Here is a 57,671-nt window from a genome sequence, read left to right as displayed (position 1 = left end):
GAGTCGCAGGGCGCTGCATGATCTGAGGAGATGACGCTGTATATGGCGGAAGTGCTGGAGGCGACGATGCTCGTCTGCTTCGGGCTCTCGTGGCCCATCAACGCGTACAAGAATTATAGGGCGGGTACGGCCGCAGGATCCAGCTGGCAGTTCATCGCGCTTATCACGGCGGGATACCTGGCCGGCATTGCCGCGAAATTCGTGGCGGGATCGGTGAACTGGGTGCTCGCGGTCTACGTGATCAATCTTGCGTGCTTGGGCGTGAACTGGGGCGTGTACGCGCGCAATCGCCGGCTCGATGCCGCACGTGAAGACCGCGCCGTTGCGGCTTGAGCGGCCGGCGTCGACCGAGCCGCAACGGCGCAGGACGGCGCTTTTTACAGCAGCACGTCGGCAAGTGTCCGCTTCGGCACGTGATGGACTCCGGCCTCATCGCGCCAATACTCGGTCGATCCGCCTTTCGGCACGTCGACGATGCGCACGACCTCGACGGGCTTGCCGAGTGCGAGCACGAGATCGGGCTGGAAGGTGTCCGTGTCGATTTCGACGGCTTCGCAGAGGCTGCGACGCTTGAACGAGCCGACGATGCAGCCGCCGAAACCCGCTTCCGCGGCTTGCAGCATGATCGTCTGCGCGGCGATGCCCTCGTCCCATGCGGTGAACGTGTCCGTGAGCGCGCGATCCAAATCGCGGCATACCACGATGTAAGCGCTCGGATGCTCGCCCGGTTCGGGCCCGTCCCAGTCGGCGAGGGCCTTCGCCCAGGTACAGCAGGCGAATACGCGCTCGCAGCCTGCCTCGTCGTCGATGATGGCATAGCGCAGAGGCTGTGCGTTGCCGCTCGATGCCACGAGGCGCGCGGCGTCTACCCATGAGACGAGCAACGCGTGGTCTATGCGCTCGCGTTCGTCGAACCGACGATAGCTCCGGCAGGCCTTAACGATGTCGTGCAGCATAGATCCTCCTTTGATCGTTCGAACTCGGCGGCTCGTCTTGTCCGTCGGATCGATTGCGCCGCCGCTCTCCATCGCGCGCGGCGTGTGAGCCGAGACTGCCGTTCGCGATCCTGTTCGTGCGCAAGCCGGGATCCCGCATCGGTTCGTGCTCCCGCATGTTCGCTCGGTCGTGCGCACAGGGTGGCGCGGCCGGGCAATCGGATTATACTGTATGAGCTAAGGCGGCGGCTCCGCATCGGCTCGGTTTCGTGCAGGAGAGCGCCGTTCCGCGTCGATCGGAAGGAAAGCCGTATGAACCCGAACCGGCTGCTCGGTCTGTTCCTTGAACTCGTGCGTATCGAAAGTCCTTCGCGCCGCGAAGCGGCGATGGCTGCACGCTGCAAGCGTGAACTCGCCGATCTCGGATTCGAGGTGCGCTTCGACGATTCGGGCACGCGAACGGGTTCGGATTCGGGCAACCTGATCGCGCGCCTGCCAGGAACCGTTGCGGGGAGCATCGTGCTTTCGGCTCATATGGATACGGTCGAGCCGTGCGAGGGCATCGTCCCCGTTGTAAAGGGCGACGTTGTCCGCTCCGCCGGCGCCACCGTCCTGTCTGCCGACGACAAGGCGGGCGTCGCAGCCATCTTCGAAGCGGTGCGTTCGATCGTCGAGGACGGTTCGCCCCGTCCCGACATCGTTGTGCTGCTCACCACCTGCGAGGAACTGAGCTTGCTCGGCGCGAGCGCGTTCGACGCCGGCGAATTGCCCGCGGGAGCGCCATGCTACGTGTTCGATGCTGACGGCGCGCCCGGTACCATTATCCTCGGGGCACCCTGTCACTACACGCTGCGGGCCGAATATATAGGCCGTGCCGCGCATGCCGGCGTCGAGCCCGAAGCGGGTGTGTCCGCCATTCGTATGGCTGCCGCGGCTATCGATCGCATGGAGATCGGGCGGCTCGACGAGGCCACCACGGCGAACATCGGACTCATCGAAGGCGGTCGCGAGGTAAACGTCGTTGCCGACCGCTGTGTTTTGGCGGGGGAGTGTCGCTCGTTGCGCACAGAGCGCGCCGACGAGGTGCGCGATGCGATGACGGCTGCTCTCGAACAGGCGGCGGAACGCTTCGGAGGAGCCGTTCATGTCGAATGGTGCGTCGATTACGGCGCCGTGCTCTACGACGAGGACGATCCGCTCGTGCAAGATGTCGTGCGAGCTGCGCACGCGGCCGGTTTGGAGCCGCGTGTCGGGTACTCGGGAGGCGGCGCCGATGCGAATGCGCTCGCCTCGCGCGGAGTGCGCGCGGTCACGCTGGGGATCGGCATGGCAAGCTTCCATTCGATCGACGAGCATATTGCCATTGCCGATCTCGAGGGCACGGCGCGTCTGGCCGAGGAGCTTGTCCGGCAGGCGACTGGCAGATAAGCTCGATCGACGGCAGAGCGCGCCGAAAAAATAGCGGTTACACCCTCGTCAGTCTTCGTGCGACTCGTTTCCGGCTCCTCATCTGCGGATATGTGGATGCACAAGTATAGATACTCCCGGATGCGTGGCGTTTGACAAGCTGCGGAGGCGATGATAAAGTTCTCGGTCGCGTCCCGTATGGGGCGTATGTTTTCCTGTGCGTACCAGCTGAACGCACAAGGAAGCGGCGTCGCTCGTAGGATTGAGTCGACGATGGTAGCAACAGGGTTTCTCCGGCGAGCCGGGTCGGCGTGAAAGGACGGTTCTTTCGAGCGGGCGGCCTGTGCCGCAAGCGCGGAAAGGCTCGTCTTTGAACGCCACGTTGGCTGCCGGGGAAAGCCGTCAGGAAGAAAAAGGAGTAAGAGACTTGCCTACTATCAATCAGTTGGTCCGCAAGGGCCGCAAGAAGTCGGTCGAGAAGAAGAAGACGCCGGCCCTCAAAGGCAACCCGCAGAAGCGCGGCGTGTGCACACGCGTGTTCACGACTACGCCCAAGAAGCCGAACTCGGCTCTGCGCAAGGTGTGCCGCGTGCGCCTCGTCAATGGCATGGAGGTTACGGCCTACATCCCGGGTATCGGCCACAACCTCCAGGAGCACTCCATGGTGCTCTTGCGCGGCGGCCGCGTGAGGGACCTCCCGGGTGTGCGCTACAAGGTTATCCGCGCCGCGCTCGACTGCGCCGCCGTCGACAACCGCAAGCAGGCCCGCAGCCGTTACGGCGCCAAGCGCCCCAAGTAAGCAACCGATAAGACGCGCGGGCCGCGAAACCGCTTTCGCCCAAGAGGGGCGCGTGCGGGGCCTAATGGACGGAACGAAAGCCGTCTCGAAGCGCGCAGGAATAAGAAGGAGAACACATGCCGCGTCGTGCAGCAGCCATCCGCCGCGAAGTGCAGCCGGATGCAAAGTACAACAACCGTCTTGTCACGCAGCTGATCAACAAGATCCTGCTTGACGGCAAGAAGTCCCTTGCCGAGGGCATCGTCTACGGTGCATTCGACATCATCGAGGCGAAGACGACTCAGGATCCCCTGTCCGTCTTCAAGAAGGCCATGGACAACGTTCGCCCCACGCTCGAGGTCAAGCCCAAGCGCGTCGGTGGCGCCACCTACCAGGTGCCGATGGAGGTCAACTCCCGCCGCGCCACCACGCTCGCCATCCGCTGGATCGTCGACTTCTCGCGCAAGCGCAAGGAGCACACGATGAAGGAGCGCCTCGCCGCCGAGATCATGGATGCTGCCGAGAACACGGGCGCATCGGTGAAGAAGCGCGAGGATCTGTACAAGATGGCCGAGTCGAACCGTGCGTTCTCGCACTACCGCTTCTAAGGAGGATTCGACTCATGGCAAAACTGGAACTGAAGGATACGCGCAACATCGGCATCATGGCCCACATCGACGCGGGCAAGACGACGACGACCGAGCGCATCCTGTATTACACCGGCAAGACGCACAAGATTGGCGAGGTGCACGACGGTGCCGCGACGATGGACTGGATGGTGCAGGAGCAGGAGCGCGGCGTGACCATCACCGCTGCCGCCACCACATGCTTCTGGAAGTACCCCGGCGGAGCCGAGGACGGCAAGGAGTACCGTTTTCAGATCATCGACACCCCGGGCCACGTGGACTTCACGGCCGAGGTGGAGCGCTCTCTGCGCGTGCTCGACGGTGCTGTCGCCGTATTCGACGCCGTGGCCGGCGTGCAGCCGCAGTCCGAGACCGTGTGGCGCCAGGCGAGCAAGTACGGTGTCCCCCGCATCGCCTATATCAACAAGTACGACCGCGTGGGCGCTGACTTCTTCCACGCCATCGATACCATGAAGGAGCGCCTGGGCGCGCCGGCTGTCGCCGCGCAGATGCCCATGGGGGCCGAGGACAACTTCTGGGGCGTCATCGATCTCGTCACCATGACCGCGTGGGACTTCAAGGCCGACGACAAGGGCATGACCTACCCCGAGCCCATGGACGCCATCCCCGCCGAGTTCGCCGAGGAGGCCGAGCTGCGCCATCAGGAGCTGCTCGAGGCTGCCGCCGACTGCGACGACGCCCTCATGGAGAAAGTGCTCATGGAGGAAGAGGTGACGGTCGACGAGCTGAAGGCCGCCATCCGCAAAGGCACCATCGCCTGCCAGATCCATCCCGTATTCGTGGGCTCGTCCTACAAGAATAAGGGCGTGCAGGAACTGCTCGACGCCGTGGTCGACTACATGCCGTCGCCGATCGACATCCCCGCCATCAAGGGCTCGAATCCCGACACGGGAGAGGACGACGAGCGCCGCGCCGACTTCAAGGAGCCGTTCAGCGCGCTGGCCTTCAAGATCATGACCGACCCGTTCGTGGGTAAGCTCACCTATCTGCGCGTGTACTCGGGCCAGCTCGACTCCGGCTCGTACGTCATGAACGCGTCAAAGGACAAGAAGGAGCGCATCGGCCGCCTGTTGCAGATGCACTCGAACCAGCGCGTCGACATCGACGGCTGCGCGGCCGGCGATATCGTTGCCGTCGTGGGCTTGAAGGATACGTCCACGGGCGACACGCTGTGCGACGCCGACAAGCCGATCATCCTCGAGTCCATGGAATTCGCCGAGCCGGTCATCGACATCGCCGTCGAGCCCAAGACGAAGGCCGAGCAGGACAAGATGGGCGTTGCGCTGCAGAAGCTGGCCGAGGAGGATCCGACGTTCCGCGTGTCCACCAACCAGGAGACCGGCCAGACCATCATCGCCGGCATGGGCGAGCTGCACCTCGAGATCATCGTCGACCGTCTGCTGCGCGAGTTCAAAGTCGAGGCGAACGTCGGCAAGCCGCAGGTTGCCTACCGTGAGACGGCGACGAAGGAAGTTGACAACGTCGAAGGTAAGTTCGTGCGCCAGTCTGGCGGTCGTGGTCAGTACGGCCATGCGGTCATCAACCTCGTTCCGCAGGAGCCGGGCAAGGGCTACGAGTTCGAGAACAAGATCGTCGGCGGCGTTGTGCCCAAGGAGTACATCACACCCATCGACAAGGGCATCCAGGAGGCGTTGAACTCCGGTGTGCTCGCCGGCTATCCGGTCGTCGACATCAAGGTCGAGCTCGTCGATGGCTCCTATCATGAGGTCGACTCGTCAGAGGCTGCGTTCAAGGTGGCCGGTTCTATGGCTGTCAAGAACGCGCTCAAGAAGGCGACGCCGGTCATTCTCGAGCCGATGATGGCCGTTGAGGTTGAGACGCCCGAGGAATACATGGGCGACGTCATGGGCAACCTCTCAAGCCGTCGCGGCCAGATCCAGGGCATGGGCGATCGCGGCAACGCCAAGACCATCAAGGCGAAGGTTCCGCTGTCCGAGATGTTCGGCTACGCCACCGACCTGCGTTCGACAACGCAGGGCCGCGCTTCGTACACGATGCAGTTCGACTCGTACGAGGCTGTGCCGAAGAACGTGGCAGAGGAAATTATCAGCAAGGCCGGCGGCAACGCCTAGGCGTGCGCGCGAGATATTCGGAGGAAACGAAAGTGGCTAATCAAAAGATTCGCATCCGCTTGAAGGGGTACGATCATGAGATCGTGGACCAGTCCACGAAACTCATCGTCGATACCGCGCAGAAGACGGGTGCCAAAGTGTCCGGTCCCATTCCGCTGCCGACGGAGCGCAACCTGTACTGCGTCGTCAAGGGGCCGCACGTCGACAAGGATTCGCGCGAGCAGTTCGAGATGCGCACACACAAGCGCCTCATCGACATTCTCGAGCCCACCCCGAACACGGTGGACTCTCTGATGCGCCTCGATCTCCCTGCCGGCGTCGACATCGAGATCAAGCTGTAAAGGGGGATGTGCGACATGATCAACGCCATCTATGGTAAAAAAATCGGTATGACCCAGATCTTCAGCGAGGACGATCGCGCCATTCCCGTGACGGTGATCCAGGCCGAGCCGAACAAGGTCTGCCAGGTCAAGACGAAGGATAGCGACGGTTACGAGGCTGTGCAGCTGGGCTTCGGCACTATCAAAGAGAAGAAGGTCAATAAGCCCATGAAGGGCCACTTCGAGAAGCAGGGCACGTCTCCCACGCGCTATCTGCGCGAGGTGCGCGTCGAGAACGCCGGCGAGTACCACGTGGGCGATGAGCAGACGGTGGCCGCCTTCGCCGAGACGAAGAAAGTCGATGTCACGGGTACGTCGAAGGGCAAGGGTTTTGCCGGCGTCATGAAGCGCTACGGCTTCCGCGGCGGCCCGGGCGGCCATGGCTCTCATTTCCATCGCGCGCCGGGTTCGGTCGGCCAGTGCGCCACGCCTTCCCGCGTGTTCAAGGGGCTCAAGCTCCCGGGTCATATGGGATGCGACACCGTGACCGTGAAGAACCTCGAGGTCGTGCGCATCGACGAGGATCAGAACCTCATTCTCGTCAAGGGCGCCGTCCCTGGTGCTAAGAACGGCGTCGTCCGCGTCCGCATGGCGTAACACCTGAACCGTAAAAGGAGCTTTTTCATCATGACGACTATCGATATCAAAAACGCGAGCGGGAAGAAGGCCGGCACGGCCGAGCTTGCCCCCTCCGTGTTCGGCATCGAACCGAACATGCACGTCATGCACCAGGTGGTGCGCTCGCAGCGCGCCGCGTGGCGGCAGGGCACGAGCAACACGCTCACGCGCGGCCAGGTGAGGGGCGGCGGCAAGAAGCCGTGGCGCCAGAAGGGCACCGGTCGCGCCCGTCAGGGCACTATTCGCGCGCCCCAGTGGGCCGGCGGCGGCACCGTGTTCGGCCCGCATCCGCGTTCCTACGCGTTCCATGTGAACAAGAAAGAGGTCAAGCTGGCCATGCGCTCCGCGCTGTCCGCCAAGCTGGCCGACGGCGAGCTCTACGTAGTGGAGAACTTCAGCTTCGAGAAGCCGCGCACGAAAGATGCCGTCGCCGTGCTGAAGGCGCTCGAGCTGGAGGGCCGCACGACCATCGTCATACCTGACGACGATGTGAACGCTTACCTGTCGTTCCGCAACATCCCGAAGGTGAATGTCATTCCCGTGTCGGAGTCGAACACCTACGAATTCATCGATAACAAGGCGCTCGTCTTCACCGCCGACGCCCTCAAGCGCATCGAGGAGGTGCTCGCATAATGAAGGATCCCCGCGAGGTCATCATCCGTCCCATCATCACGGAGCATAGCTACGACATGATGGAGGACAACACCTACACCTTCGAGGTTGCCAAGGACTCCAACAAGGTTGAGATTCGCCAGGCCGTCGAAGCCATCTTCGATGTAACCGTGGTGAAGGTGAACACGCTCAACGTGAAGCCGAAGCCCAAGCGCGTTCGCTACAATCTGGGTAAGACCCGCACTTGGAAGAAGGCCATGGTCACGCTGAAAGAAGGCGATACGATCGAGCTCTTCGCTTCGTAGAGCAGGCTACATCAACGAAAGTGCTTCAAGGCCCTCGCCATGCGCGAGGGCCTTTTTCGTATGCTCCTTTTTCATACCACCCAAAGGGGTGATATTCGATTTGACCCGTTTGGGGAATGGTGTTCGCTTGCGCTTCGCATATATCGTGAGCAAAGGCCGGAAGAGGCTGGAACGAACGAAGAAGAGGGGAGCGGAAACCATGTACGTTGATCCAAGTAAAGGAATTCGATCCGCATCAGTCGGCGGAGTGACGCGGCGGAGCTTCTTGACAGGGGCGGCGCTGGCGGGTGCAGGGCTGGCAGCCGGTTTGACCGGATGCGCACCAGCGCAATCTGCGACCGGTGCAGACGGAACAGATGCGAGTGCATCGACCGACGCGATGAATGCCGATGCGTACTTCGGAAAATGGGGCTTTGAAATTCCTGACGAGCCCATTGCCGAGGCGGACATCGCCGAGACCATCGAGGCGGAGATCGTCGTGGTGGGCGCAGGCACCGGCGGACTTGCTGCGGCCAACGCCGCCGTCGAGGAGGGTGCGAACGTCGTGCTTCTCAGCGCCAGCAGCAAGCCTATCAGCCGTGGCGGCTCAAACCATGCCGCATACTCGAAGGCGATGGAGGCTGCGGGCATTCCGCGCAATGACCCTGCGTTTTATGAAAAAGAGCTTCAGGCCAACGGTGCGCGTGTCGATGCCCGCAAGTGGTACAAGTTCTTCAATCATTCCGAAGAGGTGATGAACTGGCTCATCGACATTATGGAGGGGCGCGGCTACACCACGGGCATCGAAAGCTCTATCCCAACACTCGATAACGAGAGCGGCTCGATATTCTATCTGCCCGGCGCGCACGGTTGGTACGACGATGAGCACCCCGGCATGGGCATGAACCAAACGCTCGTTGTGAACGAACTTGCCCGTCGCTTCGAAGAGCTGTCCGGCTCCTCCATCTACTACAAAAACATCGCGCGCCAGCTTGTGCGCGGCGGGGAGCCCAATGGTGCCGAAGGCCGTGTAAATGCCGTCATCGCCGAGCGTGAAGACGGCACCTTCGCTCGGTTTACAGCAAGCAAAGCAGTGGTTCTGGCAACGGGCGACTTCTCCACCAACCGCGATATGATGGCCAAGTACGCACCGCAGGCTTTGCGGTATATCACGCCCGAGGAGTTCGAGAGCGTCGATTACGATAAGGAGCTATTCTATGGTGGGCTGTATCCCGGCGACGGCCAGAAAATGGGGTTGTGGGTAGGCGCGGCGTGGCAGAAGGCTTGGCCGTGCTGCCCGAATGGCGGCGGCGTGAAGGCTGGGCCGATGGATGGCGTTCTGCCCTTCACCGGGCTTACCGTCAACCGCGACGGTAAACGCTACTGCAACGAGTACGGCATGCTCGGCACGCTCCCCTTCACCACCGAAATGGGATGTCCGGGTGGTGTATCCTACGCCATTTGGGACATGAATTACGCTGAACAGTATCCGCTGCCTTGGATCAACGGAAGTCTTCCCTATGGGACGCCGAACGAACTGAGCATCGAGGAGACGGTCGCCTCGTGGGAGGCGATGGTCGAGAGCAAGGCTTTTGTGAAGGCCGATACGCTCGAGGAACTGATCGAGCTCATGGAATTGCCCGCCTCGACGCTCGACACCGTCAAGGCGTACAACGCCGACTGCAAAGCAGGTACAGATCTCGCATTCCATAAGGATCCTTCGCTCATGATTCCCGTCGAGAAGGGTCCGTTTTACGGCTCGGTCAGCGACACAAGCTTCTTCCTCACGGTGCTCGGCGGTCTGCGCACCGACGATGAGATGCGCGTGTGCGACGAGGACGACAACCCGATCGAAGGCCTCTACAACGTGGGCAGCATGGCGGGCGACATGTTCTATGCGCAGTACACTTACATGATCCCCGGTTTCACCTACGGCAGCAACCTTACGTTAAGCTATCTGGCAGGCAAGTTCATCGTGGAGAACGAATAGCCTGTACTCGCCCGGGTGCAGTCGCTCCTCCCTCCGGCGACCGCACCCGCGGCGGCAAATGTCCGATCGGGTATACTGGGCGGTACGGAGGAGGGATGATGCAGAACAGCGAAGGGCCGCTCGCGGCTCCGTTTAAACTGAGCTCGTTCGAACAATTTCGCGCGATGCTGTCAAGCCATCGCAGCCTTGCCGCCTCGCTCTCTTTGTTCAACGCATGGATTTTCGCGATGAGCTGGAGCGGGGTACTTGACGCGCCTTTTGGCCCCCTTGCGAACGGCCTGGCGGTGAACGGCTTTTGGCTTATATCGCTTATCGTATGCACGCTTGTGCTCGCGGCGTTCTTCCTCGTTTCGCGCCTTCGACGCGGGCCGGGCCGCGGTGGGCTGATTGCAAGTGCTTGCTGCATGACAGCGAGCGTCGTGCTCATCGGCGTCGCAGGGCTCTCCCCGGAGGCTGCGCCGGTCTTGCCGCTTGTCGGCGCGATTTCCTCGGGGGTCGGCACAGGGATGATGACCGCGTTCTGGGGGTCGCTCATCACTCGCTACGATTCCGGCGTCGTTCTGCACTTTGTTGCGTTCTCGCTGCTCGCGAGCGCTCTGACGACTGCGCTCATAGCACTCGCACCGCCGCCTGCGGCGCTTGCGTGCATGATGGCCATTCCGTTCGCGGCGGCGTTCTCGTTTTATCGGGCGCTGTACCAGGATGGCGAAGGGTTGCAGGGCGCTTCCGAAGAGACGCCTTACGCGCCGTCGGACGATCCGGCTTCGGTGGGCGCGTCCAGCAGTGAGCGCGAGCGGCGCGTCTCGCCGCTCGCCGTATTCATGGGACTCGTCGTGGTGCTCGGAGCCTCGGCGGGGTTGCTCCGCAGCCTCATGGGCGCAGATGCGTTGGCGGCGCAGAGCGCGGGGGTGTTCGGCATCGCCACCGCCTGCGCCGCGGCCATGCTGCTTCTATCCAAAGTGCCGGGCGACGGAGAGTCGTTCGCGCTGTTCTATCGTGCGATTGGGTTCATCGCTGCGGCTTTTGTCGTGATGGCGCTCGCCGTCCAGCAGACACCGTGGCGAGCGACGTTCGCGCTCGCCATCCATACTATGGGGTTCATGTACTTCTTCGGTCTGCTGTGGGTGTTCTGCGTCATCTACACGCGACGCTGTAACGACGTTGCCCGCGTGTTCATCGGCGGTTTTCTGGCCAGCCAGGCAGGCCAGATCTTCGGAGCTGCAGCGGGCAACTGGTTCCATGCGGCTCTTGATCCGCAGTCTATTGTGGCATCGGCGTCGAATGCGATGATCTACCTGCTGCTGTTCGCCAGTATCGTGCTCATGGCGCGCTTGAGCACGGAATCGAGGCCCCGTCAAACCATGACGAACGACGGCTCCATGGCGAGAGCCTGCACGCTGGCTTCGGCACGCTTTGCCCTCACGCCGCGCGAGTCCGAGATCCTCGTCTACCTCGTCAAAGGATACGATCGCGGCTTCATTGCCCAGAGCCTTTCGGTATCCACCGAAACGGTAAAGTCACACACACGCCACATCTATGAAAAGCTGGACGCGCATACCCGCTTGGAGCTGTTCAACACTGTTGCACGCTGTCTTGAGGAATAGCCGCCGCTTTTGCAGACCGCGAACAGGTATGATTCCGTTACTGGTGCTTGCGGGATTGTTCGTGTATCGTAAGGTCATCGGGATTGTCGTCTGAAAGGAAGGAGGCGGCTCGTGGCGTTCGTGGAGTTTCGCGACGTGCGCAAGGTGTACCGCATGGGCGAGGTCGAGGTGGCCGCCGTCGACGGCATGACGTTTGACATCGAGCGCGGCGAGCTCGTCGTGGTCGTCGGGCCGTCGGGCGCTGGCAAGACGACACTCTTGAACATGCTCGGCGGCATGGACTCCTGCTCGTCGGGCTCCATCGTGCTCGACGGCCGCAACGTCAGCGCGTTCGGCAGCAAAGAACTCACCTTCTATCGCCGCTACGACATCGGTTTTGTCTTCCAATTCTACAACCTCGTGCAGAACCTCACGGCGCTCGAGAACGTGGAGCTTGCCAGCCAGATCTGCAAGGACCCGCTCGATGCGGCATCCGTGCTGCGGCAGGTGGGCCTGGGGCATCGCCTCGGCAACTTCCCGGCGCAGCTCTCCGGCGGCGAGCAGCAGCGGGTGGCCATCGCGCGAGCGCTGGCGAAGAACCCGAAGCTCCTTTTGTGCGACGAGCCCACCGGCGCGCTCGACTACCAGACGGGCAAGGCCATACTCAAGCTTTTACAGGACACGTGCTACGACACCGGCAAGACGGTGGTGCTCATCACGCACAATGCCGCATTCACGGCCATTGCCGACCGCGTCATCCACATCCGTGAAGGGCGCGTGGCGAGCGTCGACGTGAACGACGCGCCTGCTTCCGCCGAAACGCTCGAGTGGTGACAGAGGGTCTGTGAGCGGCGCGTTCAACAAAGAGCTTCTCCGTTCGATCACCCATTCGCTCGGGCGCTTTTTAGCTATCGCGGCCATCGTCGCGCTCGGCACCGGGTTCTACGCCGGTCTGCGCATGACCGCTCCCGACATGAAAACCGCGGCCGACGAATTCTACGATGGCACCGCGCTCATGGACGTACGGGTGCTCTCGACGCTCGGTCTCACCGAGGACGACATCGCGGCGCTGCGCGATGTCGAGGGCGTTCAGGCCGTCATGCCCGCCTACGAGACCGATGTCATGGCCACCATTGGGGGCGAGCAGTACGCAACGCGCGTGCACTCGTTGCCCGACGCAGCGCGCTCGTCTGACGCTTCCGACGGTGTCCATGCGCGCTCGGATGATCCCGAGTACCTGAATCGCCCCATTCTCATGGAGGGGTCATGGCCCCGACGAACGGGGGAGTGCGTGCTCTCGGCCGACCTCGTGGCGGCGCAGAATGCACGCGTAGGCGACGTCGTGCGTATCTCTCAGGAAGCCGAGGGCATGGAGAACGCCCTGGTGGTGGACGAGTACACAGTCGTAGGCTTCGTGAGCGCGCCGTACTACGCCACGTCCTCGAGCCTGGGATCAACCTCGCTCGGCAGCGGATCAATCACGCAATACATGTATGTGCCTGAAAGCGACTTCTCATCGGATCTGCCGTTCACCGAGGCGTTTCTCACCGTAGTGGGCGCCGCGGACGAAAGTTCCGGCAGCGCAGCTTACGACGAGCGGGTGACGCAGGTGACCGATCGCATCGAGGCCATTGCGCCCGAGCGCGAAAAGGACCGCGCAGAAGGTCTGCGGGCCGACGCCCAAACCGAACTGGATGATGCGCGCGCCGACTACGAACGGCAGAGGGCCGACGCCGAAACGCAGTTGGCCGAGGCGAAACGGCAGCTTGACGACGCAAAGGCTCGGCTCGACGGTGCGGCAGGCGTCATAGCCGAGAACGAACGAACGCTCTCCGAAGCGCAGGCGCGCTATGACGACGGAAAAGCCGAGCTTGAGCGCCAGCGCGCGAGTGCCGACGAGCAGCTTGCAGACGCGGCAGCACGGCTGGCGGCCAGCCGGGCCGAACTCGACGCGAACCGTGCCACCATCGAGGCGCTCGAGCAGGCGCTTCCCGGCATGCAGTCCCAATGGCAGCAGGGAAGCGATGATCTGGCTCGAAAAACAGCCGCATGGCGGCAGGGCTCGGATGCGGTAGATGCGGGCATCGCGCAGGCGCGTCAGGGAATTGAGCAGATCGACGCGGGCATCGCCGAAGCGCAGGCCAATCTCGATGCGCTGCCAGCGCAGATAGACGCCGTGCAAGAGCAGATTGCGACCATGGAGGCGCTGCCGCCCGATCAGCAGGATCCGGATGCTCTCGAGAAGCTCCGCCAACAGCTCGTTGCGCTTCAAACCGCTCAAGGGCAGTTGCCTGCGACCATCGCCGACCTCGAGCAGCAGCGCTCCGAGGCCCAGGCGACGCTCAAGGATTTGAACGCCCAGCGCGAGCAGCTCGATCGGACGTACCGGGAGCAGATCGTCCCGGCCGGGCAGCAGCTTGCAGACGCCCAAGCTCAGATAGAGCAAGCGCAGGATGCTGTTGCTCGCTTCAGGGCCGGGGAGGATCAGACGGCCGAAGGGCAGGCCCAATACGAGGCCAGCAAGCAGGAGGCCGACGCGCAGCTGACAGCCGCTCAGCGACAGCTCGACGATGCGGCTGCGCAGCTGGCGAGCGGGCGCGAGCGGCTAGCGCAGGGCAAGGCCGACTACGAGCGCGGCTTGAATGACTACGAGAGCGGCCTTGCCGAATACGAGGCGCAGAAGAAGGATGCCGAAGAGCGGCTCTCTGATGCGAAGCGCCAGCTTGACGACGCGCAACGCCAAATCGACGACATCGACGATGCCGTCTGGTACGTCATGGACCGCACCGCCAACTACGGCGTGGCCAGCTTCGATGCCGATGCCGACCGCGTGGACAGCATCGCGCAGGTGTTCCCGTTCATCTTCTTCCTTGTGGCGGCGCTCGTAGCACTCACCACTATGACTCGCATGGTTGAGGAGGAGCGCCAGCTCATCGGCACGTTCAAAGCACTCGGCTACAGCCGCTGGCGCATCGCTTCGAAGTATCTCGCCTATGCGGCCGCCGCCAGCGTCGCAGGCAGCATCGTCGGCATCGGCGTTCTCTCGCAGGTGCTGCCCGCCGTCATCATGAAGGCTTACGGCATTATCTACTTCGTGCCCGCCCAGCCGCTGCCGCTGCCCATCGACTGGCCCCTTGCCGCGCTCGCCGGCGGCCTCGGCGTGGGCGTGACGCTCATCGCCACGGCCGCAGCCGCAGCCGCGACGCTGCGCGAGCGTCCTGCTACACTCATGCTGCCGCGTGCGCCGAAGGCAGGCAAACGCATCCTGCTCGAGCGTGTGGGGCCGGTATGGCGGCGCCTTTCGTTTTCATGGAAGGTGACGTTCCGCAATCTGTTCCGCTACAAGAAGCGCTTCGTCATGACCGTCATCGGCATTGCGGGTTGCACGGCGCTCCTGCTCACAGGGCTCGGGCTTTCCGACGCTATCAATGACATTATCGACAACCAGTTTGGCACCATCACGAAGTACAACGCCATGATCTCGGTGGAGGAGGATATTCCACGTGCCTCCCGGGACCAGCTCGACGACCTGCTGGACGATTCGCGCTATGTGAGCTCGCACATGCGGGCTGAGCGTTCGAACATGCTGGCGAGCGGCCCTGACGATGCCGACGTGCCCGTCCAGGTGGTCGTGCCGGAGGAACCCTCGCGCTTGGACGAGTTTGTCCTCATGCGCACGCGCGTGGGCCATGAGCCCCTTGAGCTGGGAAATGCCGGCGTCGTTTTGAGCGAGAAGCTGGCCGATCAGCTGGGCGTCGCGGCGGGCGAAGACGTGCAGCTCACCGAGCAGGACGCCATCGGCAACGCCACGGGGTCGCCACACGCCGTCGAGGCGACCGGCGTCATGGAGAACTACATCTACAACTACGTGTTCGTCGGACCCGACCGCTACGACGAACTCATGGGCGAACGGCCCTCGTTCACGACGATCTTGGCCGTCACCACCACCGATTCCGATGCACGCGCCGAGCTCACCGAGAAGCTCGGCGCCATCGAGGGAGTGAAGACGGTCGCCTACAACGATGAAACAATCGAAGCCTACCGCGACATGCTCTCGAGCGTGAACATGATCGTGGTGGTGCTTGTGGTGGCCGCCGCCTCGCTCGCGTTCATCGTGCTGTACAACCTCACGAACATCAATATCACCGAACGGGTGCGCGAAATCGCCACGCTCAAGGTGCTCGGCTTCACGCCTCGCGAAGTAAACGCCTATATCTACCGCGAGACGTTCCTGCTGGCGGCCATCGGCTGCGCGGTCGGACTTGTGCTGGGCGTGTGGATGGAGAGCTTCGTCGTGGTCACCGCCGAGGTCAACCAGGTGATGTTCGGCCGCGAGATTCATGTTGCAAGCTTCGTGATCGCGTTTGCGCTCACCATGCTGTTCACCGTGCTCGTCATGCTGGCGATGCGGGGCAAGCTGCGCCGTATCGACATGGTGGAGAGCCTCAAGTCGAACGAATAGCTTTTGGCGAAGGGTTCTGGCAGCGGAGGGCGTGATGCATGCAACCATGTTCGCACGACCGGTCCGCTGGGCTGTTCGGCTCGTGTAGGCCCTGCGACGGACCTTCCGCCGTTTCCATGCTCAAGATTGAGCACGCTTGGCGGCATGGGAGAGGATTCGGGTCCTGGCGGGTTATTCGATGGTGCGGAACGACGCGGAGTGCGGCGTGGCTTCGGTGCGCTACAATAGCTCATCGACGATTGGAGACGAGATAGGGGATCTTTCATGAAAGTGACCGAGAAGAAGGTCGACGGCGGGTTCATTCTGCTGGAGGCGATCGCATCGACTGCAGAGGTCGCCCATGCGCTCACGATGGCGCAGTATGGTTTCGCCCAGCAGATGGGGCTGCAGCCTGCTGCTGGCAAGACGGTCGCGCAGCTTGCTGAAGAGCAGCTGGGCATCAAGGATCTTGATGCGCTCGTGCAGCAGCAGGCTGCCGAATATCTCGTACCTTTCGCTATCGACAAGCGCAACATCATCCCGGCCTATCCCCCCAAGCCGCAGGCGCAGACTCCGCTCAAGCGCGGTCAGACATTCTCATTCGAGCTTCGCGTGGCTCCGAAGCCTGATTACGAGCTCACGTCGTACGAGCCTGTGACCGTCACCGTGCCGCCCTTCACGTTGGACGAAGGCGAGGTGGACGCGCAGCTCGAGCAGTTGGCGGACAGCTTTGCGAAGTTCGAAGCCGATGAGCCGCGCCCTGTCGAAGAAGGCGACAGCTTCCTGTTGGCGCTGGAGGCCTTCCAGGATGGCGAGAAGATGGACAACCTGTCCACCGAAGGACGCACCTACATCACGGGCATGAGCTTCATGCCTCCGAGCTTCGAGTCGCAGCTGATCGGAATGAACGTGGGAGAGTCGAAATCGTTTTCCTTCGAGATGCCCGGCGGCGAGAAAGCGCCCGTCATCGATTGTACGGTCACGATCAGGGAGATGCAGAAAAAGGTCGTGCCCGTCATTGACGACGAATGGGTTTCGCAGAACATGCCCATGTATCGCGGTGCCGAGGCGCTGCGCAGCAGCGTAGAGGAGCGTCTCGGCACCGAACGTCGCGCCCAATATGAGAACTACAAGCTGCAGGCTGCCGCCGCTGAGCTGGCAAAGCGGTTCAAGGGTCGCATCGACGACGCGGTGTACGAGTCGACGCAGCAAAACCTCGTGGCAAACATGCGCGCGCAGCTCGCCCAACAGGGCATTCCATTCGAGCAATTCATACAAAGTCAAGGAGGCGAGCAACAGTTCGGCATGCTTATGATGCTGCAGACGCGTGCAACGCTCGCGCAGGGGTACGCCCTTGATGCGCTGTTCCGTCACGAGGGCATGACGCTCGACGATGCGGATCTCGACGAAGCGGCTCGTGCCATGAATCCCCAGAATCCTGCCGCCGCGCGTCGCGAGATGGAGGAGAGCGGGCGCAGCTTCGCGCTGCGGGAGCTCGCGCAGCGCATGAAAGCCAACGCTTGGCTGCTCTCGCATGCTGAGGTGGTCGTCAAGGATCCGGAGGACTCCGCCGTGAACGCGAGTGCGAAGGGGAGAAGGCGCAGGCCGGGAAGGATGATCCGAAGACCGAAGAGCATGCGAAGAAGGTCGATCCGAAAGCCGACGAGAAGGAAGAGAAGGAGAACGCCGAGTAGGCCGGGTACGGTTGCGTCGAAGAGGAGGGCGCGAACGGGGCGTTCTCTTCTCGTGCTCGCTGTTTCTCGGGGCGGAGAGCGTCGTTTTTTGAGGAACGGCGCTCTTCTCGGAGCCGGTAACGGGCTAATTGTTGACAACCGGACGAATCTTGTGCGCGGATTCGAGTTTGATTCGTGATAATAAGATGCAGGGAAGATCGCCGACAAAGCCGCGTGTCGCAGACCGTCGGCTGGTTGAACGACCGAGCCTGATCGGCACGTTCGATCGTGGTTTCGCTCGCGCGACGCGAAGGTCAGGCGAGCCTTGCGTTGTCGAAGAGAGGATATCGTATGGACGGAAGCGATAGGGAAGGCGCTGAGGGAACCGACGAGGTCAGAATGATCGCGGGTGGTCTCGCGTCGGGCGGTTTTGCACGGCTGCCGGCTACGGCCAAGAGCATGCGCACGGACGATGGCCGAGTTCTCGTCTCGCTCAACGATGCGTCTGACATTGTGAACATAGCTCGCTTCTTGCGGGATTACCGCGGTCCGGGTTTGAACGAGGCTTTAGGCGCAGATGCCATGAGGGGCCTTGCGGCACTGCTTGATCCGAACCAGGAGGTTCCGCCCGAGCAGGCCGCTGCCGCGCGCGATATCCTGGGATCCATCGCCGCAGGAACGCTTTCCGGCGCTGCTCCCGGATTGCAGCCCGCCGCCGTCAGCCTTCTAAAACATTTCGCCTGACGCTCATGCTCGTGCCAAGTGCGGGCCTGTTGTCCGCGTCCATGTCGACTGCGCGTCGATAACCTTGACTGCGTCTGCGCTCTCCGTGATCGGGAACCGACCGTGACCGTTGTGCTCAGGTTGTGTCTATGAAAATAGTCCTTGATTACCAGGCGCTTTCTGCGTATAATTCTCGTTTGCGTCTGGTTGTGTATGGACACACCCGGAGGCGTGGATACTCGGAGTCGTGACGTCTCACTCCATTCAAGACGGGGCACGGCGAGCGAGGCCACACAGGTCAGCAGGGTTTTCTGGGGTGCGCAGGGAGTGTGCGTGCGAGCAGAAAACCGAAGAAAGGAAAGACATGGGAGTTAAACAGTACAAGCCGACAAGCCCCGGCCGACGCTTCCAGACGGTCTCGGACTTCGCCGAGATCACGACGGACAAGCCGGAGAAGTCTCTGCTTGCGCCGCTGTCGAACAAGGCCGGCCGCAACAACTACGGCCGCATCACGACGCGCCACCAGGGCGGCGGCAACAAGCGCCGCTATCGCATCATCGACTTCAAGCGCAACAAGGACGGCGTCCCCGCGAAGGTCGCAACCATCGAGTACGACCCGAACCGCTCGGCGCGCATCGCGCTTCTGAACTACGCCGACGGCGAGAAGCGCTACATCCTTCACCCGAAGGGCCTCCGCGTGGGCGACGTTGTCATGAGCGGTCCCGAGGCCGATATCAAGCCGGGCAACGCCATGCAGTTGACGAACATCCCCGTCGGCACGCTCATTCACGCCGTCGAGCTCCAGCCTGGCAAGGGCGCCGCTATCGCCCGCTCCGCCGGTACGAGCATTCAGCTCATGGGCAAGGAAGGCAAGTACGCCATCCTCCGCATGCCGTCCTCCGAGATGCGCCGCGTGCTCGTCACCTGCCGTGCCACCATCGGCGAGGTTGGCAACGCCGAGCATGCCAACATTCGCGTCGGAAAGGCCGGCCGTAATCGCTGGAAGGGCATCCGTCCCACCGTTCGCGGTACGGTCATGAACCCGGTCGATCACCCGCATGGCGGCGGCGAGGGCAAGAACAAGTCCGCCGGTCGCCATCCGGTCACTCCGTGGGGCGTTCCGACGAAGGGCCATCGTACCCGCAATCCGAAGAAGGCTTCGAGCCGCCTGATCATCCGCCGCCGCAAGAAGTAGCGCTAAGCGTTAAGGAGTAATAGTGAGCAGAAGTTTGAAAAAGGGTCCTTTCGTCGAACCGCGCCTTCTTGATCGCATCGAGAAGATGAATGCGGCAGGCGAGAAGAACGTCGTCAAGACCTGGTCGCGCGCAAGCACCATCTTCCCGGAGATGGTGGGCCACACCATCGCCGTCCATGATGGCCGCAAGCACGTGCCGGTATACATTACAGAATCCATGGTCGGCCACAAGCTGGGCGAATTCGCCCCGACCCGCACGTTCAAGGGTCACTCCGCCGACAAGGGCAAGCGATAAGAAGGGGTGAACAATGGAAGCTAAAGCAATAGCACGCTACGTCCGCGTTTCGCCCCGCAAGGCGCGCATCGTGGTCGATCTGATCCGCGGCAAGTCCGTGCCTCAGGCTCGTGAGATCTTGCAGTTCACGAACCGCGGCGCTGCGGAGATCGTGGAGAAGACGCTGAACTCCGCCGTGGCCAACGCTGAGCACCTGCATCACGTGCGCCCGGAGACGCTCGTCGTGAAGACGGCCTTCGCTGATGAAGGCCCCACACTGAAGCGTATCCGTCCGCGCGCCAAGGGTTCCGCGTCGCGCATTCGCAAGCGCACGAGCCACATCACGATCATCGTAGCACCGCGAGAGGAGGCATAAGCGCATGGGTCAGAAGGTTAGCCCTACCGGGTTCCGCCTCGGTATCACCGAGGAATGGCGCAGCCGCTGGTACGCCGATAAGGATTACGCCAAGAACCTGGAAAACGACTTGGCCATCAGGAAGTTTTTGGACAAGCAGCTCGCCCGTGCCGCCGTCTCCAAGGTCGAGATCGAGCGCGCCGGCGACAAGATCAAGATCGTCATCACCACGGCCCGCCCGGGCGTTGTGATCGGCAAGAAGGGCGCTGAGATCGACGCCCTGCGCAAGAAGCTCGACAAGGTGGCCAACGGCCCCGTGTCCATCGAAGTCATCGAGGTCAAGCGCCCCGAACTTGACGCTGCGCTCATCGCTCAGTCCGTTGCGGAACAGCTCGAGGGCCGCGTGGCCTTCCGCCGCGCCATGCGCAAGGCGGTTCAGTCCGCCCGCAAGAGCGGTGCCAAGGGTATCCGCATCCAGTGCTCCGGCCGCTTGGGCGGCGCGGAGATGAGCCGTCGCGAGTGGTACCGCGAGGGCCGCGTGCCGCTGCACACGCTGCGCGCGAAGATTGATTACGGCTTCGCCACCGCCGCCACCACGATGGGTTCCATCGGCGTGCAGGTGTGGGTGTACCACGGCGAGATGCTTCCTGGCCAGAAAGCGCCGCAGCCGGCGCTCGAGGGCAGCTCCCGTCCGAGCCGTTCCCGTCGTAACGACCGCAACGAGAGGGGGCGCAAGTAAATGCTCGTACCTAAGCGCGTCAAGCACCGCAAGGTGCAACGTGGTTCCATGAAGGGCAAGGCCAAAGGCGGAACCCGGCTGAACCACGGCACGTACGGCATCCAGGCCCTTGAGGCACATTGGATCACCAACCGCCAGATCGAGGCGGCCCGTATCGCCATGACCCGTCACATGAAGCGCGGCGGCAAGGTGTGGATCACAATCTTCCCGGATAAGCCGATCACGCAGAAGCCGGCCGAAACCCGCATGGGTTCCGGCAAGGGCAATCCTGAGGCATGGGTCGCGGTCGTCAAGCCCGGCCGCATCATGTTCGAGATCGACGGCGTCGACGAGGAGACCGCCAAGGAGGCCCTGCGTCTCGCCATCAACAAGTTGCCCATCAAGTGCAAGATTGTTTCCAAGGAAACGGAAGGGCAGGAATAAATGAAAGCAGCAGAGATCCGTGAGCTGTCTGCCGACGATTTGCAGGCGAAACTCAAGGAAGCGCGCGCGGAGCTTTTCAACCTGCGCTTCCAGATGGCCACGAGCCAGCTCGACAATACCGCTCGTGTGAAGCAGGTCAAGAAGGACATCGCACGCATCCAGACTGAGATGCGTGCCCGCGAGCTGAGCGCTTAGCTTGACGGTTAGGAAGGTTGAATTTACATGAGTGAAGATCGCAACTCCCGCAAGGTCCGTCAGGGCATCGTCGTGAGCGCTGTCAACGATAAGACCTGCGTCGTGCTCGTCAAGGAGCGCAAGCCGCATCCGGTGTACGGCAAGATGATGACAACGTCCAAGAAGTTCCACGCCCATGACGAGAACAACGAGGCCGGCATCGGCGACACCGTGCAGATCATGGAAACCCGCCCGCTGTCGAAGCTGAAGCGCTGGCGTCTGGTGAAGATCGTCGAGAAGGCCAAGTAGTCCAACGGCAACCCCTTCGGATTACCGAGATGAAAGTTAGGTTGAAGCAATGATTCAGATGCAAACCATGCTCGCAGTGGCCGATAACTCCGGCGCTCGCAAGGTGCAGTGCATCAAGGTCCTGGGCGGCTCCAAGCGCCGCTACGCGGGACTGGGCGATGTCATCATCTGCAGCGTGAAAGAAGCCGCGCCGAACACCAACGTGAAAAAGGGCGATGTCGTCCGTTGCGTGATCGTGCGCGTGAAGAAGGAAGTTCGTCGACCCGACGGCAGCTATATCAAGTTCGATCAGAACGCCTGCGTGCTTATCGACAACTCGGGCGCACCCCGCGGTACGCGTATCTTCGGGCCGGTGGCTCGCGAGCTGCGCGACAAGAAGTACATGAAGATCGTGTCTCTGGCACCGGAAACGCTCTAAGGGGGTGTGCATACATGAATAGCATGAACATCAAGAAGGGCGACAAGGTGAAGGTCCTCTCCGGCAAGGACAAGGGCAAGGAAGGCACGGTTCTGCGCTCGTTCCCGCAGAAGCAGCGCGTTGCGGTCGAGAAGGTCAACATGATTAAGAAGGCTCTGCGTCCGACGCAGCAGAACCCTCAGGGCGGCATCTCCACCATGGAAGCTCCGATCCACGTGTCCAACGTCATGCTCGTGTGCCCCGCGTGCAAGCAGGCCACGCGTGTGAGCAAGCGCGTCAACGACGAAGGCAAGAAAGTTCGCGTCTGCAAGAAGTGCGGAAAAGACATCGATTAGTCCGTTCCGCCGATCTTCGATCGGCGGAACGGATCGACGCTGCGGCGTTTGATCCGCCGGCCTGACGGCCGACGGAACGGGTCGACGCTGCGGCCGGCTGTGGCACCCCGCCTTCGCACGATCACGAAGGCTCGCGTACCGAAGTACGCTTCGTCTTCGCGATCCCGCGAATTCGGGGCACCGCAGCCGCCCTCGCTGACTTTTCGGCGACCAGCGACGGCCAATGCAGTACAATGACCCCTGCTGCTTCGGCGGCGAGGGACGCAGGGTCGGAAATCCTGCGTTTAATTCATCGAAAGGATTGGAAGAACCATGGCTATTCCTCGTTTGAAGGAAATGTACAACACCGAGATCGTGCCGAAGCTCGAGAAGGAGCTGGGTCTCGGCAACGTCAACCAGGTCCCGCGCCTTGAGAAGATTGTTGTGAACATGGGCGTTGGCGCCGCCGCAGCCGATCACAAGCTGCTTGACGCTGCGATGGCGGATATGCGCGTTATCACCGGCCAGCAGCCTTGCATCACGCGCGCTCGCAAGTCGATCGCTGGTTTCCACGTGCGCGAAGGGCAGCCCATCGGCTGCAAGGTCACGCTGCGCGGCGACCGTATGTGGGAGTTCCTCGACCGCTTGCTGGCGACCGCCCTCCCGCGCGTCCGTGACTTCCGCGGTATCTCGCCGAAGAGCTTCGACGGCCGCGGTAACTACACGATGGGCGTGACCGAGCAGCTGATCTTCCCCGAGATCGACTATGATAAGATCGATCGTACGCGCGGCATGGACATCACGTTCGTGACGACGGCGGAAAACAACGATGATGCCTTTGCGCTGCTGGATGCGCTGGGCTTCCCCTTCAAGGACAAGAAGTAAGCGCCGCCTTCGGCGCGGCCTGCGGGTCATCGGTCGACGACCCGCGCTGTGTGCACTCGAGCCCGTGCAAACGAAACGGACGGGTTGGATATGAGAAAGAAGGATTTGCATGGCTAAGAAATCGATGATCGCCAAGGCGAAGCGCGAGCCGAAGTTCTCGACGCGTCAGCACAACCGCTGCACGCGCTGCGGACGTCCTCGCGCCTACTACCGCAAGTTCGGCCTGTGCCGCATCTGCTTGCGCGAGCTGGCCAACAAAGGCGAACTGCCCGGCGTGACCAAGTCTTCGTGGTAAGAACGAACTAGGTACGCCAGGGCGTGCCACGATCCAGGCGGAGGCGTTATGGGCGCCGACGAACCGGATCTGCAGGCTCATCATGGACCAAAGGAGAAAAGAACTATGACCATGACCGACCCCATTGCAGACATGCTTACGCGCGTGCGTAACGCTAACTCTGCCGGCAAGCCGACGGTTGCGATGCCGTCGAGCAAGAAGCTTGTCGAGCTGGCCCGCATCATGCAAGAAGAGGGCTATATCCAGGGATACGACGTCATCGACGGCGAGCCGCGCGCGACGCTCGAGCTCACCCTTAAATACGGTGACAAGAAGGCTAAAACCATCCGCGGCATCAGGCGCATCTCGAAGCCCGGCCTGCGCATCTACGCGGGCAAGGACGAGCTTCCTCGTGTCCTGGGCGGCCTCGGTACCGCCATCATTTCGACGAGCAAAGGCGTCATGACCGACCGCGATGCCCGCAAAATGGGCGTCGGCGGCGAAGTCGTCGCCTACATCTGGTAGGAAAGGGAGGTTTGACATGTCTCGTATCGGCAAGCAGCCCGTCACCGTTCCTGCCGGCGTCGATGTGACTATCGACGGCACCACCGTAACGGTGAAGGGCCCGAAGGGAGAGCTTTCGCGCAGCTTCCCCTCCATCATGATCATCAAGCGCGATGGCGACGACATCATTGTCGAGCGCCCGAATGATTCCCGTGAAGCGAAGGCCTACCACGGTCTCGTGCGCACGCTCGTCTCCAACATGGTCGAGGGCGTCTCCAGCGGTTTCTCCAAGAAGCTGCAGCTCGTCGGCGTTGGCTATCGCGCCGCACTCAAGGGCAAGGACCTGGAGATGCAGCTCGGCTTCTCGCACCCGGTTCTCGTCGAGGCGCCCGAGAACATCACGTTTGAGGTTCCCAGCCAGACCGAGATCATCGTATCCGGCCCGAGCAAGGAGCAGGTCGGCCAGGTGGCCGCCAACATCCGCGCATGGCGCAAGCCCGAGCCGTACAAGGGCAAGGGCATCCGCTATGAGGGCGAGTACGTCCGCCGTAAGCTCGGCAAGGCTGCCAAGTCCGATTAGGCTTGACGACCAGCCTGTAACGGATCGAGATCGAAGGGATTAGCATGAACAAGCTTCAGAAAAAGCAAGCCGGGCTGGCTCGTCGCCACCGCCGCGTGCGCGGCAAGGTATCCGGTACGCCGACGCGTCCCCGCCTCTGCGTGACGCGCAGCAACAATAACGTGTACGTTCAGTTCGTCGACGACGTCGCTGGCAAGACCATTTGTGGCGTGTCGACGCTTGGCCCCGAGTTCAAAGCGACGGGCAAGAGCGGTGCGACTGTCGAGGGTGCTGCCGCGCTCGGCGAGATCGCCGGCAAGAAGGCGCAGGAGTCCGGAGTCACGGAAGTCGTGTTCGACCGTGGCGGCAACCTGTACCACGGACGCGTGAAGGCTCTCGCCGACGCCGCCCGTGAAGCAGGCTTGAAATTCTAGAAGGGGTAAAGGTCTATGGCTCGTAACAACAGACAAGACAACGCCGCGGTCCCCGAGCTTCAGGAGCGCGTCGTCTACATCAACCGCGTTTCGAAGGTTGTCAAGGGCGGCCGCCGCTTTGCGCTCACCGCGCTTGTGGTGGTCGGCGACGGCAACGGCCGTGTTGGTGTCGGCATGGGCAAGTCCCAGGAAGTGCCCATCGCCATCAAAAAGGGCGTCGAGGACGCGAAGAAGAACATGTTCGCCGTGCCCCTGACAGAAGAAAAGACGCTCCCGCATGAGATCATCGGCGAATTCGGCGCCGGTCGCGTGCTTATCAAGCCGGCTCGTCCCGGTACCGGCGTTATCGCCGGCGGTGCGGCTCGTGCAGTCATGGAGCTGGCGGGCGTGAGCGACGTGCTCACCAAGTCGCTTGGCACCGACAATGTGATGAACGTGGTCAAGGCGACCGCCGAGGGTCTCAAAAACATGCAGAGCCCCCAGGACGTTGCCGAGCGTCGCGGGATGACGGTCGATCAGATCTACGGCCGGAAGGAGAAGAAGTAATGGCAGACGCGAAGAATACGCTGCGCATCACCCAGGTGAAGAGCTCCATCGGCCGTAAGGGTGATCAAGGCAAGACGCTGCGCGCGCTCGGCCTCGGCAAGATCGGCCGTACGGTCGATCAGGTGGACAACGAGTCCGTCCGCGGTATGATCTTCAAGGTCAAACATCTCGTCGAGGTCGAGGAGCTGTAGGATCCATCGTTCTGCCGCACCGTCTGAAGGACGACGGCACCCGGCTCCGACTCTTATCGCTCGGCCGTGCGCGCAAAGCCTGTGCGGCTGCGAATCAGGCGGTCTCGGGTGTATCCGTACTTCACGCTCACGTCGGCAGACCAGTACGGTATAATCGACCATCGGCGTGCCTTGCGGCGCGCCGATGGTCGATTCAAGGAAGTTTGCTGGCGGCGAGCTGCCAGCGCTGGGCGGAAAGCCCAGTCAAGCGACAAGGAGAATCATATGGAACTCAAAGATCTCAAGCCGGCCGAAGGATCGCGCAAGAACCGCAAGCGCGTCGGCCGCGGTCCGGCTTCGGGCACTGGCAAGACCTCCGGCCGTGGCATGAATGGACAGAAGTCCCGTGCCGGCGGCGGCAAGGGGCCCGGCTTCGAGGGCGGGCAGACTCCGCTCGCGCGTCGTCTGCCGAAGCTCCCTGGCTTCACGAGCATCAACAGAGTCGAGTATCTTCCCGTCAACGTCAAGCGGCTCGAGGAGCATTTTGAAGCTGGCGACGTTGTCGACGGTGCAAGCTTGAAGGCTAAGGGCATCATCAAGCATGAGGATGCCCTCGTGAAGGTGCTGGGCGACGGCGAGCTGACGAAGGCTCTTACCATCAAGGTCGATAAGGTTTCTGCCTCTGCGAAGGCGAAGATCGAGGCAGCCGGAGGAAAGGTCGAAGAGCCTTGCTAAGCTCCATCATCGATGCGTTCAAGGTTCCGGAGCTGCGTAATAAGATTCTGTTTACGCTGGCGATTTTGGCGCTGTACCGCTTCGGCGCGTACGTTCCGGTGCCTGGCATTCCGTTCAACGAGTTCGCGAACCAGTTCACGGAAAGCGGCGGCGTCTCCATGACGATGCTCGACTTGTTCACAGGCGGTGCGCTGTCGAACTTCTCCGTGTTCTCGCTCGGAATCATGCCCTACATCACGGCGTCTATTATCATGCAGCTCATGCAGGGCGTCATCCCGGCGGTCGGCCGCTGGGCGAAGGAAGGCGAGACCGGGCGTCGTCGGATCACGCAGGTCACCCGCTACCTGACATTGGGCCTGGGTCTTATCAACGCCATCGGCTACCTGCTGCTGTTCAAGTCGCCGGCCTACGGTGTCCAGTTCAGCACGGACGTGCCTCCGATCCTGACCGATATCATGGTGGTGTTCACGCTTGTGGCGGGCACGGCGTTCATCATGTGGATGGGCGAGCTCATCACGCAGCGCGGCGTGGGCAACGGCATGTCGCTTATCATTTTCGTGAGCATCGTGTCACGCGTACCGAGCGCCATCTATTCGTCGATCACTGAGAGCTCTGCCGACATGGGCATGAGCATCGCCATCACGCTGCTCATCGTGCTCGTTGTGCTCGCGTGCATTCCTGCGATCATCTTTGTCGAGCGGGCCCAGCGTCGTATTCCCGTGAACTACGCCAAACGCGTTCAGGGACGCAAGATGATGGGCGGCCAGTCCACCTACATTCCCCTCAAGGTGAATGCGGCGGGTGTCATCCCCATCATCTTCGCGAGCTGCCTGATCTACTTCCCGGCGCAGCTGGCGGCCTTGTTCAACGTGGAGTGGCTGACGTTCGCCGCCGATGCGATATCAACCGGCTGGGTAAACTGGATCCTCACCGCGGTGCTCATCGTGTTCTTCGCGTACTTCTACACCTCCATGGTGTTCAATCCCGATGAGACGGCGGACAATCTGCGCAAACAGGGTGGTTTCATCCCGGGTGTGCGCCCCGGTTCGGCGACGGTTCACTATATCAAGAACGTTCTGCACCGCGTCACGTTGCCCGGCGGCATCTTCATTGCTGTTATTGCCGTGGTGCCGACAATCATCTTCTTCTTTACGGGCAACCAGCTTGTCCAGGCATTCGGCGGCACGTCGATCCTCATCATGATCGGCGTTGCTCTCGACACCATGAACAAAGTGGAGAGCCAGCTGAAGATGCACAACTACGACGGCTTCTTCAAGTAGGGAAGCCTGACGCGTATGCGACGAAGAGGGGCCTGCGGGCCCCTCTTCGCATGCTATGGCCGCCCTTTCGCCATACCGTGGAGAAAACCGCGCCGGTTCGTGGCACCATTTTGATGAATCATGCGAGTTGTCGAATCTTTCTGCGCCACCGGAGAGCGAGCGCGGCAGATTTCTAGAATTCTGCCGAAAAAACGAGGTATGGGAACCCTAAAGCAGGCTGTCGCAGAATGGACAGTCATTGCATATTCACCGATCCGCGCTTTTGGATATAGGGAGGTGCCTGCATCGCGAAAAGAGCTTAAAGCGAATCCTCGAGGACTCCCATACCTCGAATTTCTTGCAGAAACCTCTTTCTGAGCGGCGCAAGATGACAATCCACTTCATCAGCCTCTTCGCCCTTTCAGCCTCTGCATCCTGCTCGGCATCCTCCGGCCTGTCTTTCTGTGAAATATGCGCGGCGAGCTGAGGGCTTTGGTACAATACGGGAACCGATCGGTATGTTGAAAGGAAATCTCATCATGAACATCGTGTTGTTGGGGGCACCAGGCGCCGGTAAAGGAACGCAGGCGGCCAAGCTGGTCGACGAGTTCGGAACGCCGCACATCTCCACGGGCGACATGCTGCGCGCAGCCGTCAAAGAGGGCACGCCGCTCGGCAAGAAGGCTAAGTCGTATATGGATGCGGGCGATCTGGTGCCCGACGATGTGATCATCGGTCTGGTGGAGGAGCGCCTTCAGGATCCCGATACGGAGAAAGGCTTCATCCTCGACGGATTCCCGCGCACATCCGCTCAGGCCGTCGCGCTTGATGCAGAACTCTCGAAGCTGGAGCGCCCGCTTGATGCAGCGCTTCTTATCGACGTCGATCCCGAGGTTATAGTCAAGCGCCTTACGTCGCGGCGTATGTGCAAGGATTGTGGCTACATTGGAACGGCTGCCGATAAAACGTGTCCGAAGTGCGGCGGCGAGATGTACCAGCGCGACGACGACAACGAAGCCACGGTGCGCAACCGTCTCGACGTGTACGAAAAGTCCACGGCGCCGCTCATTGATTACTATCGCGGCTGCGATCTGCTTGTCTCCATCGATGGCGACCGCGATCCGAACGTCGTGTACGAGGACGTGAAGCAGGCCTTGAGCCTGTAGCGCCTCTCTGGTAGAACCAATAATGTCAGCGAGAAGCCTCGAGGTATCCCAGATTGCTCTGTCGCGCGGCCGAGCGAACCGTTCGGTACACGCGAGCAAGCGTACCGGAAACAGGAATGGGTGCTGTGGGGCTTGTTCGCTGTACTGGGCCGTTCTGCCGGCGGCAGAACGATGGAATTCCTGATGCCTACTGTTCGTCAAAACATAGCCTACGCCTACGAAGGCTTCATGCGTTCCCATCGGGCGTCGGTGCTCCATATCGCGAAGAGCGTCGTCGTCATATTGGCCTGTGCGCTTTTGCTCGAGACATTCGTGTTCAACGTGAACTATTTTCTCTCGGCAGGTTACAACACCATCAATCTGGACGATCGACTGAACCTGCAGGAGACGACCGACGGCTCGTATAAACTCACCACGGTGAACCATACGCTTGAGTTCTCCGATCTGAACACCGAGGTGCACAATGTGCGCCTCGATTTCGATTTCGACCAACCAGCCCAAGAGCTGACGGTGCGCATACACTTTACCGATGAGGCGCATCTCACGTATTTCGACTCCACCGAGTATACGGTGGGCGTCCCTGATGTGGACGTGTCCACGTTCGTTGATCAGAGCGAGTACATCAATCTGAATACTACCGGCATTGTCGATAATCTGCGAATCGAAATTGTCGGCGACGATACGAACTATCCGATCAAGCTCAAGAGCATCACCCTGAACGCCCATCATCCGTTCGATTTCAATACGACCCGCTTTCTGGCGACGGCGGGGCTTCTGGGTCTCGTGTTTGCGTTTCGACCGCGCTCAGTCATCTATCGTATCGGCATCGTAGATCAGCCTCGAAAGTCAAAGGCGATCATCATCGCGACCGTCGCCATCGAGGTTTGCCTGTTGAGTTCGTATCTGTTCCTGGGGTCGAATCTTGTGGGCGTGGCAACGAAGGACTACAACAACGGGTCCTGGGATGGTTCGAGCATGGTGAACGCCTTCGAGGTAGGGGGCGACAACGCCCAGCAGTATGCCGAGCTTGCAAAGGCTATGACGAAGGGCCAGCTCTACCTTGAAGAGGAACCTCCGGACTGGTTGCAAGACATGAGCGATCCCTATGATAAGGGTGCGCGCGACGAGGCGCAGAAAGCGACGGGGGAGCCCTATCTCTTCGATGTGGCCTTCCATGACGGGCATTACTACGTGTACTTCGGCGTGGTGCCGGTACTCCTGTTCTATCTGCCGTTCTATGTGCTGACGGGAGCGAATTTCCCCACAGCTATCGGCGTCCTTGTTGCGGTGATCGCCTTCGTGCTGGGGTGTTCTGCCCTGCTCGACCGCTTTGCGCGCTATCACTTCAAACGGGTGAGCCTCGGGCTTTACCTGTTGCTGCAGATACCCCTTGTCATGTGTTGCGGCATTCTATATCTGCTGAAGTTCCCGACGTTCTACTCGCTTCCCATTGCGCTCGGCTTGGCGTTTTCGGTATGGGGTCTCTACTTCTGGATGCGCGGTCGCGCTGCCGGGCGACCTGAAGGTTGGTATCTGGTCGGATCGCTCTGCATGGCTCTCGTCGCCGGCTGCCGCCCGCAGCTACTCGTTCTGTCGCTTTTGGCGTTTCCGCTGTTTTGGCGCGTCTATATCACGAAGCGTCGCCTGTTTACGCCGCGCGGTGCGCGCGAATTTGCCTGCCTTGTCCTGCCGTATCTCGTGGTGGCCGCTGGGCTCATGGGGTACAATTACGCGCGCTTCGGGTCGTTTACGGATTTTGGAGCGAACTACAACCTCACGGTCAATGATATGACGAAACGTGGCTGGAACGTCGGCCGGCTGGCACCTGCATTTTTCGCGTACTTCGTGCAGCCCCCGACGGCAACAGGGGTATTCCCCTTCCTTCAAGCAGCACCGTTCGATACGACCTATATGGGACAGACCATCAAAGAGGCCACGTTCGGCGGCATCCTCGCGTGCCTGCCCGTACTGTGGATCCTTCCGTTTGCCAAGCGTATTCTGCAATTGCGCTTCCGGCAGCGTGCCACGCGCACCATCGCTGGGGTCATCATCGTGCTGTTGATAGGCGGTGTGCTCGTAGCCCTGCTAGATGCGCAGATGGCCGGAATACTGCAGCGGTACTTTGCAGACTTCAGTTTCATGTTCCTGGCCGCCGTCGTGCTGTTGGCGTTCGTGGTGAACGAGAACCTTGCACCGCGAACGACGACACAGAACCTGCTCATGAAGGTGCTGCTCGTTCTCGTGACGTTATCGGTTCTGTACAGCGCGCTTTTGTGCTTTGTCCCGGAGACCGGGTGGTACTCCGATGTGTACCCTTGGGCGTACCAGAATATCATCGAGACCGTGCAATTCTGGACATAGTACCAGGTTAACAAGATGCACGCTCTAACGACAGACGGTGGCACGCCGTGCCGCGGCGTCTGCGGACAAAGGATGCCGAAGGCGGAGTGCGCAGGTGGAAGGGAGCGAGGTGAAGGCGGTGCCGTCGCTTTCACCGGCAAACGACAACGAACAGAGAGGAGCCGAGCATGGAATTCATCATTGCTGACAGCGCGGAGGATATGAGCCGTCAAGCTGCCGATCGCATCGCCTCGTACATCGAGGCCGATCCCGCCTGCGTACTGGGCTTGGCCACGGGCACGACGCCCATCGGCCTGTACGCCTGCCTCGTGGAGGACTGCGCGTCCGGCAAGATCAGCTTCGCCGACGTGACCACGTTCAACCTGGACGAGTACCGTGGACTAGCCCCCGAGCACGACCAAAGCTACCGCTACTTCATGAAGCAGCACCTGTTCGACCACGTGGACATCGATCAGGTGCGCACGCACGTGCCGGAAGGATTCAACCCGGACGCCGATGCCGTGTGCGCGGCCTACGAGCAGGCCATCGAGGAGGCGGGCGGCATCGACCTGCAGCTGCTGGGCCTCGGGCCGAACGGCCACATCGGCTTCAACGAGCCTGAGGACGAGTTCCCGAAGGCCACGCATTGCGTCGATCTCACCGAGAGCACCATCCAGGCGAACAGCCGCCTGTTCGACAGCATCAATGACGTGCCGCGCCAGGCCTACACCATGGGCATCGGCACCATCATGGCCGCGCGCAGCGTGCTCGTGGTGGTGGAGGGCGCCCACAAGGCCGAGATCGTGAAGCAGGCGTTCTTCGGCCCCGTGACGCCCCAGGTGCCGGCCTCCATCCTACAGTTCCACCCCAACGCCACCGTCATCGTCGACCCGGCGGCGGGCGCGCTCTGCCGATAGGAGGGGAGCGTCCATGCTCATAACGAATGGAAACGTGTTCGACGGCCGGGGCTTCGCTACGCGCGACGTGGCGGTGGCCGACGGCCGGTTCGCCGAGGCGGCCGATGTGGGCGACGGTGACGTGCTGGACGCCGCGGGCTGCTACGTGATCCCCGGGCTGGTGGATGTGCACTTCCACGGTTGTTTGGGGGCCGACCTGTGCGACGGCACGGGCGAGGCGCTGTCCACCATTGCGCGTCACGAGGCGAGCCGCGGCGTGACGGCCATCTGCCCGGCAACCATGACGTATCCCGAGGAGAAGCTGGCCGGCATCATGCGGGCTGCGGCCGCGTTCGCCCCGACCGACGACGAAGCGGCGCTTGTGGGCGTGAACATGGAAGGGCCGTTCATTTCGCCCGACAAGATAGGCGCGCAGAACCCGGCCTACGTGCAGGTGCCCGACGCGGCCATGCTGCGCCGCTTGCAGGAGGCGGCGGGCGGCCTAGTGAAGCTGGTGGACATCGCGCCGGAGGAAGAGGGCGCGCTCGCCTTCATCGACGAGATGGCGGACGAGGTGCGCATCTCGCTCGCGCACACCACAGCCGACTACGATTGCACCCGCGCCGCGTTCGAGCACGGCGCGCGCCAGCTCACGCACCTGTACAACGCCATGCCGCCGCTGCACCACCGCAAACCGGGCCCTATTCCCGCGGCGTTCGAGCGCGACGACGTGACAGCCGAGCTTATCGCCGACGGCGTGCATATCCATCCCGCCATGGTGCGGATGGCGTTCAGGCTGTTCGGCGACGATCGCATGGTCCTCATCAGCGATTCCATGCGGGCTACCGGCCTGGAGGACGGCGTGTACGACCTGGGCGGGCAGGACGTCACCGTGCGCGGCAACCTGGCCACGCTGGCTGACGGCACCATTGCCGGATCGGCCACCGACTTGGCCGCCTGCCTGCGCTGGGCTGTGCGCGAGGCTGACATCCCGCTGGAAAGCGCCGTGAAGGCCGCTACCGCGAATCCGGCTCGCGCCATCGGCGTGGACGCCGAGCGCGGCGCCATCGAGCCCGGCAAGGTGGCCGACGCCGTGCTGCTGGACGCTGAAACGTTGGACGTGAGGCACGTGGTGTTGAGGGGGCGACTGCTGGCGTAGAACGGGCCGCAAACGGGACGAAGAACGTTACGCACGTGCCCTTGCCGCCAGGTGGGGAGACAGTCCATGCTCGCCAAGCGGCATGAACGGGGCTATTCTACGAGGCGCGGGCGGCCTTCGCCTCGTACAGCTCCCGGTCGGCCTCGCGGATGAAGTCCTGCAGCGTCTCGATGCCCTCCCGGTAGACCGCGGCGCCCACGCTGACGTGCAGGGCGTAGGGCGCCCCGGCCGCCTCGTCGAGCCGTGCGAGTTCGGCGTTCAGGCGCGCGCCCATCTCCGTCGCGTCGCAGGTCCGTGCGGAATCGCGCACCACGATGAACTCGTCGCCGCCATAGCGCGCGATGAAGGCGGAGCCGCCTGCGCAACAGCGACGCAGAGCGTCGGCGACGCGCACGAGCGCACGGTCTCCCTCCACGTGGCCGTAGATGTCGTTGATGCCCTTGAAACGATCGACATCCACGATGAACAGGCACAGCGTCTGCCCTGCATCGCGATGCCTCATGCGCTGCGCTACGTGCTTCGCCAGTTGGGTGCGATTATTCAGTTGCGTGAGCGGGTCGAGCGAAATCTTCTGCTCCTGCATGTCCAAATACACCCAGAGAAGCGCCACGGTCACGCCCACACAGGTAAGCGGCACATTAGGGGCGAAGGCCTGCAACGTGATGAACGCGAGCGGCAGCACAGCGAAGTACGTGAGCGACAGGTACTGCGACCTGACGGCGAAGTTCTCCTTCTTGAACGCGCCCACAAGCGCATGTGCGGCTGTGACCAGCCCATAACCGTACACTATGAAGAACTGTACGGCATACAGGCTGCCGCGGTGGTAGCCGCCCTCTGCGTCAATGGAAAGCGCCCATCCCGTCCAGTAGGAAGACAGCACGAGCACGAATGAAACCATGAGCGGTGCAGAGCATACGACGATCCGCGCGGGGGAGGCCACGAGGCGCGACGTTTGCACGCGCTCGGAGTAGACGAACCAGCAGAAGCTGCCGAGCGAGGCCATGAGATAGTACGTCGCGTTTATGCCGAAGCTTCCGACGGGGGAGACGCTCATAGAGCCTGTACTCACGAGAATCCACAGCATGTCGAGCGCCGACGCGAGGATGCTTGCCAGCAGCACGCCTGAGAACCAGAACTGCCGGCTGCGCACGTCGTTGCCACGAAGCACCTTCACCAGGACGAGCGCCAAGATGAGCAGGCACAGCAGGTTCACTTCAATGTAGAGCAGTGATTGCACGATCACCTCTTGCCGCCATCCCGCACGGTATTCCGTAAGCGTAAAGATAAAGTATAGCGCTTTCGTTCGGTTTTGGAAGGGGGCTGCGTCTGCGCGTCGGACGTACGGCTTTTCTTGCTGTCCGGCTCGAAAAAAGGCCGCTGCGTATAGCAGCGGCCTTCAGGTTGTGCGATGATGAGCCCTACTTCGTCGCCGGCAGCGAGGCGGCGGCCACGGACTGGCCCACGCGGCGCATCATCTCGTCGGGTAGCGTCACGTTGATCTGCGCGTCCAGCTCGGGGTGCTCCTCGGCCAGCACGCGGTTGCACTCGCTGATCACGAGGTCGCCGCCCACGCCGGAGGCCACGCGGCCCAGCACCAGGAGCGTCTTGATCTCGTAGAACGAGCTGTACAGCACCAGCGTATGCGCCAGGTACACGCCGATGGAGCGGAAGATGTCGAGCGCGCCCTCGTGGCCCTCGTTGGCCAGGCCCTGCACCACCTTGAGCTTCTCGGCGGGGGAGAGCGCGGGGTCCAGCTCGATGCCGGCGACCGGCGCCAGCTTGATGACGGCGTCCTGGCTGAAGTACTTGCAGCCTACGCCGAAGTCGCCGGACCACTCGTCCTGCATGGCCTCGGGCGACAGGTCCACCGGCGCGAACGCCAGCTCGTTAATCCAGCCCAGCACGTTGCCCTCGTCGTTCACGTAGCCCACGGCCTCGGACGTGCCCATGGCTATCCCTAAGATGTCGCCCGAACCCGTGCTCATGAAGCCGGCGAGTGCGGTCACGTCGCCGTCGTTGGCCACCACCAGCGGCACGTCGCCGATCTCCTTGCCGGCCCGGTCGTAGATGCTCTTCACCTCGTCGCGGCGATCGCGCGGCACCTTGATGAACAGGGAGGCCACCATGGGGCTGTTGCCCACGAACGTGCCGGCCGACGACACGCCGATGGCGTCCACGCGCGGCATCTTGGAGGCGGCGGTCTTGAACGCGGTCACGATCTCGTTGAAGTGGTACTCCGGGTCTTCCGTGACCTTCGGGAACCACACGACCTCCTCGGAGTACACCGACTCGCCGTCGATGACGGCCGACACCTTGCGGTCCGACCCGCCGGCGTCGAAGCCGATGCGGCAGCCCTCCATGTGGCCGCCGATCTTCTTCGCGGCCTCGTTGGCGGCGGGGAAGTCGGCCTCCGTGCACGCCACAACCTCGAGCGGCTTCTCGTACACGTCGCCCACGAACCCGTAGTCGAACGCGCGCGCGCCTTCCGGCGAGTACGCCTCGGCCAGCTTCGCCGCGATGTCGTCGCAGCCGCGCAGGTACACCCGGAAGCCGCCGATGCTCCACAGCTCGAACTTCACCAGGCGCTCCACGTAGCGGAAGTCGGCCTCGGCGAACTCGCCGCCGCGGATCGCGCTCTCGCGAACCGAGATGAGCCCGTCCTCGCGCTCCACGGCCACGGCGATGGGCTGGGTGGCGCCCTCGAGGTACGCCTTCATCCACACGCCGAACGGCACGAAGCCCTCGTCCAGCACGGGCATGTTCTTGACGTCGTAATCGATACCCAGGTAGTTCATGCATAACCTTTCTCGCAAGTTGGTAAACAAGTTGGCGAGGCGCTCCGCGGTGCCTCGAATTGCCGTGTTGCGCGGCCGAGCGTGCTTCTGCACGCGAGGGAAAGCGCAGGGTGCTGCGGAGCGCCGCAGCGTCGGGCGGTTCCGTCGGCCGGCAGGCCGACGGAACGTCTAGTCTCCTATCAGTTCGGTCAGCACGCGCTCGGTCATGGACAGCGCGCGGGGCACATGGAAGGGGCCCTTGAACGTGGATCCCTTGGTGGGGGGCATGGTGGGCAGGCCGTCGCGGCGCAGGTAGCCGTACCATTCGCCGTACTCGGGATCGGCGAAATGCTGCTTGCAGTAGTCCATCGTCTTCAAAAGCCAGTCCAGGTAGTACTCGTCGCCGGTGTCGCGGTACGCCTTCGAGGCGGCGATCATGATCTCGTTGTGGGGCCACCACAGCTTCATATCGTGTTCGTAGGCTTCGGTGGGCAGGCCCTTGCAGTCGATGAAGTAGAGCAGGCCGCCGAATTCCTCGTCCCATCCTGCCTCGATGGCCAGGCGGAAAATCTGCTCGGCCGTGCGATGCAGCTCCTCGTCGCCGCGGTAGTTGGCCTCGTCCATCATGAACCAACTGCACTCGATGTCGTGGCCCGGGTTCACCACGCGCCCGGCCGTGTACCACAGCTCCGGCTCGCCGGCGAGGCTGACATTCTCCAGCGTGCAACCGAGTTCCGGCCGATAGTGATCGTTTACGATGCGATCGGTGCACTCGCGTGCGTGGCGATCGTATTCCTCGATGCTCGCGGGATCGACGCGTCGCATGATGCTGATGATATTGAGAAAGATCATCGGATCGCCCAGCGCATGTCCGGAGCGCGTTTCGGGCAGTGTCTTGGGGCCGAGTCCGGTGGGATCGTCTATCAGGCTGTTGTTCAGGTCGTAGATCATATGGTAGGCCCACCGCGCACGCTCGAGGTGCTTTGCTTCGCCAGTGAGTCCGTAGTACTCGGCGTTCGCGATGGCGTAGAAGCCCTCGGAGAAGCAGTAGCGCCGCTGGCGCAGCGGCTTGCCTTCGGCCGTCACCGTGAAGTACAGGCGACCGCCCGCTTCCTGATTGATGCAGTAGTTCTCTAAAAAGTCGAGGCAGCTCTTCGCGGCTTCCATCCACTCCGGCCGTTTGCCATAGAGGTGGCACAGGTACGAGAACATCCAGGCGCAGCGCCCTTGCATCCACACGCTTTTATCGGTGGAGTAGACTTCGCCAATCCGGTCGAGGCAGGTGTACACTCCGCCGTGCTCTCGATCCAGGCCGTGCTCGAGCCAAAATGCGATGCTCTTGTCCAGTTCCTGGCGGCACCAGTCGCGCGCATCCAAAAGCTTCTGGTTGTGTTGGGCGGTCATGGGGCTCTCCTTGTCTCGTCATTCGGTAGGGCAGGCGTTCCAATGCGCGACGCGCGTCGGCGCGTCGGCGTCCATGAGGCCGGCCTTCTTCAGCACGCTCACGATATGCTCCACGTCCTCGCCCTCCAGCGCGCACACGGGCTCGCGCATCTGGTTCGTGTTGAACACGCCCATCTGCCACAGCGCCGTCTTGAACGCGCCCACGCCGGCGCCGAAGCCCACGGTGGCCTTCACTTCGCGCGTGACGAACATGAGGCGGGCGAGGTGGTTCTGGATCTCGCGCACGCGCTCCCAGTCGCCGGCTTGTGCAGCGCGCCACTGCTCCACGTAGCTGGCCGGATCGATGTTCGCGAGGCCCGGCACCGAACCGTCGGCGCCGCCCAGGTACGCGCCGTCGACGACCACCTCGTGGCCGGTCAGCAGCTGCAGCGGGTGGCCGGCGTCCTCGTTCTGCAGGCACAGCCAGCGGAACGACACGTCATCGCCCGAGGAGTCCTTCACGCCCTGTAGCACGCCGTCCTCGCCGAGGCGCACGAGCATCGTGGGATCGAGCTTCGTGTGCACGCAGGCGGGCAGGTCGTAGGCGAACAACGGCAGGTCGGTGTACTCGCGGATAGCGCGGAAGTGGCGCTCCACCTCTTTGGGGCCGCCGAGCGCGTAGAAGGGAGCGGTGGCCACGAGGGCGTCGACGCCGTATCCCGTAGCGCGCTTGGCCTGGTCGACCACGCGCATGGTCTCCATGTCGATGATGCCCGTGAGCACCGGCACGCGGCCGTGCACCATGGCGATGGCCTCTTGCAGCACGTGATAGCGCTGCGCATCGGTGAGGAAGGCCACCTCGCCCGAAGAGCCCAAGAAGAACAGGCCATCGACGCCGGCCTCGATCATGCGGTTGATGGAGCGCTCGAGCGCCTCGAGGTCGAGCTGGCGCTTCTCGGTCAGCGGGATGACGACCGGGGGGATGACGCCGCGAAACGGTGAATCGGTCATAGGGGATAATCCTCTTTTCCAGGTCTCGTTGCAAACGGTAAAAGGGTAAAGGCCACCAAGGGAGAGCGTCAACGTATTCGGTTGTCCATCACATAAAAAGCGCCCCGGCGAACCGGGGCGCTCGGGATCCGACGAACGCGTCTCGCCCAGCATGGCAAGAAGAGCGCGCCAAACCGTCCTTCCTGTATTACTTGCCCAGTTCGGGATGCAGAAGCGAAGGCGCGGCGCCCAGAAGCAGCTTCGTGTAGTCGTCCTTCGGACGCGCGAACACCTCTTCGGACGTACCGCGCTCAACGGCTCGACCGGCGTTCATGACGATGATGCGATCGGAAATGTAGCGCACCGTCTGTATATCGTGGCTGATGAATACCATCGACAGGCCTAAATCGCGCTTCAGGTCCATGAGCAGGTTGAGGATCTGCGCGCGTACCGACACATCGAGGGCGCTCGTGGGCTCGTCGGCGATGATGGCATCGGGTTTGAGCGAGAGCGCACGGGCGATGGCAACGCGCTGGCGCTGACCGCCCGAGAGCTGCCCTGGCAGCGCGTCGAGCACCGACCCCGGCAAACCGACCATCTCGATGAGCTCCTGCACGCGCGCCTCGCGCGAGTCCTTGTCGCCGATCCTGTGTACCTTGAGCGGGTCAAGCAGCTGGTCGTGCACGCTCATACGCGCGTTGAGGGCTGTCGCCGGGTCTTGGAACACCACCGAGATCACGCGCCCGATGACGCGTCGCATCTCGGCCGTGCGCTTCGTCACGTCCTGGCCCTTGAAAAACACCTTACCCGTCGTGGGAGCCTGTAAACCACACATGACGTTCGCCGTCGTCGACTTGCCGCAGCCCGACTCGCCCACGATGCCGAGCGTCTCGCCCGGCATGAGCTTGAGCGTGAGTCCGCGCACGGCCTGCACTTTGTTCGGGTGCAGTATCGATCCGGTGCGCGTCTTGAACGTCACGCTGATGTCGTCGAGAAAGATGATGGGGGCAGGCTCGCTCGTTCCGCCCGCATCGGCGGCTGCAGGAGCGGCAGTGCCGTCGATCACGCGTTGCTGATCGCTCATATGATCGCACCTCCTGGAACGTAGGGCTTGATGCCCAGTCGCTTGAGCTCGCTGTCGGGCAGCTCGGCGAAGTAGTGGTCGGTATCGGGCACACGCTTGAGCACAGGACGCAGCTGCGAGACCTTGTCGGGGTGGCTCGAACGAGGAGTGAAGCGGTCTCCTGTTGGGAAGTCGCGAGGGCTGGGCACGCTGCCCGGCACCTGGTGCAGGCGGTCGCCGCCGGCTTCGATGGACAGCACCGAGCCCAAAAGCCCGCGCGTGTACTCGTGTACCGGGTGGCACAGGATATCCGTGACCGGACCTTGCTCCACCACCTGGCCGGCGTACATGACCGTGATGGAGTTGGCCACCTCGGCCACAAGCGCCAGATCGTGGCTCACGAACACCATCGCGAAGCCCAGTTCCTTCTGCAGCTTGTTGAGGAGCTCGATGACCTGCTTCTGGACGGTCACGTCAAGGGCCGTGGTGGGCTCGTCGGCGATGATGACCTTCGGATCGCGCGTGAGCGCCATGGCGATGAGCACGCGCTGGCGCTGGCCGCCGGAAAGCTCGTGGGGATAGGAATCCAGCGTGCGCTTCGGATCGAGGCCCACCAACTCCAAGAGTTCCTCGGCAGAGCGTGTACCGCCGCGTGAGGTGAGCTGCTTCATCTGCGACTTGATGAGCATGGAGGGGTTCAGCGAAGAAAGGGCGTCCTGGTAGATCATGGCGATCTCGCGGCCGCGGAGGGCGTTCATCTGCTTCGCGTCCATGGCGAGTAGGTTCTGCCCATCGTAGAGCACTTCGCCGGTTATGTGGGCTTTCGGATCGAGCAGCCCCATAATGGCCAGTGACGTGATGGACTTGCCGCAGCCGGATTCGCCTACAAGACCCATGGTCTGGCGTGGACGCACGACGAAGCTCACATGGTCGACCACATTCACATCGCCATGGCGGGGGAACTTGATGCAGAGGTCTTTGACTTCTAGGATCGGCGGCACGTCTGTGCGCGCAGGGAAGCGGTCGTCGCGCGTTTTCTCGACGGCTTGCAGCTCGGCGAGGCGCTGTTCGAGCATTTCGGACTGCGCTGCGTAGGCGAGCGTCGGGTCGGCGACGAGCTTGTCGGCTTCGCGGTTGGCGGCGAGCGCATCGTCGGCGGCTTTGACGGGAGCCTTCGGCGCTGCGGCCATGGCGTCGGTAATGCCCTCGGACAGGATGTTCAGGCACAACACGGTGATCATGATGGCCAGACCGGGGAACAGCGCCTGCCACCACCGACCGGCCAGCACGCCGTTGCGCGCGTCGGCCAAGATGTTGCCCCAGGTGGGTGTAGGTTCGGGGATGCCGGCGGAAATGAAGGCGAGCGACGCTTCGAACACGATGGCGTCGGCTACGAGCACGATGGTGAACACCATGACCGGCGCGAGGCAGTTGCGGATCACGTGCTTGACGAGGATCCACGGAGCGCGTGCGCCCGCTACGACCACAGCGCGCACGTAGTCCTGGTTGTACTCGCTTACCACGTTCGCGCGTACAATGCGGGCGATTTGCGGGATGTAGAGAAAGCCGATGGCGAAGATGAGCGAAGGAACCGAGTTGCCGAACACGATGACAAACGTGGCGGCCAGCGCGATGCCCGGGAACGACATGATGACGTCGAGGCAGCGCATGATGACTTCGGACACCCACTTGCGCGCGACGGCGGCGATGGAGCCGATGATGGATCCGCACACGAGCGCGAAGGCCGTTGCGCCCAGACCGATGACAAGCGAATAGCGCGCGCCGTACATCATGCGGGAGAGCACGTCGCGGCCCTTGTCATCGGTGCCGAACAGAAACTGTGCATCGGGTGCTTGGCGAGCGATGAAGATTTCGAGCGGGTCGTGGGGCGCGATCCATTGGGCGAAGATAGCCGTGAGCGCGATGAGCACGAGCACGATGAGCGAGATGCGCGCTCCCAGCGTCATCGCGCGCCAGTGACGGAAGCGAACGGTGCCCGCGTTAGCTTCCATGGTTGCAGTGAGATTTCCTCTGAGCTTCACCATGCTACACCGTCCTGATTCGGGGGTTGATAAGGATGTACAGCATGTCGACGATGATGTTGATGACGATGAAGGTGATGGCTACGGTCAAGGTAACGCCTTGTACGAGCGCCGGATAGTTGCCCTGCACGCCTTCGATGATGGCCATGCCCATGCCAGGAAGGTTGAAGATGACTTCGATCACCACTGCACCGCCGATCAGATAGCCGATCTTGAGACCGATGACGGTGACGGGCGTGATAAGCGCGTTGCGCAGCACGTTGCGCGCGATGACCGTTCGCCGGGGAATGCCTGCGCCGATGGCGGTGCGCACGTAGTCCTTGTCGAGCTCCTCGACCATGGATGTGCGGATCACGCGCGTGAGTTGGCCTGCGACGGGCACGGCCAAGGCTATGGCAGGCATGGCCATGCGCGCCAGGTATCCGCCCGGATCGCTGGAGAAGCTGGGAAGGGCGCCTGCGGCCGGCAGGATGTGCAGCATCGACGAGAACAGTAGAATCATGAGCACGGCGAGCCAGAACGACGGCGTGGCGATGCAGGCGATGGAAAACACGCGGATGATCTGATCGGGCCATTTGTCGCGGAACACGGCCGAGATCACCCCCAGCAGCACGGCCAGCGCGACAGCGATGATGAGGCCGATGAAAGTGAGTTGCAGCGTGATGGGGAGAGCGGCGGCGATGCGGTCTCCCACGGAGGCTTGGCTAGCGCCGTAGGTGCCCATGTCGCCCTGCACGAGCCCCGCCATGAAGTTCCCGTATTGGACGATCCACGGATCGTTCAAGCCATGATCTTCGCGGTAGGCGCTGATGGCCTCCGGGGATGCGCTTTCTCCCAGGGCCGAGTAGGCTGGATCCACGGGGGAAAACGACATGAGGAAGAAGGTGAGGATTGTGACGCCGAATATCATGATCGGCAGGGCGATCAGTCGGTTGCCGATCAGCCGCAGAAGATTGTTCACCGCATCCTCCTTTCGCGTGTCGGCGGGCTGTGCCCGCATGTCGGGTGGGCATCTGCATAGACCGTGCGCAGACGCTTCCATTATATACAAGTTGGCAGGGTTTCGAAGATCGAATGCGCGCAGGTTAGACCTTGGAAACGCATGGTCGCTTCGGGTGCGGGCGGGCGAAGGTCCGCGTCTCTGCGCAGCACGAAGGCGATCGCTTCGGCGACGTTGAGGCGGCGATCGATCCGAGTTTGCCTGGATGCAGCGGCAGCAGCGGGCATTCGGTTTCCAGGCGAAAAAGAACCGGCCCGCGAAGGGCCGGTTCTCAAGTTCGCGAATTCACCGTATGTGGCAACTTACGCCTTGGGAGCCACGTCGATCATGCTGACCGACGTCGTGCCGATGGCCTTGAAGCCGTCGAGCTGATCGGCCCAGTAGCCAGTGGAAACCGTGCGGTGGAACAGCGGATACAGCGGAACCTGCTCGGCGATGAGGTCGAAGCACTGGTTCCACAGCTCCTGCTGCGCGGAGCCATCTGCGGCCTGAGCAGCCTGGGAAAGCAGATCCTGCAGCTGTGCGAACTCGTCCGATCCCTTCCACTGGGTGCGCTTCTGCGTCCAAGTGTTGTCGCCATACCACCAGTTCATGAGCAGGTCGGGATCGAGGCCGAAGCAGCTCGGATCGCCCGGGGCCAACACCACGTCGAATTGCGGGTCGTCGGTGTCGGTGTAGTTCGGATACATCGTCTTGGACGGCTCGGACTTGATCTCGGTCACCGTCACGCCGATCTCCTTGAGGTCGTTCTGGATCTGCGGTGCGAGTGCCACGATAAAGCCGGTGTCGGTAGTATTGAGTACGATGGACAGATCGCTCACACCGGCCTCGGCGAGCAGGCTCTTGGCCTTCTCGGGGTCGTAGGCGTACACCGTGGATGCCTCGTGGAAGTTCGCGTGGTTCTCGGGCAAGAAGCTTTTGAGCGGTGTGGCCTTGCCGGACAGCGCGTTGTTGATGAGCTTCTCCATGTCGATGGCGTACAGGAACGCCTGGCGTACGCGGTAGTCGTCGAAGGGCTTTTTCTTCGTATTGAACATTATGAAGGCCAAGCCGAAGGACTGCACGTCGTCGACCGTGGCGCCGGCGGCGTTGAGCTGGTCGGCGACATCGGCCGGCACGCTCTCCATGACCTGCACGGTGCCCTCCTGCAAAGCCGTGGTGCGCGCCGTGTCGTCGGCGATGATATCCCAGTGCATGGTGTCGGCCTTAGCCGGGTGCGAACCGTTGTAGTTCGGGTTCGGTGCGAACTCGATTGCCTGCTCCGTCGGGGCAGAGGCGTACATCCAGGGGCCGGTGCCAACCGGCTGGGAGGTCAGCACGTCGTCGGAGGCCGAAGCTGGAGCCACCTTAATGAGCGGCAGACGCTCCTTGAGCAGGCTGAACGGGTAGGCCAGCTTGATGGTGACAGTGGAGTCATCCTTTGCGGAAATGCTGTCGATGAAGTTCAGCATGGACAGGTACAGCGCGCCCTTTTCGCCAATGGTGCGCTCATAAGACTTCACCACATCCTCGGCGGTGACGGGCGTGCCGTCGGAGAATGCGGCGCCGTCGCGCAGCGCCACCTCGTACTCGGTCTCGGACACCTCCACCGGGTCGCCTGCGGCCAGGGCGGCGTAGGGCTTGTAGGTGGCCATGTCGAGCTCGTATAGGCCCTCCATGACATGCCAGTTCGCGCCGAGCGCCAATGCCTTCGAGCAGTTGAACGGCATGTACGTGTCGGTCGTGTTCATGCTGGCGACCGTCAAGGCGCCGCCCGAAGCCGCCGTGCCCGAGTCGGTGGAGCCGGAGCTGGAGCTCGTGTCGTTGCTGCCGCAGCCGCTGAGCGCGAGGCCGGCCGTCGCCGCAGCCACTGCGCTTCCCGCCAGGAACGTGCGGCGAGTCAACGATGCTTTCATATGCTGTTCCATAGGTTTCCCTCCGTTTCGGTGCCGGGACCTGCGGTCCCGGATCGTACATGTGCGCATGCGTTTGAGCACGTGCACAACAGCGGGCCCTATTATCGGCGAAATCGGTAGGAAAAGAAAGTATCTTCATCGCGATTGCGGCGAAGGGCGGTGTCCTCGAACCGGCTCTCGGCGGCGTTTCGATGCGGTTAGGACCTCTTGCGCCTCTCCGAACAGGGTCGATGGGCTTCCGAGCTGCGGCGTTATCGTCGGCTCGCGGAGCCTCCCAGCATGTCGATTTCCCGCAGGTGCGTGGTATCATCGGGGACATGAACGCGATGGGATGGATAGCGTGAGGTGCTGTTGAGGCTGACGAGTTCAAGGCTGCGAACGTACGCGCCGGAAGGGTCGAACGCGAGTGCGTTGCGCCGGGTGGATGGCAAACGTGCCCTCGACCTGCTCGCGTCCGGCAGCCTTGCATCGTTGAGTCGGGCAAGAAGGCAACGCCTTCACGCCCTCATCACATTTGCAGCCGCTTGCCGATTCGACACGCCCCCGTTTGCTCCGCCCGCCGCTTGCCCCTGCGCCATACGAGTGCGTGCTGGTATGATGGGCGGTATGTCCAAGCAGACGAAGAGTTCTGAGCAGGAGGAGCGGCTGCGGTCCGCCGATGCGCTTCGTTCGGGCGCCATGCGCTCGAAGGTGGTCGACCGGTAAACGCGGAACCCCCTTCAAAGGAGAGGAATATGACGAGAGAATTCAAATCGATGGACGGCAATAACGCCGCGGCGTACGTCTCCTATGCGTTCACCGAGGTGGCGGGCATCTACCCCATCACCCCGTCGAGCCCTATGGCCGATCTGGTGGACCAGTGGTCCGCCGCGGGCAAGAAGAACATCTTCGGTACCGAGGTAAAGGTGTGTGAGATGCAGTCCGAAGGCGGTGCTGCGGGAGCCGTGCACGGTTCGCTGGCTGCCGGCGCGCTGACCACTACCTATACCGCGTCACAGGGCCTGCTCCTCATGATCCCCAACATGTACAAGATCGCCGCCGAGCAACTGCCAAGCGTGTTCCACGTGAGCGCCCGCACGGTGGCCACGCAAGCACTTTCCATTTTCGGCGACCATTCCGACGTTATGGCGTGTCGTCAGACGGGCTTCGCGATGCTTGCAGAAGGCAACGTGCAAGAAGTTATGGACCTCTCCGCCGTGGCGCACTTGGCTGCCATCAAGGGCCGCATCCCCTTCATCAACTTTTTCGACGGCTTCCGCACATCGCACGAGGTTCAGAAGATCGCCGTCTGGGATTACGACGATCTCGCCGAGCTCTGCGACATGGACGCCGTGCGCGAATTCCGCGACCATGCGCTCAACCCGGAGCGCCCGGCCATGCGCGGCAGCCACGAAAACGGCGATATCTTCTTCCAGCACCGCGAGGCCTGCAACGGCGCCTACGATGCGCTGCCGGCCATCGTTGAGAGCTACATGCATCAGGTGAACGCAAAGCTCGGCACGAACTACGAGCTGTTCAACTACTACGGCGCGCCCGATGCCGACCGTGTGATCGTGGCCATGGGCTCGTTCTGTGACGTGGTAGAGGAGGTTATCGACTACCTCAACGCACAGGGCGAGAAGGTGGGCCTCGTGAAAGTGCGCCTGTACCGTCCGTTCGTATCCGAGAAGTTCGTGGCGGCGTTGCCGACCACGGTCAAGAAGATCGCCGTCATGGACCGCACGAAGGAGCCGGGTGCGCTCGGCGAGCCTTTGTATATGGATGTCATCAACGCGCTGTCGCACGAAGGACGCTCCGACCTTGTTGTCGTGGGCGGACGCTACGGCCTAGCTTCGAAGGACACGCCGCCCTCGTCGGTGTTTGCCGTCTACAAGGAGCTCGAGAAGGACGCGCCGGCGCGCGAGTTCACCGTGGGCATCGTCGACGACGTGACGAACCTGTCGCTGCCCGAAGATCCGACAAGCCCGAACACCGCGGCTGCAGGCACAATCGAATGCAAGTTCTGGGGCCTGGGCGGCGACGGCACCGTGGGTGCGAACAAGAACTCCATCAAGATCATCGGCGACAACACCGACAAGTATGTGCAGGCCTACTTCCAGTACGACTCCAAGAAGACCGGCGGCGTGACCATCAGCCATCTGCGCTTCGGCGATTCGCCCATCAAGAGCCCCTACTATGTGAACAAGGCCGACTTCGTCGCCTGCCACAATCCCTCCTACGTCACCAAGGGCTTCCGTATGGTAAACGACGTGAAGCCGGGCGGATCGTACCTGATCAACTGCCAGTGGACACCTGAGGAGCTTGAGCATCACCTGAGCGCGGAGGCGAAGCGCTACATCGCGCAGAACGGCATTAAGCTTTACACTATTAACGCCATCGATCTCGCACGTGAAATCGGTATGGGCAAGCGCACGAACACCATCCTGCAGTCGGCGTTCTTCACCTTGGCGAACGTCATGCCGCAGGAAGAGGCCATCCAGTACATGAAGGACGCGGCTACGAAGTCCTATCTGAAAAAAGGCCAGGATGTCGTCGACATGAATCACCGGGCCATCGATGCGGGCGCAACCGCTTTCGTTCAGGTGGATGTTCCGGCCAGCTGGGCCGACGCGGTTGACGAGAGTGAAACTCTTGAGCTCGAGGGTCGCGCGGAGCTGGTGAAGCAGGTCACGAGCATCATGGAGCCGGTTGGCCGCATGGACGGCGACCGCTTGCCGGTGTCCGCGTTTATCGACCACGTGGATGGCCAATTCGAGCAGGGCGCGGCCGCCTACGAGAAGCGCGGTGTGGCCGTAAGCGTGCCGGTGTGGGATGCCGCGAGCTGCATTCAGTGCAATCAGTGTGCGTTTGCATGTCCGCACGCCACCATCCGCCCGTTCGCGCTCACTGAGGCCGAAGCTGCCGATGCGCCCGCTGCTACGGTCATGGTGCCGGCGAAGGGCAAGGCTGCTGCTGGCATGCAGTACACGCTGGCCATCTCGCCGCTCGACTGCATGGGCTGCGGCGTGTGCGTAAACGTGTGCCCGTCCGATTCCCTTGCCATGGTGGACACCGATACGCAGCTCGCACAGCAAGAAGTCTTCGACTGGTGCGTGGACAACGTGGCCGAAAAGCCCGAACTGGCCGACGCGACGGTAAAAGGCAGCCAGTTCAAGCAGCCGTTGCTCGAGTTCTCGGGCGCCTGCGCGGGCTGCGCTGAGACGGCATATGCCAAGCTCGTTACGCAGATGTTCGGCGACCGCATGTTTATCACGAACGCAACCGGCTGCTCCTCTATCTGGGGCGGCCCGGCGGCTACCTCGCCCTATACGGTGAACGAACATGGGCGCGGCCCGGCGTGGTCGAATTCGTTGTTCGAGGATAACGCCGAGCACGGTTTGGGTATGCTGCTTGGTCATGAGGCCGTGCGCGGCCGCCTCGAGGGCATCCTTGAGGAGTGGGCTGCGAATGAAAAGGCTCCGGATCAGGTAAAAGAAGCTATCGCTGCGTACCTAGAGACCAAGGATGACGGCGCAGCCAACACCGTGGCGGCCGAGAAGCTTATCGCCGTGGCCGAGGAGTCGGCGGCCAAGGGGTGCCCTTACGCTATCGACATACTCGAGAACAAGGAGTATCTGTCCAAGAAGTCTGTCTGGATCTTCGGCGGCGACGGCTGGGCCTACGATATCGGGTACGGCGGTCTTGACCACGTATTGGCTTCGGGCGAGGACGTGAACGTGTTCGTATTCGACACCGAGGTGTACTCGAACACCGGTGGCCAGGCTTCGAAGGCGACCAACATTGGTCAGGTGGCCGAGTTCGCCGCTGCGGGCAAAGAGGTCAAAAAGAAGAGTCTCACCGAGATTGCCATGGCCTATGGCTACGTGTACGTGGCGCAGGTCGCCATGGGCGCCAAGCCGGCCCAGACCATCAAGGCCATCGCCGAGGCCGAGGCGTATCACGGACCGTCGCTCATCATCGGCTACTCGCCGTGCGAGATGCACTCCATCAAGGGCGGCATGGCGAACTGCCAGGACGAGATGAAGAAGGCCGTCGACTGCGGCTACTGGAACCTGTTCCGCTTCAACCCCGCTGCTCCGGCCGGCAAGAAGTTCGTACTCGATTCCAAGGAGCCTGCGGGCGGCTATCAGGAGTTCCTCATGAACGAAGCGCGCTACAGCCGCCTGACCCGCGAGTTCCCCGAGCGTGCTACCGAACTGTTCCTGCGCAATGAGAAAGCGGCTATGGAGCGCTACGAGCACCTGCTCAAGCTCAAGGACGTCTACGCGGAAGCGTAGAAGCAGCCTTCATCGGTTTTGGCTTTCATAGGCCTGCTGCACATCAGAGCCCCTGGCAATTCGCCGGGGGCTTTTCAGTGCTGTACAGGACGCGGTTGGAGCCCCCGCAAGAGTCGAGGCTTTAGTGTGCTGGTCATGGTGTGCTTAGGGAGCGTTTGCTCATGGACAAGCGCGCTTGGAACGAAAGGTCGCGCGTGCGTTCCCATCGTGCGGCCGCCATGCGCGCGATGGGCCTCCGATGGCAAAAAACCAATTCGGAAGTATCGCACCCCGAAAAGAAAGAGACCTTTTTCGCGAACTGGCCTTTTACTGCAAGAAGCCGATCGGTCCTGCCTCCAGGCGGTTGAGGTTTCCCTATTCGGTGTTTTATTGCCAAAAAAACGAGGCTTCAGCTGCCGAACCAAAATCGACATCCGACGGCATGTCGATTTTGGTTCGGCAGCTGAAAAGCCAAATTCCGTCAAGAAAACGAGGTATGGGAACCCCGGAGCCGGTTTTCGGGCCCCTTGCGAAGGGGGCGTGCGAGTCCTTAGCCGCGTTTGCGCAGGTCACGCGATGACGGTTTGGATCCGAAGTCTTGCTAGCCTTCCCATACCTCGTTTTTCTCGCAGAATTCGCTAATCCAGCTGCCGAAGCGAGGTAGACATGCCGCAGGTTGTCAGGCTGCTTCTTCGGCGAACTCTTCGAGGATGTGGGTATCGACGGCTACGAATGCGGCGACGGCGGCGCATAGCATCGGATACAGGCAAGCGGAGGGAACGCCCTTCGCGCGCTCTGCGAACTGGGGAAGCCAGTCGAGCATATGGTCTTGCTCGAACGCCTGCTGCACGCGTACGAGGCGCGCGAACTCCTGGCCATCTCCGTCACGAAACGCCGCAATCGTACGCTCAGCGAGACAGACCATGAAATCGAGCTCGAACGCGATGCTGTCTTCCGCTTCGCGCGTTGTCGTGCCGACACGATAGCCTTCGGCTTCGTATCGATTGCGCACATCGGCAGTGCTTTCGAGGAACAGTAGCTCGCGAGGATCAAGATACACGGACTCCCAGAACGGCGCGATAGCCTTCGCCGGCCCTATGAACAGCGCCGTGTATTCCGCCCGGGCTTCATCGAGGAAGCGGGCAGCTTCGCTTGCCTGCGGAAGTTCGCGCATGGTGCTTGCCATGGCCGCTAACCGGGGATCAGCCGCAGCGAACACCTCGATAGCCTCGATGGCGGTTGCGCTTGCCATCGACTCCATGAATGCGGCATCCGGCTCTTCGGCGAATGCTCGACGAAAGAGCAGAAGCGCGAGGTGACGTTGGCGGAGGATCGCTTCGGTTGCATCCCGAGAGTTTTCCATGGCTGATTCCTCTCCGTGTTCCTTACCGGGCGTTAAGCTTCATTACTCAAAAACTATCGCTCTTACCAGGTGAAATGCTTGTTACCTCCCGATTGAGCGGCTATATTATAGCGTGTCGGAACCGATGTTCAAGACCTGGGATCATCGATGTCGAAAGGGGCGCTCGGGGCCGGGCCGAACGGCTGAGCGGCGATATGTGCTGCAGAGCTTCGAACTTCTTCATGCCCCCCACACTCGTACCGCAGGCGCGATCATCGGAAAGCAAGGATCGAGGAGTAGGGGGGAACCCATGGGGAATCTCATTGCGGAGATCTCTGAGCGTGCGCTGAGCCGTCGCCGCTTCGTAGCGGGCAGCGCAGTGCTCGCGGCATCGCTCGCGGCATCTTCGTCGCTCGTCGCCTGCCAGGCTGACGGGCAGGGGCAGCAGGGGGCGTCTACGCCAGCCGCTGACGAGGGCGAGTGGATATCGGCGGCGTGCTGGCACAACTGCGGCGGGCGCTGCGTCAATCGCGTGCTCATGAAGGATGGCGTCGTCGTCCGGCAGGGCAGCGACACGTCCCACGAGGACAGCTTCGAATGGCTGCAGCAGCGCGGATGTCCCCGCGGCCGCTCGCAACAACAGCAGTGCTTTGGTGCCGATCGTCTGAAGTACCCCATGAAGCGGGCGAGCTGGCAGCCGGGCGGCGGCGAAAACGCCCATGGCGAACTGCGCTGCAAAGATGAGTGGGAGCGCATCACCTGGGATGAGGCTATCGGCTATATCGCCGACGAGGTCAAGCGCATCTACGATGCCTACGGTCCGCGTTCGGTGGTGGGCAACGGCGGTCCGGGTATCGAGCAGGTGCTCGCGAAGTTGGGCGGCTATATTCAGGTCACGGACACCAGCTCGTGCGGCACGTATTCGTTCAACGTGTCGAAGCTCGGGCTGCCGGGCGCCGACCTTGGGGAGACGAACGACCGATTCGATTTGAAGAACGCCGAGACCATCGCGCTCATGGGCGGCAACCCGGTGTGGTCATCGGGCGGCACCACGATGAACAACTTCGACCAGGCCATCGCGGCCGGCGTCCAATTCGTGTACGTGGGCCCGTCGTACAATGCTACGGCCGCGTACTTCGATGCGCGTTGGATTCCCATCTATCCAGGCACCGACACGGCGTTTCTGCTGGGCGTAGCCTATGAGATGATCCAGCAGGACGTGGTGGATCGCGACTTCCTGAACACCTACTGTGTGGGCTTCGACGGGGACCACATGCCGTCCGATGCGAAGCTTGACGAGAACTTCCAAGGCTATCTCATGGGCGACTACGACGGCGTCCCCAAGACCGCGGCATGGGCGAGCGCCATCTGCGGAGCGACCGAAGAGGATATCGCGTGGTTTGCGGGCACCATCGGCAAGGATCGCAAAGTCATGCTGCTGCACAACTACGCTCTTGCACGCTGTGCGAGCGCAGACAACGTGCCCCAGCTGTTCATGACAGTGGGCGCCATGGGCGGTCATATGGGCAAATCGGGACATGCATGCGGCGGCGCCTACAAGACGTTCGCCGGTACGCATGGCCCGACGTTGGCCGCGTTCGGCGAAACGGGACTTCCCGTTGTCGAGAACCCCATTACGGAATGCATCTCGGCGCCACTTCTCTGGCAGAGCATGCTCGATGGCTCGTTCAATAGCACCGGTATGGCTTATTCGGATGAGTTCAACGCGCAGGACATCAAGCAGGCAGATATCAGGTATCTGTCGCTTGAGGGCGCAGCGCGCATACAGAACACGCCGTCCGCTGTGAAGGCCGTCGAGGCGATCCGCTCGCTTGAATTCGTCACGTGCTCGTCGCACTTCTTCAACGCGCAGGCGAAGTACGCCGATATCGTGCTGCCCATCACCACCGAATGGGAGCGCGTGGGCGGCTTCCCCGGACACCAGCGCAGTCGCGAGACCGTGATAGTGTACACGCAGGTCACGGAGCCGTTGTTCGAGGCGAAGACCGACCAGGAGATCGGGACGATGCTGGCCGAGAGGCTGGGCATGGATCCGACAGACATCTGGCCCATCAATGAGAAGCAGCAGTTTTTCAATCAGATTCTCGGCTGCACGTTCGTCGACGAGGCGGGCGAGAATAAAACGCTTGTGACGGTGACGCAAGAAGACATTGATGCATGGGGCTGCGACGGCGAGCCGCAGGAAGGCGTCGTAGGTCTTGCCGAGTTCCTGAAGAACGGGTGCTACACCATTAAACGCGCCGAAGGCGACTCGTACGTGCGCATTGGGTACCAGGACTTTATCGAGGATCCCCAGGCGAATCCTCGCCCGAGCGATTCCGGCAAGTTTGAGATCTATTGCCAGTACAAGTCCGATATGCTCAACAGCATGGGATACAGCCCCGATGGCACCTTCAAGCCGTATCCGAACTACGTGCCCGCTCCCGAAGGCCGCGAGGGCACCTTTGCGGACGGAGTGGTCGGCGGCGAGCCGAGCGCGTATCCCTTCGTGGTGTACAACCCGCACTACCTGAGGCGAGCGCATCCGGTGCTCGACAACGCCCCGTGGCTGCGCGAGGCGTGGCCGAATCCGGTGTTCGTCAACGCGTCGGATGCGGCGGCCAAGGGCGTTGCCGACGGCGATACCGTGCGGGTGTTCAATGCGCACGGTGCGACGTTGCGCACAGCCTCGGTGACCGAGATCATTATGCCTGGTTGCGTTGGTCTGCCGCATGGCGCCTGGCTCGACTACGACGAAGAGGCCGGGGTCGATCGCGCGGGTACAGACAACGTTCTGTGCGGATCGGTGACAAGCGGCATGGGAACGTCGGGATACAACAACTACAACTGCGATTTCGAGCGCTACGAGGGCGAGGCGCTGCCCGCCGACTGCACGCTGCCGCAGCGCATCGTCTCGCTGGACTAAAGGGGGATGGCTATGAACCAAGTCGGCTTCTTCTACGATCAGACGAGATGCGCCGGATGCAAGACCTGTCAGGTGGCGTGCAAGGACAAGAACCGCCTCGAAGTAGGCACGGTGCTGCGCGAGGTGCGCACCTACCAGGTCGGAGCATTCCCGAGCGTAAAAATGTACCATTTTGCAGCGACCTGCAACCACTGCCAAGTGCCGGCCTGCAAGGATGTGTGCCCCGTTGGCGCCATCGTCAAAGACGAGAACGACGGCACAGTGACCATCGATCACGAGAAATGCATCGGATGCTCGTCGTGCGAGAATGCGTGCCCGTTCGGCGTGCCTCGCATCGACAAGACATCCGGTCTCGCGTACAAGTGCGACGGGTGCATCGAGCTGCGCGCCCAAGGATATCAGCCGGCATGCGTCGAGGCGTGTCCATACCGCGCCCTCGATTTCGGCGATGTTGAGGAGTTGAAAGAGAAGCACGGCGAAGGCCTGGTTAGTGAGCTTCCGGCTATGGGTGAGGGCAAGACCGGTCCGAACACGCTGATCAAGCCCCGCTCGGTGGCGGCTGAGAGTCTGGGCGAGCCCATCATGATCTAAACCGCCGTTTCGACACGACGATTAGCGCCGCAAGCCGCGAGGAACGGCTTGCGGCGTAATTGCGTTTTGGGTATGGTGCACCATGTGCCGCGCGGTTTTCGCATGGCACATGCAGTCCGTTTGCGCGGCGGTCTGCAAAGGTAGGGGGTGGATGGGGATGAAGCGGGACGAGCGGGCGGCGTCGCGTGGAAGGCGGCCGCTGATTGTGCAGTACGTCGTACTGATGACATGCATCGCGACGGTTCTGGTGGCGACGTACACCGCGTGGTCGTATAGCGAGCAAGCGCGTCAGATGGAGCAGCAGATGCTCTCGGAAGCTCGCGTGTTGGAGAAGTCTGTGAGAGCCACGTGGGATTTCATTGATTATGAGCAGCCGAACATCAACTACGACAGCGACGGCACGTATGACTTCAAAGGATTGTACTGCTCGCTTGTGGGCAAAAGCGTAGGCAAGTTGTTCTCCATGAGCACCGATTACCAGTACACGCTGCGCTACACGCGCATCGATCCGCGCAACGCTCTCGACGAGCCGGACATGTTCGAGCAGGCGGCTTTCGAAAGCTTCTACAACGAAGGTTCCGACGAATACTACGATTTTGTCGACGACGAGCAGGGCGGTAGAAACTTCCGCTACGTGGGCGCGATCTATTTGACCCAGAGCTGCATGGACTGCCACGGAGGTCCGAAGGGCGAACTCGATGTGACCGGCTTCGAGAAGGAAGGCCTTCGGATCGGAGATATCGGCGGAGCGGTGAGTATCACGGCGCCGGCCGAACTGTATCAGGCCGGCATCGATCTCAATACGGGCCGTACGGCCGTGTTTTTCGTGCTGTTCCTCTCGGTGGCGTTCGGTGCGAGCGTGCTCTTCTTCCGGCGCAACGTGACGGCGCCCATCGCGCGCATCGAGGACGCGACGGTGGAGGTGGGACGTGGAAACCTAGAAGTGGATCTCAAGGGTATGGGTCATTCTCGCGAGCTGAACGACCTTGCCACGGGCGTGGAGGCCATGGCGCGGGAGCTCGATGTGCTCTACACCACGCTCGAGGAGAAGGTCGACAGCAGGACGAAGCTCTACCGTGAAGCGAACGCACTGCTGGAGGAGCAACGGGAGCGTATCGCTCGGGCGAACCAGATGCTGGCGGAGACGAACGAGAAGCTCAAGGAGGAGAACGAGTACCGGACAAACATCGTCGCCATCCTGAGCCACGAGTTGCGCACACCGCTCACAGCTATACTGGCCTTCGTTGATTTATGGGAGATTTCGGGCGAAAAGCATAGCGAGGAAAGCCGCGATTGTATCGAGAAGGTGAAGGCGCACAGTTTGACGCTTCTGGAGATGGTCAATAACGCGCTCGACATGGTGCGCGTGGAGTCCGGCGCGCTTGAGATTGCGCGCGAAACCATCGATCTCGTGGATCTGGTGTGCGCTGTGACCGCGCTTGCCGATCCTATCGCACGTGGCAAAGGCATAACCGTGACATCCGAGGTGCCCGGCGATGTTCCGCTCATCAAGGGGGATTGGGTGCAGATCGAGAAGATCCTGGGCAACCTCATGAGCAATGCCGTGAAGTTCACCGGGGAGGGCGGTCACGTACGGTTGCTTACGACGTTCGACGCGCGCAGCGCAACCGTGTCGTTCGCCGTCGAGGACGACGGCATCGGCATCGAGCATGATAGCCTGGAGGGGATTTTCGATCGGTTCGTGCAGGCGGATGCATCGATATCGCGTAAATACCGCGGCAGCGGCCTGGGGCTTTCGCTTGTGAAGAAGACGGTCGAGGTGCTGGGCGGGACGGTGAGCGTCGAAAGCGAGCTGGGGGTGGGAAGCACGTTCACCGTGACGCTTCCCGTCGAAACGGTGGAGGAGGACGAACTGGATGAAGATACTGATCGTCGATGACGAACGCGATCTGTGCGACGCCGTCTGCAAGATCGTCGAGCGGCGCGGGCATACGTGCATCTCGGTGCTCGACGGCGCTCGGGCTGTGGGGATGTTCGAACGAGAACGGCCCGATCTTGTGATCCTCGATGTGATGATGCCGGAGGTGAACGGGTTCGACTTGTGTCGAGATATTCGCGGACTCGATCCGAAGGTGCCCATCATCATGCTTTCGGCGAAGAGCGATATCGTGGACAAAAGCATCGGGTTCGCCGCTGGTTGCGACGATTACGTTGCGAAGCCCTTCAACGGCCAGGAGCTGCTCATGCGTATCGAGGCGGGGCTGCGGCGCGCGAGGCTCAACGAGGACGGCATCCCAAGACGCGGCAGTCGCTCGGTGGTGCGCGTGGGCGACATGGAGATACGTCTCAAGAAAAACGAGGTGCTCGTACACGGCGAGTACGCGAACCTTACTCCCAAGGAGTTCCAGATTATCGCATTTCTTGCAAATCATCTGGGGGAGGTGTTCACGGCGCAGAGCATCATCGAGAACGTCTGGGGGCAGGCTTATATGCCCGAATCGGCCAGCATCGCCGTATTCGTGCGCAAGATTCGCAGCAAGATCGAAGATGATCCGTCCAAGCCCCGCTACTTGCAGACGGTATGGAGGGAGGGGTACCGGCTGGGCGAAGACAGCATGATCGAGCGCTACGACGACGAGGATGTCTGAGCTAAACCGGCAAGAAAGCCGCACGGGGCGGCTTTCTTGCCGCTGCGATGCGCATCTGCGCGCAGTTAGGCCTGGCGACGCGCCAGCAGATGCTCGGCGTAGGCCAGCTTCACACAGCAGGCAAATACGTCCATCGCCTCGTCGAGTTCCTCGAGTGGGGGCAGGGTGGGGGCGATGCGGATGTTCGAGTCGCGCGGATCCTGCTTGAGTGGAAACGTGGCACCCGCGCCGGTCATCGTGACGCCTGCCTCCTTGGCGAGCGCGACGATGCGCTTCGCGGTACTCTCGGGAGCGTCGAACGACACGAAGTAGCCGCCGCGCGGCTTGCTCCACGAGCAACCGCCCACGTCAGCCAGGCTCTCCTCCAGTTTACGGTTCACTAGTTCGAATTTCGGGCGCAGGATGGCTGCGTGCTTTGCCATGTGCGCCGCCAGACCCTCTGCATCCTTCAGGAACCTCACGTGGCGCAGCTGGTTGAGCTTGTCGTGGCCGATGGTCTGCACTCCCATGCGCTTTTTGATCTCAACGACGTTGGCGGGGCTGGCCGCGAGCGCGGAGATGCCGGCGCCCGGGAAGGTCACCTTCGACGTGGAGGCGAACTTGAAATAGCGATCGGGGTTGCCGGCTTCGACGCAGGCGTGGCCGATGTCGAGCAGCTGGTCCTGTTCGGCCGCATCGTCGAAGAGGTGGTGTACGCAATAGGCGTTGTCCCAGAAGATGCGGAAGTCGTCGGCGGCGCAGACCATGGAAGCCAGACGGCGCACCACCTCGTCGGAATAGGTGATGCCGCCGGGGTTCGAGTACTTGGGCACGCACCAGATGCCCTTGACGTTCTCGTCGAACGCCGCGATACTCTCGACCTCGCCCATGTCGGGACCTTCGTCGGTCATGGGAACCGGGATCATCTCAATGCCGAAGGCCTCGGTCACCCCGAAGTGGCGGTCGTAGCCGGGCACGGGGCAGATCCAGCGCACGGTTTCGAGCTTGCTCCACGGGGTGCTGCCGAGCGTTCCGAACGACCAGCAGCGAGCCAGTGCGTCGTACATGATGTTGAGGCTGGCATTGCCGCACACGATGACGTTCTCCGGATCATCGTCGAGCATGGAGGCCATGAGCGCCTTCGCTTCGGGAAGACCGTCCACCACACCGTAGTTGCGGCAGTCGGTGCCGTCGGTCGACACGCAATCTTCGAGCGTGGTTATCGTTTCGAGCAGCGGCATGCTGAGGTCGAGCTGCGCCTTGGCCGGCTTGCCGCGCGCCATGTTGAGGGACAGGCCCCGCGCCTTGATCTCCGCATGCTCGCGCTCCAGTCGATCTTTCAGAGCTGCAAGCTCGTCGTTTCCCAATTCCACATAGGTGGGCATCGTGCTTCCTTCCCTCGTCGCCTCCGCTGCAGGCCGGCCTCATGCGGCCCGTTGTCGAACATACCGTTCCAGTATAGGGATTCGCCCGGCGGGCGTCGATACCGTTTCCGCCGGCGCGCGGGGCGGCAGGGGGCGAGACGGGGC

At 62.0% G+C, this 57,671-nt stretch carries 53 protein-coding genes; 42 read left to right on the top strand and 11 right to left on the bottom strand.

Going from position 1 to position 57,671, the window contains the following annotated elements; all coding sequences use genetic code 11:
* Window positions 1–42: 42 nt before the first annotated feature.
* On the top strand, window positions 43–333 hold the full coding sequence (locus C2L71_RS09905; RefSeq protein ID WP_103265617.1) for a hypothetical protein: 291 nt from the start codon (window positions 43–45) through the stop codon (window positions 331–333).
* Between the two features lie 44 nt (window positions 334–377).
* On the opposite strand, the gene C2L71_RS09900 is transcribed toward C2L71_RS09905, so the two are convergent.
* Window positions 378–956: a nitroreductase family protein gene (locus tag C2L71_RS09900; protein WP_187143330.1), complete on the bottom strand. Its 579-nt coding sequence runs from the start codon at window positions 954–956 to the stop codon at window positions 378–380.
* 291 nt (window positions 957–1,247) lie between these two features.
* Here C2L71_RS09900 and C2L71_RS09895 point away from each other — a divergent pair, with 291 nt between their 5' ends.
* The 36 genes from C2L71_RS09895 (at window position 1,248) to nagA (ending at window position 33,292) form a co-directional block, all read left to right on the top strand.
* On the top strand, window positions 1,248–2,363 hold the full coding sequence (locus C2L71_RS09895; RefSeq protein WP_103265601.1) for a M20/M25/M40 family metallo-hydrolase: 1,116 nt from the start codon (window positions 1,248–1,250) through the stop codon (window positions 2,361–2,363).
* A gap of 406 nt (window positions 2,364–2,769) precedes the next feature.
* Window positions 2,770–3,141 carry a 30S ribosomal protein S12 gene (gene rpsL, locus C2L71_RS09890; protein WP_103265600.1) on the top strand — a complete coding sequence of 124 codons (372 nt, stop codon included), beginning with the start codon at window positions 2,770–2,772 and terminating at the stop codon, window positions 3,139–3,141.
* Between the two features lie 116 nt (window positions 3,142–3,257).
* The gene (gene rpsG / locus C2L71_RS09885; protein WP_103265599.1) at window positions 3,258–3,728 is read left to right on the top strand and encodes a 30S ribosomal protein S7; all 471 of its coding nucleotides are present in this window, start codon (window positions 3,258–3,260) and stop codon (window positions 3,726–3,728) included.
* Window positions 3,729–3,742: 14 nt separating this feature from the next.
* Window positions 3,743–5,860 (top strand): elongation factor G, encoded by a 2,118-nt coding sequence (gene fusA, locus C2L71_RS09880; RefSeq protein WP_103265598.1) that lies wholly within the window; start codon window positions 3,743–3,745, stop codon window positions 5,858–5,860.
* Between the two features lie 32 nt (window positions 5,861–5,892).
* Complete coding sequence (rpsJ, locus tag C2L71_RS09875; protein WP_009304899.1) at window positions 5,893–6,201, top strand: 30S ribosomal protein S10; 309 nt, start codon at window positions 5,893–5,895, stop codon at window positions 6,199–6,201.
* 15 nt (window positions 6,202–6,216) lie between these two features.
* Window positions 6,217–6,837, top strand: a complete 621-nt coding sequence (gene rplC, locus C2L71_RS09870) for a 50S ribosomal protein L3 (protein ID WP_103265597.1) — start codon at window positions 6,217–6,219, stop codon at window positions 6,835–6,837.
* 30 nt (window positions 6,838–6,867) lie between these two features.
* Window positions 6,868–7,491 carry a 50S ribosomal protein L4 gene (rplD, locus tag C2L71_RS09865; RefSeq protein ID WP_103265596.1) on the top strand — a complete coding sequence of 208 codons (624 nt, stop codon included), beginning with the start codon at window positions 6,868–6,870 and terminating at the stop codon, window positions 7,489–7,491.
* Window positions 7,491–7,775: a 50S ribosomal protein L23 gene (gene rplW / locus C2L71_RS09860; protein WP_103265595.1), complete on the top strand. Its 285-nt coding sequence runs from the start codon at window positions 7,491–7,493 to the stop codon at window positions 7,773–7,775. The genes rplD and rplW overlap by 1 nt, the downstream gene beginning before the upstream one ends.
* Window positions 7,776–8,154: 379 nt before the next feature.
* Window positions 8,155–9,744, top strand: coding sequence for an FAD-binding protein (locus tag C2L71_RS09855; RefSeq protein ID WP_157938964.1), 1,590 nt, complete (start codon window positions 8,155–8,157; stop codon window positions 9,742–9,744).
* Between the two features lie 95 nt (window positions 9,745–9,839).
* The gene (locus C2L71_RS09850) at window positions 9,840–11,348 is read left to right on the top strand and encodes a helix-turn-helix transcriptional regulator (protein WP_103265593.1); all 1,509 of its coding nucleotides are present in this window, start codon (window positions 9,840–9,842) and stop codon (window positions 11,346–11,348) included.
* Window positions 11,349–11,459: 111 nt separating this feature from the next.
* Window positions 11,460–12,161: an ABC transporter ATP-binding protein gene (locus C2L71_RS09845; RefSeq protein WP_103265592.1), complete on the top strand. Its 702-nt coding sequence runs from the start codon at window positions 11,460–11,462 to the stop codon at window positions 12,159–12,161.
* Window positions 12,162–12,171: 10 nt separating this feature from the next.
* Window positions 12,172–15,789: an FtsX-like permease family protein gene (locus C2L71_RS09840; protein ID WP_103265591.1), complete on the top strand. Its 3,618-nt coding sequence runs from the start codon at window positions 12,172–12,174 to the stop codon at window positions 15,787–15,789.
* Between the two features lie 264 nt (window positions 15,790–16,053).
* Window positions 16,054–17,640: a trigger factor gene (locus tag C2L71_RS09835; protein WP_103265590.1), complete on the top strand. Its 1,587-nt coding sequence runs from the start codon at window positions 16,054–16,056 to the stop codon at window positions 17,638–17,640.
* A 152-nt stretch (window positions 17,641–17,792) separates the two neighbouring features.
* Window positions 17,793–18,185, top strand: a complete 393-nt coding sequence (locus C2L71_RS09830) for a hypothetical protein (RefSeq protein ID WP_103265589.1) — start codon at window positions 17,793–17,795, stop codon at window positions 18,183–18,185.
* A 343-nt stretch (window positions 18,186–18,528) separates the two neighbouring features.
* Window positions 18,529–19,359 (top strand): 50S ribosomal protein L2, encoded by an 831-nt coding sequence (gene rplB / locus C2L71_RS09825; protein ID WP_103265588.1) that lies wholly within the window; start codon window positions 18,529–18,531, stop codon window positions 19,357–19,359.
* Between the two features lie 22 nt (window positions 19,360–19,381).
* Window positions 19,382–19,654 carry a 30S ribosomal protein S19 gene (gene rpsS / locus C2L71_RS09820; RefSeq protein ID WP_103265587.1) on the top strand — a complete coding sequence of 91 codons (273 nt, stop codon included), beginning with the start codon at window positions 19,382–19,384 and terminating at the stop codon, window positions 19,652–19,654.
* A 13-nt stretch (window positions 19,655–19,667) separates the two neighbouring features.
* A complete protein-coding gene (gene rplV / locus C2L71_RS09815; RefSeq protein ID WP_103265586.1) occupies window positions 19,668–20,009 on the top strand; it encodes a 50S ribosomal protein L22 in 342 nt (113 codons plus the stop codon).
* Window positions 20,010–20,013: 4 nt separating this feature from the next.
* The gene (gene rpsC, locus C2L71_RS09810; RefSeq protein ID WP_103265585.1) at window positions 20,014–20,727 is read left to right on the top strand and encodes a 30S ribosomal protein S3; all 714 of its coding nucleotides are present in this window, start codon (window positions 20,014–20,016) and stop codon (window positions 20,725–20,727) included.
* A complete protein-coding gene (rplP, locus tag C2L71_RS09805) occupies window positions 20,728–21,150 on the top strand; it encodes a 50S ribosomal protein L16 (protein WP_103265584.1) in 423 nt (140 codons plus the stop codon).
* Entirely contained in the window at window positions 21,151–21,345 is a 195-nt protein-coding gene (rpmC, locus tag C2L71_RS09800) for a 50S ribosomal protein L29 (protein ID WP_009306348.1), read from the top strand.
* A gap of 27 nt (window positions 21,346–21,372) precedes the next feature.
* Window positions 21,373–21,633: a 30S ribosomal protein S17 gene (gene rpsQ, locus C2L71_RS09795; protein ID WP_103265583.1), complete on the top strand. Its 261-nt coding sequence runs from the start codon at window positions 21,373–21,375 to the stop codon at window positions 21,631–21,633.
* 49 nt (window positions 21,634–21,682) lie between these two features.
* Entirely contained in the window at window positions 21,683–22,051 is a 369-nt protein-coding gene (gene rplN / locus C2L71_RS09790) for a 50S ribosomal protein L14 (protein ID WP_103265582.1), read from the top strand.
* A 14-nt stretch (window positions 22,052–22,065) separates the two neighbouring features.
* On the top strand, window positions 22,066–22,386 hold the full coding sequence (gene rplX, locus C2L71_RS09785) for a 50S ribosomal protein L24 (RefSeq protein WP_103265581.1): 321 nt from the start codon (window positions 22,066–22,068) through the stop codon (window positions 22,384–22,386).
* A 312-nt stretch (window positions 22,387–22,698) separates the two neighbouring features.
* Window positions 22,699–23,250: a 50S ribosomal protein L5 gene (gene rplE, locus C2L71_RS09780; RefSeq protein ID WP_103265580.1), complete on the top strand. Its 552-nt coding sequence runs from the start codon at window positions 22,699–22,701 to the stop codon at window positions 23,248–23,250.
* Window positions 23,251–23,359: 109 nt separating this feature from the next.
* On the top strand, window positions 23,360–23,545 hold the full coding sequence (locus C2L71_RS09775; RefSeq protein ID WP_103265579.1) for a type Z 30S ribosomal protein S14: 186 nt from the start codon (window positions 23,360–23,362) through the stop codon (window positions 23,543–23,545).
* 105 nt (window positions 23,546–23,650) lie between these two features.
* Window positions 23,651–24,049: a 30S ribosomal protein S8 gene (gene rpsH / locus C2L71_RS09770; RefSeq protein ID WP_103265578.1), complete on the top strand. Its 399-nt coding sequence runs from the start codon at window positions 23,651–23,653 to the stop codon at window positions 24,047–24,049.
* A 16-nt stretch (window positions 24,050–24,065) separates the two neighbouring features.
* Window positions 24,066–24,608 (top strand): 50S ribosomal protein L6, encoded by a 543-nt coding sequence (gene rplF, locus C2L71_RS09765; protein ID WP_103265577.1) that lies wholly within the window; start codon window positions 24,066–24,068, stop codon window positions 24,606–24,608.
* 44 nt (window positions 24,609–24,652) lie between these two features.
* Entirely contained in the window at window positions 24,653–25,021 is a 369-nt protein-coding gene (gene rplR / locus C2L71_RS09760) for a 50S ribosomal protein L18 (RefSeq protein WP_103265576.1), read from the top strand.
* A 15-nt stretch (window positions 25,022–25,036) separates the two neighbouring features.
* Complete coding sequence (rpsE, locus tag C2L71_RS09755; RefSeq protein ID WP_103265575.1) at window positions 25,037–25,567, top strand: 30S ribosomal protein S5; 531 nt, start codon at window positions 25,037–25,039, stop codon at window positions 25,565–25,567.
* Complete coding sequence (gene rpmD, locus C2L71_RS09750; protein ID WP_103265574.1) at window positions 25,567–25,758, top strand: 50S ribosomal protein L30; 192 nt, start codon at window positions 25,567–25,569, stop codon at window positions 25,756–25,758. The genes rpsE and rpmD overlap by 1 nt, the downstream gene beginning before the upstream one ends.
* A gap of 264 nt (window positions 25,759–26,022) precedes the next feature.
* On the top strand, window positions 26,023–26,472 hold the full coding sequence (gene rplO / locus C2L71_RS09745) for a 50S ribosomal protein L15 (protein WP_103265573.1): 450 nt from the start codon (window positions 26,023–26,025) through the stop codon (window positions 26,470–26,472).
* On the top strand, window positions 26,466–27,752 hold the full coding sequence (secY, locus tag C2L71_RS09740; protein ID WP_103265572.1) for a preprotein translocase subunit SecY: 1,287 nt from the start codon (window positions 26,466–26,468) through the stop codon (window positions 27,750–27,752). Before rplO ends, secY begins: the two co-directional genes overlap by 7 nt.
* Window positions 27,753–28,270: 518 nt before the next feature.
* Window positions 28,271–28,897, top strand: a complete 627-nt coding sequence (locus tag C2L71_RS09735; RefSeq protein ID WP_103265571.1) for an adenylate kinase — start codon at window positions 28,271–28,273, stop codon at window positions 28,895–28,897.
* 183 nt (window positions 28,898–29,080) lie between these two features.
* Window positions 29,081–31,258, top strand: a complete 2,178-nt coding sequence (locus C2L71_RS09730; RefSeq protein WP_103265570.1) for a cytochrome C oxidase Cbb3 — start codon at window positions 29,081–29,083, stop codon at window positions 31,256–31,258.
* Between the two features lie 167 nt (window positions 31,259–31,425).
* Window positions 31,426–32,154 carry a glucosamine-6-phosphate deaminase gene (gene nagB, locus C2L71_RS09725; protein WP_103265569.1) on the top strand — a complete coding sequence of 243 codons (729 nt, stop codon included), beginning with the start codon at window positions 31,426–31,428 and terminating at the stop codon, window positions 32,152–32,154.
* Between the two features lie 13 nt (window positions 32,155–32,167).
* Window positions 32,168–33,292, top strand: coding sequence for an N-acetylglucosamine-6-phosphate deacetylase (nagA, locus tag C2L71_RS09720; protein WP_103265568.1), 1,125 nt, complete (start codon window positions 32,168–32,170; stop codon window positions 33,290–33,292).
* 97 nt (window positions 33,293–33,389) lie between these two features.
* Here the strand turns inward: nagA and C2L71_RS09715 are convergent, their stop codons facing one another.
* The 8 genes from C2L71_RS09715 to C2L71_RS09680 all read right to left on the bottom strand — a co-directional run bounded on the left by C2L71_RS09715 (window position 33,390) and on the right by C2L71_RS09680 (window position 44,439).
* On the bottom strand, window positions 33,390–34,535 hold the full coding sequence (locus C2L71_RS09715) for a GGDEF domain-containing protein (protein WP_103265567.1): 1,146 nt from the start codon (window positions 34,533–34,535) through the stop codon (window positions 33,390–33,392).
* Window positions 34,536–34,710: 175 nt separating this feature from the next.
* Window positions 34,711–36,087: an ROK family protein gene (locus C2L71_RS09710; RefSeq protein WP_103265566.1), complete on the bottom strand. Its 1,377-nt coding sequence runs from the start codon at window positions 36,085–36,087 to the stop codon at window positions 34,711–34,713.
* A gap of 168 nt (window positions 36,088–36,255) precedes the next feature.
* The gene (locus tag C2L71_RS09705) at window positions 36,256–37,470 is read right to left on the bottom strand and encodes an AGE family epimerase/isomerase (protein WP_103265565.1); all 1,215 of its coding nucleotides are present in this window, start codon (window positions 37,468–37,470) and stop codon (window positions 36,256–36,258) included.
* An 18-nt stretch (window positions 37,471–37,488) separates the two neighbouring features.
* Window positions 37,489–38,460: a dihydrodipicolinate synthase family protein gene (locus C2L71_RS09700; RefSeq protein WP_103265564.1), complete on the bottom strand. Its 972-nt coding sequence runs from the start codon at window positions 38,458–38,460 to the stop codon at window positions 37,489–37,491.
* A 187-nt stretch (window positions 38,461–38,647) separates the two neighbouring features.
* Entirely contained in the window at window positions 38,648–39,523 is an 876-nt protein-coding gene (locus C2L71_RS09695) for an ABC transporter ATP-binding protein (RefSeq protein WP_103265563.1), read from the bottom strand.
* Window positions 39,520–41,547 (bottom strand): dipeptide/oligopeptide/nickel ABC transporter permease/ATP-binding protein, encoded by a 2,028-nt coding sequence (locus C2L71_RS09690; protein WP_103265562.1) that lies wholly within the window; start codon window positions 41,545–41,547, stop codon window positions 39,520–39,522. The genes C2L71_RS09695 and C2L71_RS09690 overlap by 4 nt, the downstream gene beginning before the upstream one ends.
* A 1-nt stretch (window position 41,548) precedes the next feature.
* On the bottom strand, window positions 41,549–42,505 hold the full coding sequence (locus C2L71_RS09685) for an ABC transporter permease (protein WP_103265561.1): 957 nt from the start codon (window positions 42,503–42,505) through the stop codon (window positions 41,549–41,551).
* A 341-nt stretch (window positions 42,506–42,846) separates the two neighbouring features.
* Window positions 42,847–44,439, bottom strand: a complete 1,593-nt coding sequence (locus C2L71_RS09680) for an ABC transporter substrate-binding protein (protein WP_239926604.1) — start codon at window positions 44,437–44,439, stop codon at window positions 42,847–42,849.
* A 734-nt stretch (window positions 44,440–45,173) separates the two neighbouring features.
* On the opposite strand from C2L71_RS09680, the gene nifJ reads away from it, so the two are divergent.
* Complete coding sequence (gene nifJ / locus C2L71_RS09675) at window positions 45,174–48,716, top strand: pyruvate:ferredoxin (flavodoxin) oxidoreductase (RefSeq protein ID WP_103265559.1); 3,543 nt, start codon at window positions 45,174–45,176, stop codon at window positions 48,714–48,716.
* A 658-nt stretch (window positions 48,717–49,374) separates the two neighbouring features.
* Here nifJ and C2L71_RS09670 read toward each other — a convergent pair.
* Complete coding sequence (locus C2L71_RS09670) at window positions 49,375–50,058, bottom strand: TorD/DmsD family molecular chaperone (protein ID WP_103265558.1); 684 nt, start codon at window positions 50,056–50,058, stop codon at window positions 49,375–49,377.
* A gap of 289 nt (window positions 50,059–50,347) precedes the next feature.
* Between C2L71_RS09670 and C2L71_RS09665 the strand changes: the two genes are divergently transcribed.
* The 4 genes from C2L71_RS09665 (at window position 50,348) to C2L71_RS09650 (ending at window position 56,163) form a co-directional block, all read left to right on the top strand.
* Entirely contained in the window at window positions 50,348–52,963 is a 2,616-nt protein-coding gene (locus C2L71_RS09665) for a molybdopterin-dependent oxidoreductase (protein WP_103265557.1), read from the top strand.
* A gap of 12 nt (window positions 52,964–52,975) precedes the next feature.
* The gene (locus tag C2L71_RS09660; protein WP_103265556.1) at window positions 52,976–53,554 is read left to right on the top strand and encodes a 4Fe-4S dicluster domain-containing protein; all 579 of its coding nucleotides are present in this window, start codon (window positions 52,976–52,978) and stop codon (window positions 53,552–53,554) included.
* A 151-nt stretch (window positions 53,555–53,705) separates the two neighbouring features.
* On the top strand, window positions 53,706–55,454 hold the full coding sequence (locus C2L71_RS09655) for an ATP-binding protein (protein WP_170042489.1): 1,749 nt from the start codon (window positions 53,706–53,708) through the stop codon (window positions 55,452–55,454).
* The gene (locus C2L71_RS09650) at window positions 55,432–56,163 is read left to right on the top strand and encodes a response regulator transcription factor (protein ID WP_103265554.1); all 732 of its coding nucleotides are present in this window, start codon (window positions 55,432–55,434) and stop codon (window positions 56,161–56,163) included. Before C2L71_RS09655 ends, C2L71_RS09650 begins: the two co-directional genes overlap by 23 nt.
* Before the next feature lie 65 nt (window positions 56,164–56,228).
* Here C2L71_RS09650 and C2L71_RS09645 read toward each other — a convergent pair whose 3' ends face one another.
* Window positions 56,229–57,527 (bottom strand): aspartate aminotransferase type Ic, encoded by a 1,299-nt coding sequence (locus tag C2L71_RS09645; protein WP_103265553.1) that lies wholly within the window; start codon window positions 57,525–57,527, stop codon window positions 56,229–56,231.
* Between the last annotated feature and the right edge of the window lie 144 nt (window positions 57,528–57,671).

This window comes from Enteroscipio rubneri (assembly GCF_002899715.1).
Taxonomy (GTDB): Bacteria; Actinomycetota; Coriobacteriia; order Coriobacteriales; family Eggerthellaceae; genus Enteroscipio; species Enteroscipio rubneri.
The sequence above is the reverse complement of the archived record's forward strand: the minus strand, read 5'-3'. Positions and strand labels throughout refer to the sequence as shown.

Coding starts and splice junctions, on each gene's coding strand:
- C2L71_RS09905 (WP_103265617.1), top strand. CDS start 43: ATGGCGGAAGTGCTGGAGGCGACGATGCTCGTCTGCTTCGGGCTCTCG.
- C2L71_RS09900 (WP_187143330.1), bottom strand. CDS start 956: ATGCTGCACGACATCGTTAAGGCCTGCCGGAGCTATCGTCGGTTCGAC.
- C2L71_RS09895 (WP_103265601.1), top strand. CDS start 1,248: ATGAACCCGAACCGGCTGCTCGGTCTGTTCCTTGAACTCGTGCGTATC.
- rpsG (WP_103265599.1), top strand. CDS start 3,258: ATGCCGCGTCGTGCAGCAGCCATCCGCCGCGAAGTGCAGCCGGATGCA.
- fusA (WP_103265598.1), top strand. CDS start 3,743: ATGGCAAAACTGGAACTGAAGGATACGCGCAACATCGGCATCATGGCC.
- rplC (WP_103265597.1), top strand. CDS start 6,217: ATGATCAACGCCATCTATGGTAAAAAAATCGGTATGACCCAGATCTTC.
- rplD (WP_103265596.1), top strand. CDS start 6,868: ATGACGACTATCGATATCAAAAACGCGAGCGGGAAGAAGGCCGGCACG.
- rplW (WP_103265595.1), top strand. CDS start 7,491: ATGAAGGATCCCCGCGAGGTCATCATCCGTCCCATCATCACGGAGCAT.
- C2L71_RS09855 (WP_157938964.1), top strand. CDS start 8,155: ATGAATGCCGATGCGTACTTCGGAAAATGGGGCTTTGAAATTCCTGAC.
- C2L71_RS09850 (WP_103265593.1), top strand. CDS start 9,840: ATGATGCAGAACAGCGAAGGGCCGCTCGCGGCTCCGTTTAAACTGAGC.
- C2L71_RS09835 (WP_103265590.1), top strand. CDS start 16,054: ATGAAAGTGACCGAGAAGAAGGTCGACGGCGGGTTCATTCTGCTGGAG.
- C2L71_RS09830 (WP_103265589.1), top strand. CDS start 17,793: ATGGACGGAAGCGATAGGGAAGGCGCTGAGGGAACCGACGAGGTCAGA.
- rplB (WP_103265588.1), top strand. CDS start 18,529: ATGGGAGTTAAACAGTACAAGCCGACAAGCCCCGGCCGACGCTTCCAG.
- rplV (WP_103265586.1), top strand. CDS start 19,668: ATGGAAGCTAAAGCAATAGCACGCTACGTCCGCGTTTCGCCCCGCAAG.
- rpsC (WP_103265585.1), top strand. CDS start 20,014: ATGGGTCAGAAGGTTAGCCCTACCGGGTTCCGCCTCGGTATCACCGAG.
- rplP (WP_103265584.1), top strand. CDS start 20,728: ATGCTCGTACCTAAGCGCGTCAAGCACCGCAAGGTGCAACGTGGTTCC.
- rpmC (WP_009306348.1), top strand. CDS start 21,151: ATGAAAGCAGCAGAGATCCGTGAGCTGTCTGCCGACGATTTGCAGGCG.
- rpsQ (WP_103265583.1), top strand. CDS start 21,373: ATGAGTGAAGATCGCAACTCCCGCAAGGTCCGTCAGGGCATCGTCGTG.
- rplN (WP_103265582.1), top strand. CDS start 21,683: ATGATTCAGATGCAAACCATGCTCGCAGTGGCCGATAACTCCGGCGCT.
- rplX (WP_103265581.1), top strand. CDS start 22,066: ATGAATAGCATGAACATCAAGAAGGGCGACAAGGTGAAGGTCCTCTCC.
- rplE (WP_103265580.1), top strand. CDS start 22,699: ATGGCTATTCCTCGTTTGAAGGAAATGTACAACACCGAGATCGTGCCG.
- C2L71_RS09775 (WP_103265579.1), top strand. CDS start 23,360: ATGGCTAAGAAATCGATGATCGCCAAGGCGAAGCGCGAGCCGAAGTTC.
- rpsH (WP_103265578.1), top strand. CDS start 23,651: ATGACCATGACCGACCCCATTGCAGACATGCTTACGCGCGTGCGTAAC.
- rplF (WP_103265577.1), top strand. CDS start 24,066: ATGTCTCGTATCGGCAAGCAGCCCGTCACCGTTCCTGCCGGCGTCGAT.
- rplR (WP_103265576.1), top strand. CDS start 24,653: ATGAACAAGCTTCAGAAAAAGCAAGCCGGGCTGGCTCGTCGCCACCGC.
- rpsE (WP_103265575.1), top strand. CDS start 25,037: ATGGCTCGTAACAACAGACAAGACAACGCCGCGGTCCCCGAGCTTCAG.
- rpmD (WP_103265574.1), top strand. CDS start 25,567: ATGGCAGACGCGAAGAATACGCTGCGCATCACCCAGGTGAAGAGCTCC.
- rplO (WP_103265573.1), top strand. CDS start 26,023: ATGGAACTCAAAGATCTCAAGCCGGCCGAAGGATCGCGCAAGAACCGC.
- C2L71_RS09735 (WP_103265571.1), top strand. CDS start 28,271: ATGAACATCGTGTTGTTGGGGGCACCAGGCGCCGGTAAAGGAACGCAG.
- C2L71_RS09730 (WP_103265570.1), top strand. CDS start 29,081: ATGCCTACTGTTCGTCAAAACATAGCCTACGCCTACGAAGGCTTCATG.
- nagB (WP_103265569.1), top strand. CDS start 31,426: ATGGAATTCATCATTGCTGACAGCGCGGAGGATATGAGCCGTCAAGCT.
- nagA (WP_103265568.1), top strand. CDS start 32,168: ATGCTCATAACGAATGGAAACGTGTTCGACGGCCGGGGCTTCGCTACG.
- C2L71_RS09710 (WP_103265566.1), bottom strand. CDS start 36,087: ATGAACTACCTGGGTATCGATTACGACGTCAAGAACATGCCCGTGCTG.
- C2L71_RS09705 (WP_103265565.1), bottom strand. CDS start 37,470: ATGACCGCCCAACACAACCAGAAGCTTTTGGATGCGCGCGACTGGTGC.
- C2L71_RS09700 (WP_103265564.1), bottom strand. CDS start 38,460: ATGACCGATTCACCGTTTCGCGGCGTCATCCCCCCGGTCGTCATCCCG.
- C2L71_RS09695 (WP_103265563.1), bottom strand. CDS start 39,523: ATGAGCGATCAGCAACGCGTGATCGACGGCACTGCCGCTCCTGCAGCC.
- C2L71_RS09690 (WP_103265562.1), bottom strand. CDS start 41,547: ATGGTGAAGCTCAGAGGAAATCTCACTGCAACCATGGAAGCTAACGCG.
- C2L71_RS09680 (WP_239926604.1), bottom strand. CDS start 44,439: ATGAAAGCATCGTTGACTCGCCGCACGTTCCTGGCGGGAAGCGCAGTG.
- nifJ (WP_103265559.1), top strand. CDS start 45,174: ATGACGAGAGAATTCAAATCGATGGACGGCAATAACGCCGCGGCGTAC.
- C2L71_RS09670 (WP_103265558.1), bottom strand. CDS start 50,058: ATGGAAAACTCTCGGGATGCAACCGAAGCGATCCTCCGCCAACGTCAC.
- C2L71_RS09665 (WP_103265557.1), top strand. CDS start 50,348: ATGGGGAATCTCATTGCGGAGATCTCTGAGCGTGCGCTGAGCCGTCGC.
- C2L71_RS09660 (WP_103265556.1), top strand. CDS start 52,976: ATGAACCAAGTCGGCTTCTTCTACGATCAGACGAGATGCGCCGGATGC.
- C2L71_RS09655 (WP_170042489.1), top strand. CDS start 53,706: ATGGGGATGAAGCGGGACGAGCGGGCGGCGTCGCGTGGAAGGCGGCCG.
- C2L71_RS09650 (WP_103265554.1), top strand. CDS start 55,432: ATGAAGATACTGATCGTCGATGACGAACGCGATCTGTGCGACGCCGTC.
- C2L71_RS09645 (WP_103265553.1), bottom strand. CDS start 57,527: ATGCCCACCTATGTGGAATTGGGAAACGACGAGCTTGCAGCTCTGAAA.